This window comes from Fodinicola feengrottensis (assembly GCF_039530045.1).
Taxonomy (GTDB): Bacteria; Actinomycetota; Actinomycetes; order Mycobacteriales; family HKI-0501; genus Fodinicola; species Fodinicola feengrottensis.
This window is the reverse complement of the sequence record NZ_BAAANY010000023.1, coordinates 57,672-113,847: the sequence shown is the minus strand read 5'-3', so window position 1 is coordinate 113,847 and position 56,176 is coordinate 57,672. Positions and strand designations below refer to the sequence as shown.

Here is a 56,176-nt window from a genome sequence, read left to right as displayed (position 1 = left end):
TCGCAACAGCGCGGCGCCAATCGAGCTGTGGAAATCCACCGAGAACCGGTAGTTGTCGAGGCCGGCGAACGGTGCTTGCAGCCAGTGCCGGAGGTAGAACTGGTTCAGTTTGAGGAAACTGATCGCGACGCCGGTCAGCATCGGGACCACGTGCACCAGCAGCTCGAAGACCAGCGCCGGCGCGATCAGCAGGTACGGCAACGCGCGACCGCCCAGCGCGCGGCGGCGCCGCCGGACCCGGGTGGGCCCGGCGGACGCCGCCGGCGGCTCGGTGCCGCGGCGCTCGGCCTCGGTCGAGACGCCGGTGGTCATCAGCTGGTGGCCAGTTTCTGCTGGGCCGAGGTCAGCGCGTTCTTCACATCGGTGTCGGTGAGGACCTTCCCGGTCGCGCTCTGCGCGATCAGCTCCTTCAGCGCGGCGCCGACAGTGGTCTCGAACTGGCTCTCGTTGGTGACCATCGGCATCGGCGCGGAGGTGGTGGACAGCACGTCCACGAAGGTTTTCGTGGTGGCGCCCTGGAAAGCGGCGTCGGACGCGGCCCCCTTGACCACCGGCAGCGAACCGTACGTCTTGTTGAGGCTGATCTGTTCGGTGGTGCTGGTCATGAAGTTGATGAACTTCAGTGCGGCTTCGGTGTTCTTGTCTTTGAAGGCCGCGATGTTGATGCCAGCGACGTGGCTGTTGACTCGCTCTCCACCGGCCGGCAGCGGTGACTCGATGGGCATCGGGGCCACCCCGTAGTCGCTGGTCGGCATGCCGCCCTTCGCGATCGACGCGGTGGTGTTGGTCTGCGCCATGATCATCGAGGCCCGGCCGCCGGTGAAGTCGGCCACCGCGTCCTGGGTGGCGCCGTGCTCCGCGGAGCTCGGAATGGCGATTTTGTCGGCGCCGAGCAGGTCCAGATACTGCTTCACGGCCTTGACGTTCTGCGGGCTCGCGAAGGTGGCCTTACCGGAGTTGTCGAAGTAGTTGCCGCCCTGCTGTTTGCCGAAGATGAAGGCGAAGTGCGCGTTCTCGGTGTAGCTGGCGCCGGCCAGTGAGACGCCGTATTTCTTGGCCGCCGGGTTGGTGAGTTTCTTCGCGTCCGCCACGAAGTCGGTCCAGTTGGTCGGCGGGGCGGTGATGCCGGCCGCGGCGAAGTCCTTCTTGTTATAGAAAAGTCCGTACGACAGGCCGTAAAGCGGCACCGACTCGGGTGTCTTGCCGGGCGCGCCGGTGGAGCTGAGGCTGGTGGCCAGGAACTTGTCCTTGCCGCCAACCTTGCCCAGCGCGGTGTTGTCGAAGTCCACGAAGGCGCCAGTGGCCTGCAGCGAAGCCGACCAGGTGTTGCCGATGTTCGTCACGTCCGGCCCGTCGCCGGAGGTGGTCGCGGTGGTGATCCGGTCCAGCAGGTGATCCCAGGAAATCACCTCCAAGTTGACCTTGATGCCGGTCTGCTTGGTGAAAAGCGCCAGTTGTGGGGTCAGTACGTCCTTGTCGTTCTGCAGGCTGGTGCCCTGGTTGCTGGCCCAGTACGTGATCGTGTTGGCGTCCGATCCACTGCCGGACGAGCAGGCGGACAGGCCTGTCGTCGCCAACAGTGCCACCGACAACATCGCGGTGAGGGTCTTCTTGCGCACGGTCGACTCCTTCGTTGCGGCGCCCGGATCGCCGGGTCGCCGGCAGTGCGGATGGCATCACCGGGGGCGTGTTCGGTTCCGTACGGCGGGCGTACGGCACCGCGGTCAGCCGGCCGATTAACCGGTTCAGCTCGTCGGTCATGTTAGCTGAGTCACGCCGGGAAGTGAACCGGTTTGGACTGCCTTTTTTTAAGGCATAAATGTAGGGAAACGGTCGAGTTTTGTCGGTTTTAGCCCGTTGTTTCGCTACGCTCCGTGCGCGGGATCGGTGCTCGCGCGTACGGTCAGTTGCGGGGTTTCCAGCCAGCGGTCCGCGGCGGACCCGGTTTCGATCCGGGTCAGCAGCAGCTCGGCCGCGAGGCCGGCCTCCGCGGTGATGTCGTGCGTGAAGGCGCTGACCGCGGGGTGCACCAGCTGGCACAGCGGCGAGTCGTCCCAAGCGAGCACCGCGAGTTCCTCGGGCACCCGGACGCCCTCGTTGGTCAGCGTCGACACCGACGCCACCGCCATCACGTCGTTGTCGTAGATGATCGCGGTCGGGCGGCGCTGTCGGGCCAGCAGCTCGCGAGTGGCCCTTACGCCAGCGGTCGCGGTGTAGTCGGTCTCCACCTGTGGCTGCTCGGAGCCGAGAAGTTTCTTCGTGATATCAGCGAAATACCGTTGCCGACGGACGACGTGCTCGAGGCTGTGCGGGCCGGAGATGCGAGCCAGCCGGCGATGTCCGAGATCCACCAGGTGGGTGATCGCCCGGGTCATCGCGTCCTGGTAGTTCGTTCGAGTGCAGGAAATTCCGGCGTACGCGCGTTGGGCCCCGATGATGACCGCGGGCGCGCCGACCTTGCGCAGCCAGCGTGGCCGCGGATCGTCCATCCGCATGTCGAAAAGCAGCATCCCGTCCACCCGCCGGCCGCCCCACCAGCGCCGGTAGAGGTCGAGCTCGCGGGCCGGATCGGACACCACGGTCAGCAGCAACGCCATGCCGCGCTCGGACAGGGTTTTCTCCACGCCGGCGACCATCCGCATGAAATACGGCTCGGTGGCGACCAGTTCCGGATCGCGGACGGCGATCAGACCGACCGCCTCGGCCCGGTCGCTGGACAGCGCACGGGCGGCGCTGCTGGGGACCCAGCCGAGTTCCTCGGCGATCCCGAGGATCCGGGCCCGGGTCTCCACCGAGACGCCGGGCCGGCCGTTCAGGGCGTACGAGACGGCCCCTTTGGAGACGCCGGCCACCCGTGCGATGTCCAGAATGGTGGGCCGCTTCATCGTTCACCGCCTCGGGAGTTTGTCCGCTGGTAACTTAACCGCTTCAGCTCCAGCGCACAATCACCGTCGGGTGCCGCCGCTACTTCACTCCACCAGCGGTCAGGCCAGCCACGATCCGGCGCTGGAAGATCAGCACCATGATCACCAGCGGGATGGTCACGATCACCCCGGCGGCCATCTGGGTTCCGTAGGGCGCGTCGAAGTTCGTGGTGCCGGTGAACAGCGACACGATGACCGGCGCGGTCCGGTAGGTCGGGCTGGTCACCATGCTCAGTGCGATGATGTACTCATTCCAGGACGCGATAAATGCGATGATCGCGGTAGTGAAAACGCCCGGCGCGGCCAACGGCAGGATGACCTTGCGAAATGCCTGGCCGGGGGAGCAGCCGTCGATTTGCGCCGCTTCCTCAAGCTCGTACGGCATCTGCCGGAAGAAGATCGTCAGGTTCCACACCGCCAGTGGTAGCGCGAAGGACATGCTCGGCAGGATCATCGCCTGGTACGAGTTGATCCAGCCAATCGCCGTGAAAAGCCCGAAAAGCGGCACGACGACGGAAATGCCGGGGAACATCGAGGTGGCGATGATGACCGCCAGCGCGACGTTCTTGAACCGGAATTCCAACCGTGCCAGCGCGTACGCGCACAGCGTGCCGACGACCAGCACCAGAATGGTGGTGGTGCCGGCCACGATCAGGCTGTTCAGCAGGGCGCGCCCGAAACCGTTGCGCGGATCGAACGCGGCGCCGTAGTTCTCCACCGAAAACGGTCGGGGGATAGGAAAGTTGTCGAAAAGGTCATTGGTCCGGCGCAGGCTGGAGACGATCATCCAGTAAAACGGCGCGAGGCAATAGATCACGATGATCGCGATGCCGACGTACGGCAGCACACTCGGCCAGCCGCCGGTGCCGGTGGCCTTGCTGCGCCGCCGGCTGGTGGGACGGGCTACCGCGGCGGGTGCGGTGGTGGTCGCCATTATTTCTTCCCCATCCGGTTGCCGATGACATCGGCGCCGAGGACCTTCACGAAAACGAAGGCGGCGACCGCGATGTAGATGAAGAGCATGGTCGATATCGCGCCGGCCGGCCCGAACCGTTGATATCGGACCGCCTCGCTGAAGGCGACGATCGACAGGGTCTGGGTGCTGGTGTTGTCCGGGCCGGTGAGCACATACGGCAGGTCGAAAAGCCGCAGCACGTCCAGCATCCGGAACAGGATGGCGACGATCAACGCCGGGCGTACCAACGGAAGGGTGATCCGTACGAACGTGTTCCAGGCGCCGGATCCGTCCACCTTGGCCGCTTCGTACACCTCGCCCGGAATGATCTGCAGGCCAGCCAGCACCAGAAGTCCGATGAACGGCGCGGTTTTCCAGGTGTCCGCGATCAGCACCGCGAACCAGGCCTGAATGCCTTCGGTGGTCCACAGCACCTTGGTGCCGATGATGTTGTTCGCGACGCCGTCGGCGGCGAAGATCCATTTCCACAGCAGCGCCGAGATCGCGGTCGGAATCGCCCACGGCACCAGGATGGTGGCCCGGATCAGCGCGCGGCCGCGGAATGCCTTGTGCATGATCAAAGCCATCGCGACGCCGATGACGGTCTCGATCGCCACGCCGACGATGGTGAAGGTGGTGGTGTTCGCGAGCGCGGTGAAGAAAGTGTGCCCGGTGTCGCCGGTGAACAGGTCGGTGAAGTTCTTCAGCCCGACGAAAGTGCTGCCCTGGCTGACAAAGCCGGTATTCGGGTCAACGCCGGTGTTTTTGTGGTAAAAGGCCAGCCGGAGAGCGTCCAGCAGCGGGTAGATGATAATCAGCAACAGCACGAGAAAGGTGGGGGACACCAGCAGGGCGGCCAACCGGCCGACGCCCTGCCTACGGTTGCCCCGCCGCGACATAGCCGCGGTGGGCGGTGGTGCGGTGATCGTGCTCATCTTCTTGTCTCTCCCGAGCTCGGGCGTGGACAGCTGGGACGGCTGGTGCGGCCGGGGACACGTGCCGGATACGTGTCCCCGGCCGCCAGAGGCGGGCTACTTCGCGAGCAGTTGGGTGAGTTTTGTCTGTAGTTCAGCCAATGCCTGATCGGAGGTCTTGGCTCCGGTCAGCGCGTCGGTGGCCGCGTTCTGGATCGCCGCCGACACGTCCTGGTACTGCACCGCGGCCGGCCGCTTCTTGGCCTTCAGGATGGACTGCTTCAGCACTGGCAGATACGGGTACTTCGCGACCAGCGCGGGGTCGTCGTACAGCGACGCCCAGGTCGGGGCCTCGGAGGTGGCCTGCAGGTTGTTGTTCTCCTCCGCCTGGCCGGTCAGGAACTTGATGAAGTTCAGCGCGGTGAGCTTGTTCTTGGTGAACTTGCTGATCGCGAGGTCATGCCCGCCGAGAGTGGAGACACCTGGGCCGTTCAGGCCCGGCAGCGGCGCGATCGCGAACTTTCCGTTCACCTTCGAGGAACCGTCGGTGGCACCGAACTTCGCGTACGTGTAGGGCCAGTTCCGCTCGAAAACCAGATTGCCGTCCTGGAACGCGCGACGGGATTCCTCTTCCTTGTACGTCAACGACGCCTTCGGGATGTAGCCGTCTTTGAAGCCGTTCACCAGGAAGTCGACGCCGGCCTTGGCCTGCGGGGTGTTCACGTCCGGCTTACCTTGGTCATTGAGGATGGTGCCGCCGGCGGAGTTGATGGCCTCGGAGAAATTGCAGGTCAGGCCCTCATATTTGGAGAACTGTCCGGTGAAACACCCGATCGAGGGCTGTTTCGCCTGCACTTTCTTGCAGGCCGCGGTCATGTCGGCCCAAGTGGTCGGCGCGTTGGTCACGCCGGCCGCGGTGAGCAGGTCTTTGCGGTAGTAGAGCAAAGCACCGTCGGACGCGCGGGGCACCGCGTAAAGCTTGTTGAAGTACTTGGCGGTTTCCAGCGTGGGAGCCAGATAGGACGAGGTCGGGATCTGCGCCTCGGGCAGCTGCTCGATCCACTGGTTCGCGGCGAATTCGGCGACCCACACCACGTCCACGTCGACCACGCTGAAAGTCGCGGTTTTGGCGGTGAAGTTCTGCACCATCTGCTGGCGCTGGGTGTCCGCGTCCTCCGGCAGCTCGATCAGCGTGACCTTCTGGTCAGGGTGCATTTTGTTCCAGGCGTCGATCTGGTTGTGCCGGTTGCCTGAGGTGTCTTTGCCCTGCACCAGCGTGATCGGCCCGGTCCCGGTCAGCGCGTCGCTGTTCTGGCTCGTACCGCCGCCGCCACCGCCGCAGGCGGAAAGGATGAGAGCCGCCGCGAGTGCCGGTGCTATCAGGGTTGCTGCTTTTGAGATCCCGCGTACTCGACGCATTAGGAAACTCCTTCTGCTGGTTGCTGTTGCAGGCGTGGCCAGCGTCACGAGTGTGGTGCAGGCCACGATGTAGCTCTGGGCATTCAACACCATCGGACTACCCACTGTCGGAGCTTGGTGCCTCGTTATCTGTTCGTTATTGAGCGGTCGGCACTCTATCGCGGAAAACGGCCAGCCCGTGGCACCTGGCAGGAAACTGCTGTGAAAGCCTGGGCCGGTGCCGCGCCACATCTCTTACTGCCACATCCGTTGGTCCGATATGGACGCCTTCGGACATGTCAACAATGCCCGCTATTTGACGTTGTTCGAGGAGGCCAGGACCGAGCTGATCGCCCGCGCACCGGCCGCTGACGGGCTGGGCGGGCTGATGTCCGGCGTGCTGGTCGCCCGGCACGAGATCGACTACCTCCGGCAGATCGACTACGCCACCGAGCCGGTTCGCATCGACGTGTGGGTCGAACAGGTCAGAAATGCGTCTTTCACCGTCGCGTACGAGCTCTATGACCGCGAGGCCGCGGCCGACGGATCGCTGCCGGTGGCCTGCCGGGCCCGCACCCTGCTCGTTCCGTACGACCTGGCGGCGACCCGGATTCGCCGGCTGGTCCCGCGCGAGCAGGAGTGGCTGCGCGGCTGGCTGCCCGACGGAGGCGATGCGTGACAGCGGTGGTGCGGTTCAGCCCGCAGGGTGCGGCCGCGTGCGGTGCCTTTCTGGTACGGGTGCGCCGGCTCGACGACAACGCTCTTCTGCGCGTACGACCGGCGGCTGATCTCGTGGAGTTGTGTTGCCGGCTGCCGGTAGGTGTCCTGGCCGTGCTGTCCGTTCCCGCCGAGTTGGACACCACGACCGGCGACGAGCCGGTGGTGGCCGCGGACGTACTGCTGCGCGCGTTGGCCGCCGACCAGGCTGAGGTGTCGCTGTCGCCGCGCCGGGACGCGGAGTGGGTGGGTGGCCTGCCCAGCGGTGGTTTCGAGCGCCTCGACGCGGTCCCAGCCGAAGTGGTCAGTCGCCTTGCCAGCGCCGGCGCCCGTACGTTCCGGCAGGCCGCGGCGGGCCGGAGCGCGAAAGCCGCCAGCACCCTGACCAACGCCGTCCTCGACCATGTGGCGCTGACCGTGTCCGGTCCTGCCGGTCGACCCACCGTCGAGGTCACCCAGCGCCTCATCCAGGGCCTCGCCGCCACCGGCCTGGTCGGCGAGAGCGCCCCGGACAGCGTCGTGCAGGTCGAGGTCCGCGAGCCGTGGCTGCGGCTGCGCTCCGCGGCCGGAGCTGTCTACCTGCGCCGAGGCGGGGGACTCAACCTGCTGGTCTGAGATCTGTTGGTCCGGCTGGGATGACACGGGGTATTACCTTGGCGTGAATGCGAGTCGATCCATTGGAGGCCCGTCCGGTGACCCTGGGCCGGGTCCGCCAGTCCCTGGACCGCCTCGGCCACGGCGCCCAAGTGGACGGCGCCCGCCGGCTGCTCATTCCCGGCGAGCGGGCCACCCTCTGGTTCACCCTCTCCGGCGGCGGCCCGCTGGACCGCGAACCGGCGATGCTCTCGGCGCACGTGGTGGCCCATTCCCACGTACCGATGTCCTGGGAGGCGCGCGCCCTGACGGCAGCCAACGAATGGAACAACACGCGGCGGTTGTTGCGGTGTTTCGTGGGTGCTCCGTCGGCTGATCTCGCGTTGCCGCTGACGGCTGATATGTACGTGCCGCTGGGACCCGGAGTGCATGACGCGCTGCTCGATGAGCTGATGGAGTCCGTCGCGGTGTCAGCCCAGGCGTGGGTCGACTGGCTCCACGACGACGCCATGCTGATCTGAAGGCCGCAGTACCCGCGGCCTTCAACCCAACCCCGCCCGCGCGACGGCCGGAGGGCCGTCCTTGTTCGTGGCGGTGGGGTGCCCGTTCTTTGGGTGCCCTGGCGACGCGAACCAGATGCGCCGCCGCAGGAACTGCGGCTTTTGACACAGCCACGCCGGCCTTCAACCCAACCCCGCCCGCGCGACGGCCGGAGGCCGTCCTTGTTCGTGGCGGTGGGGTGCCCGTTCTTTGGGTGCCCTGGCGACGCGAACCAGATGCGCCGCCGCAGGAACTGCGGCCATCAACACAGCCAGATGGCGGCGTCTCCGGGGAGCAGGCCGTCGATGAGGGGGACGCTGGTGAGGAGCACTTCGGACGGCAGGCCGGCGGGCAGGCGTACGGGGTTGTTGGTCACGTTCAGGACGCAGGCGAGGCCGCCGGTACGGCGGAAGGCCACACAGCCGGCGGGAGCTGGGACCCATTCCAGGTCGCCGGCCATGCCGGGGTGCTTTCCGCGCAGCTGCACCGCGGTCCGATAGAGGGAGAACATCGACGACGGATCGGTGCGCTGGGTGTCGGCGGCGAGGGGAGCCCAGCCGGCTGGCATCGGGAGCCAGGTGGGGGTGCCGGCGGGGGAGAAGCCGTACGGTGGCTCGCCCGCGGTCCAGGGCAGGGGGATGCGGCAGTTGTCGCGGCCGCGTTCGGTGTGGCTGGAGCGTTCCCAAGTGGGATCGGTGAGGGCCTCGTCCGGGATATCGACGCTTGGCATGCCGAGTTCGTCGCCGTTATAGAGGTAAGCGACGCCGGGCAGGGCGAGTTGCAGCAGGACGGCGGCGCGGGCGCGGCGCTCGCCGACCAGGCCGTCGCCGAACCGGGTCAGGTGCCGGACGATGTCGTGGTTGGACCAGACCCAGCAGGTCGGGGTGCCGGTGCCGGCGACGGTTTCCAGCGACTGCTCGATCGCGTCGGTCAGTTCGTCGGCTCGCCAGCGGGCCTCGGTGAGGCGGAAGTTGAAGGCGAGGTGCAGCTCGTCGGGGCGGACGTACTTGCGAAGCCGATCGTTGTCCCTTACCCACACCTCGCCGACCGTCATCCGGTCTGGGTATTCGTCCACCACGGACCGGATCATCCGGTGAATCTCGTGGACGCCGTCGTTGTCGAACCGTGGATCGTCGTCCGCGCTGTGCAGCAGCGCGACGTTCTCCACTCGCATGTCCGGCAGGCCCGCTGGTTTGGTGAGGCCGTGGGCGACATCGATGCGGAAGCCGTCGACGCCGCGGTCGAGCCAGAATCGGAGCGTACGAGCGAGGTCCGCGCCGACCTCCGGGTTGGCCCAGTTCAGGTCGGGCTGTTCAGGCGCAAAGATGTGTAAATACCACTGGCCGGGCTTGCCGTCGGCCTCGGTGACCCGGGTCCAGGCCGGACCGCCGAAGATGCTCGGCCAGTTGTTCGGCGGCTCGGCGCCGTCCAGGCCATAGCCGTCCATGAAGTGGTAACGGGCTCGCGCGGGGCTGCCCTTCGCGGCGGCTAGCGCCTCCACAAACCAGGGGTGCTGGCTGGAGGTGTGATTGGGTACGACATCGATGGTGACCTTGATGCCGACCTCGTGCGCGGCCGCAAGCAGTCGGTCGAAGGCCGCCAGGTCGCCAAAGAGCGGGTCGACATCGCGCGGATCGGCCACGTCGTACCCGTGGTCGACCATCGGCGACGTGAAGAACGGTGTCAGCCAGAGCGCGTCGACGCCGAGCGCCACCAGGTGGTCCAGCTTGCCGCGAATGCCGTCCAGGTCGCCGACTCCGTCGCCGTTCGCGTCGAAGAAGCTGCGCACATAAACCTGATAGAAGACCGCTTCGCGCCACCAGTCGGACGGCTGACTCGCGTGGTCTGCGCTGATCGGCACAGAGTTGGTAGGCACACAGACTCCTACAGAATCGTTCCAGTTGGGCCTACGGCACATGCTGCCAGAGGAACGCGGCAATTCCTAACCGCTCGTTAACCTCACGGCCTTCTGTGGCCGGGACAATGCCAGCTCACTCGAAGCTGTTGACCATGGAGAACGCGGCGCGCTGCAGGTAGTCCCAGAGGATCGAGTCCAGCTCAGTCGGCAGGCCGAGGCTGTCCACGGCTGTCCGCATCCGGGTCAGCCACGCGTCGCGGGCCGCCGGGTTCACCTTGAAAGGCACGTGCCGCATCCGCAGTCGCGGGTGACCGCGCTGGTCGGAATACGTGGTGGGGCCGCCCCAGTACTGCTCCAGGAACTGCCGAAGCCGTTCGTTCGCCGGGCCGAGGTCCTGCTCCGGGTAGAGCGGGCGCAGCAGCTCGTCCTGCGCGACACCCGCGTAGAAGGCGTCCACCAGTCGTACGAACGTCTCGTGGCCGCCGACGGCGTCGTAGAAAGTCGTCGTCTCGCTCGGGGTTGACTCCACGTCCACCACTCTAAGCGGAGACCTTTCCGACTGGTCCGGTCGCCGGATGCTCCATCGCCTCGTCCTGCAGTTTGACGCTCGGCCAGGCGGACGCGAGCAGCATGATGCCGAGCGCGCCGGCGGCCCCGCAGAGTGCGACGACATGGGGCGGGAGCAGCACGGACGCGAGAGCGCCGGCGATGAGTACGCCGACACCCTGGGAGATCTGCAGCCCGGACTGGGCCACTCCGAAGGCGCGGCCGCGGAACTGTGGGGCGATCGCTCGCACGTAGTTGGCGTTGACGATGGTCATGCACGAGACGCCGAAACCGGACAGCGCGTAGAGCAACGACACGACGGGCAGCGGTGGGTCCAGGGCGATCGGTACCAGGACGCAGCCGGACATGATCGCCATCGGTACGACCAGTTTCGGGCGCAGGGTGGGGCTGGCGAACCGGCCCAGCACGATCGCACCGATCGCCTCGCCGATGGGGATCGACGCGAGCAGGATGCCGATCACCTGCGGACCGCCGCCGTTCAAATGCTTGGCGAACGGCGCCGACAGGCCTTCGGACGCGTACACGCAGCCGCTGGTGATGAAGGCGAGGATCAGATACGGCCGGAGCACCTTGTGGCCGAGGACGAGCCGCATGCCATCGACGGTCTCCTGCAACAGCGAGCGACGCTCCGGGTGCTTGGGGGGCGCGTCGCGGTGCTTGATCCAGAGTCGGATCGCGGCCGCGGACAGCGCGAAGGTGAGGGCGTCGGCGAGCAGTGCGCCTCGCGCGTTCAGCAGCGCGACCAGCACCCCGGCGATCAGGAAGCCGGCGACCTGGGTGGTCTGGCGGAGCACCGACTGCAGCGAGTTGGCCAGCACGAACGCGTCGCCGGGGATGGCGACCGGCATCAGCGCCGAGCGGGCCGCCTCGAACGGCGGAGCGACCAGTGCCGAGGCGAACAGCAGCGCCAGCAGGATCGGTAGCGGGATGCCCGGCCAGGCCAACAGGCCAACGACCCCGGCCCTGATCAGGTCGCAGGCGACCATCGTGCGGCGCCACGGCAACCGGTCGGCGAGTGCGGCCAGGATCGGGCCGCCCACCACCCAGGGCAGGTATCCGATCGCGAAGGTGGCCGCGGCGAGCACCGTGGAGCCGGTGTTGGTGTAGACCAGTACGGTCAGGGCGACAGTCGCCAGCAGGTCGCCGACCAGCGACAACACCTGGGTCCCGAGCAGCACCCGAGCCTCGACCAGCGCGAAGACCTGACGGTACGTCGCTGGGCGCGCGGGGGTAGCAGCCAAGGACACTCACCTCCCCGTTACGACCAGTATTGGCGTCGTAGCCCATAGTGTGCACGATTACGGGTAATAGCGACAGGACCCGTGGTATTCAACATCTTCCGGGCGTTCAGGGTCTATGCAGGGTGGGGTAGAACCACCATTTTCCCATCCGCTATGGGACTCACCGCACAACTCCCATCCAGCCGACGAACCTGTCCATTCTGCCTCTGCCCTGCCACACGTGTGAACGCCGGTGTTGGTTCACCGGCGCCCACACTTTCCGGTTCGGACAACTCTCGAAACCCGTCGTACTCTCCGTCACCTTGTCTTGTCCGCATCGACTCGATGCGCGCGGCGAACCTGGACCCACCGAAGAGTGGGGGTGGTCAGGGAGCGGCGCTGGTGGCGGGCGCGCGGAGGTAGAGCTGGCCGCCCAGTGCGGACGTGATGCTGGCTTCGTCGAGCGCGTCGGACAGTCGGCGGCGCAGTTCCCGGCCAACCCGCCATTGGCTGTCCGTCGTCGTCTTCACCGTCACTCGTACGGTGATCCCGAGGTTGGTCATCTGTTCGATGCCGAGCACCTCCGGTGGATCGAGCAGGTCGGTGGCGAACCGCTCGTCGTCGGCGAGGGTCTGCGCGGCCGTCCGGATCACGCTGCTGGCCTGGTCAAGCTGCGTGCCGTAGGGGAGCGGCACGTCGATGACGACGACCGCCCAGCCCTGGCTGCGGTTGCCGACCCGGATCACCTCGCCGTTTCGGACGTACCAGACGGTTCCGTGCACGTCCCGCAGCTGCGTACACCGAAGGCCCACCGCCTCGACGGTCCCGCTCGCCTCGCCTACGTCGACGGTGTCGCCGACGCCGTACTGGTCCTCCAGGATCATGAAGATCCCGGACAGGAAGTCGCGGACCAACGTCTGCGCGCCGAAGCCGAGCGCGACCCCGGCGATGCCGGCGCTGGCCAGCAGTGGGGCGAGGTTGATGCCGAGCTGGCCGAGGATGGTCAGCACCGCGACCGCACCGATCACGATCGAGGTGACGCTGCGCAGCACCGAGCCGATGGTCTTGGCGCGCTGGTGCCGGCGCTCGGGAACCAGCCCGGCGGCGGCCCGCGCGAGCGGCGCGTGCTCGCTGAGCGGCCGCAGGACGACCGGCAGCTTGCCTTCGGTGGTCGTACGGACAAGCCGCTTGATGAGCCGGTGCGTGACCCAGCGGACAACCACCGCGAGAACGATCACCAGCAGGATCTTCAGCGGGGTCGCGACCAGGTATTCCGAGCCGGCCGACAGCCAGCCGACGCCAGTGGCCTGCCACACGGACTGGCAGACCGAACCCGCGTCGGTGGCGCAGTCCGGTTTGGCCGCGAGGATGCGCAGGAGCGATTCCATCTCTTCCTTGCCGTCGCCGGGTCCCGTGTCAGTCCTTCGTACCCGCCGGTGGGTTCGCCGCGGTGGCCGCCCCAGGCTCGACGTGAGCTACGTCCCGTCCCGCGGCCCGGATCCTGGCACTGAGGGCGCCGTCGAGCGATTTGCGAGGCTTTGTACGATTGTGTACGAGGTGGGTTCTGCCCATGGACGGCCGTCGCGGCATTGGCTTAGATGAAAATGCTGTTTCGTGCTCGCCAGCGGGCCGATCCTGAGCCAGGATGTTGCTACCACCGTCGTTTCGACGAGCCTCGTCGGGCGGCGAGTAACGGACCACCTCGGAGGAGGTGCGCGTGGGCGGATCCGGGTCGGCGTTGGTTCTCAACGCCACGTACGAACCGCTGTGCGTGGTGCCAGCGCGCCGCGCGGTAGTACTGATACTCACGGATAAGGCCGTCTCCGTCGCTGATGGAGACGGCTTTTTGCATTCCGCGACCCGTTCGTTCGCCGCCCCGATGGTGGTCCGGTTGACGAAGTTCGTGAAGGTGCCCTTCCGGGCCACCGTGTCGCTGACCCGAAGAGCCGTCTTCGCCCGCGACGGCGGTCGCTGCGTTTACTGCGGCAAGGCGGCCAGCACCATTGACCACGTCGTTCCGCGCAGCCGCGGCGGTGCGCACACCTGGGAGAACGTGGTGGCCGCCTGCGGCCGGTGCAATCACGTGAAGGCCGACCGGACGCTCGCCGAGCTGGGCTGGCGCCTGCACCGCCGCCCGGCCTCGCCCAGCGGGCCGGTCTGGCGCGTACTGGGCCACCGCACCCCCGACCCGGCCTGGAACGCCTGGCTGGGCCTGCCCGAAGTGGACCTCCCGGCGCCTTTCCCCGACTCGATGACCGCCTAGCCCTGGGGCTCCTATTTGGTGGGTACGAGCGACTGGGTGACTTTGGGTGTTTCTGCGACTTGAGGTCTGCCCAGTCGACGGTGCTGCCTCCGGGGGCGTACGCCGAAGATCCGGCCCTGGTTGAGGGGTGTCTGCTGCGGGGCTCGGTTGTGTCTGCTGCGGAGGCAACGGCCCGGTTGAAAGCGGTGGTGCGCTGGGGAGGTGGGCGCCCTGGTCAGAAGCGGTGTGTGCTGCGGAGGCAACGGCCCGGTTGAAAGCGGTGTGCGCTGGGGAGGTGACGGCCTGGTTAAGGGCGGTGTCTGCTGCGGAGGCAACGGCCCGGTTGAAAGCGGTGGTGCGCTGGGGAGGTGACGGCCCTGGCTAAGGGCGGTGTGTGCTGCGGAGATGAGCGCCCTGGTTAATGGCGTTTTCTGCGAGGGGGCGGCGTCTCGTCTACCAGCCATCAGAAAATCCCGCCCCGCCACCAAAGACCGGTGGCGGGGCGGGATTTTCTGATGGTTACTGCCGATCCGCCCTGTATTTCTGGCGCCTTCGGCGCGGGCGCCGTCGACTACGGCTACGAGAGTCGCTTTCTGGCGCCCACCAAAAACCGGTGGGCCCCAGAAAGCGACGCCCCTGCCGGAGGGGCGACAACATCGGCCTGGCGGCCGATGGCGCCGGACGGGGCTGGGTCCCATCTCGTCACGGTTTTGACCGCATCGCGTCGACGCGGTCGCCGGTCCGAATGGTGATCTCTGGTGGCCCTCGCAGTGGGTATGTCGACGGATCCAGCCGCAACAGACGCGAAAACCAAAGGTCAGGCCAGGACAGCGGACACCGCGGCGGCCGCGTCCAGTGGCGATCCGACGGCCGCATAGCGACCGCCGGACGCCGAGGCAATCGCGCGGCAGGTGGCCTCGCCAGTCTCCTCCTCGCCGGTTGGCGCTTTCAGGCCCAGCACATGGATTCGTACGCCCAGGCCAGCAGCCGAGGCGGCGACCGGCAGCGGGTCGTCACCTTCGGTGCGTACGCCGTCGGTCAGCAGCAGCACGTCCCGGCGAGCCGCGCGGGCCAGCCGGGCCTGGTCGAGGGTGGTCCGCAAGGCCAGCGCGAGATCGGTCGTGCCGCCACCGCGCAGGTCCGCCAGCCGATCCACCAGTTGGGCGACGGTGCCAGCGGCGGCTGGCCCGAGCGGGCGCAGCAGGACCGTACGGGACCAGAAGGCCAGCACCGCGAGTTCGGCGTCCACGATCCGGTGGCAGAGGGCGCCGGCGGTGAGTACGGCGGTCGCGAGGCGCGGTCCGGCCACCGAGCCGGACGAGTCGACGACCAGCAGATACGCCGACTCGCTCCGGCGCCACCCGCGAAAAACCAGGTCATCCAGATGCGGCCGGTGCAGGCCCGTGAGGCGGTTCAGGGTGGCGTCCAGGTCGAGGTCCGCGCCGGCGTACGGGTCGGTGACCAGCGCCAGTGCAGGCCGGCCGAGCCCGCGCTCGGCTTCGGTGCCCCGCGGCCGTACGGCCAGCAGGGTGGCCAGCCGGCGGGCTCGTTCGCGCAGGCCGGCGTCGGCGGCCCGGGTCAGGTCGGCGAGCAGCCCGAGGCCGGCTTCCGGATCGGTGTGGACGAGATCGCTGAGCGCCTGCTCGTCGAGCATGCCGGCCTCGGGGGAGACCGCCGGCAGGTCCGGATGCCGATAGGTCAGTTCGGAGCGCGCACTCGTACGCGACGCCTGGTCGCGCAGCAGCTTCTGGACCTCGCCCGGGTCAGTGACGGCTCGCTTGCCGCCCGACGGAAGCGGCTGCCCGGCGGCCGCGGGGTCGCCGGGCGTCACGCTTTTCCCGACCGGCCGGCCTCCTCCCAGATCTCGGTGACGATGTCCTCGGCCGTACGCCCGCCGCCGTCCGCGATGGTGATCCGTCCGGTCAGCGCGGCCAGCGCCGAGTCCAACGCGGTGTGTTCGCCGGGCGCCGACTCGCTGCGGATCTCGGCCAGCTGCCCGGCCACCAGCACGGTGTCGATCGCGCCGCGGACGGACGCCGGGACGCGGATTTCCGGATGCGTACGTGTCGCCCTGACCGCCCGCACGGCCCGTTTCGCGAGCGCGGAGCGATCGCCGGTCTCCGCGATCACGATCGCGATTTCCGTTAGCTCGTCCTGATAGCCCATCGCGACGCGACACGATCGGTCGTAGAGCGCCGGCGTGATCCGGGTCGTGCCGATGGCGTCGTACGGGTTCATTGCCGCGATCAAACGGAAAGTTGACTCGGCGGGCACCGTACCCACTCGTGGCAAGTGAATTTGTCGCTCGGAAAGCGCGCCCAGCAGCACGTTGAGCGTTTCTTCTGGAATGCGGTTGAGTTCCTCGACATAAAGCAGCGCACCGTCGGTCATCGCACGAAGCAGCGGACCCGGCACGAAGTTGCCGGAATGGTAGTCCTCGCTCAGCACCCGCGACGGGTCGTGATGGCCAGCCAGCCGCGCGGGTGTCAGCTCGGCATTGCCTTCCACCAGCACCAACGGCAGTCCAGCGCCGGCCGCGAGGGCGGTCAGCAGGGTCGTTTTCCCCGTTCCGGGCGGGCCTTCGAGCAGGATGTTGCGACCCGCGCCCAGCGCCGCCGCGACCACTTCGGCCTCGCGACGGCGACCGACAAGGCGGCCACCGGCCGCCGCGACCATCGCGGCGACCGGCAGGCCAGCCCCGTCAGTCGAAGAGAATGACGCCACGGATGTTCTTGCCGTCGTGCATGTCCTTATAGCCCTGCGCGATGTCCTCGAGCCGGTACGTGTTGGTGATCAGCTCGTCCAGCTTCAACTTGCCGGCCTTGTAGAGGGCCAGCATCAGCAGGATGTCCTTCTTCGGGTTGGACGCACCGAAAAGGGCACCTTGCAGGCGTTTCTGGAAAAGCGTCAGCTCGCCCAGCGAGATCGGGATGCCCACCTCGGTGATGTCGCCGAGACCGGTGACCACGCACGTACCGGCCTTGCGGATGGCCGAGAAGGCGCCGGCGATGTGCTCGCCCTTGGTGACGCCCACGGTGACGATCGAGGAGTCGGCGCCCTGGCCGTTGGTCAGCGAGCGGGCGATGTCAGCGCCCTCCTGGATGGTCTCCGCGGTGTGGGTGGCGCCGAGCTCCATCGCCTTCTCCCGCTTGAAGGCGACCGGGTCGACCGCGATGATGTTCGACGCGCCGGCGTGGGCGGCACCCTGGACGGCGTTGATGCCGATGCCGCCGACGCCCATCACGATCACCGTGTCACCGGGGTAGACCTGCGCCGAGTTGACCGCCGAGCCCCAGCCCGTACCGACCCCGCAGCCGGTGAGTACGGCCTTGTCCAGCGGCACGTCGTCGTCGACCTTCACGGCGTTGTCGACCGACACGATGGTGTAGTCCGCGAACGTCCCCAGTCCGCACATCTGGCCCACCGGCTTGCCGTCCATCGAGTTCCGGAAGCTGGTCGGGTCGTCCGGCCGGCCACCGGACAGCAGCCCAGCGCCCAGGTCGCAGAGGTTCTGCATGCCGGACGCGCACCAGCGACAGCGGCCGCAGCTGGGCAGGAACGAGAAGACGATCTTGTCGCCGTCGGCGAAACCGGGCGTGTTCGGGCCGACCCCGGCCACCACGCCGGCGCCCTCGTGGCCGCCGATCATCGGGTAGACACCGGCCGGGATGTCGCCGGTGGCGACGTGGTCGTCGGAGTGGCAGAGGCCCGCCGCGGACATCTTGATGAGCAGTTCGTTCTGTCGAGGCTCCTCCAGCTCAACCTCCCCGACCTCGTACTCGCCGGGAGCTTGCCGGATGAAAGCGGCACGTGTCTTCATCGAACGCCTCCTGCTCACTGGAACTGGGGTCTGATGGCAGGCTAGATCGACCAGCAGGTATGGCGCAGCTCTCAGATGAGATCAGGTGCCTGTCCGTTCGGTCAGGGAACGAAGTGAACTCTGTCTCGGAGTCGGCCCATAGGGGCAACCCCTCCCGGTCGTCGTGCGTCGAACCAGGTAGACGGATGAGACCGCAGGTGGATGCGTCGTACGTCGCAGTCATGACTTGTCGGTCGGGCACTTCGCCGGGGTGCTGGTGGTGGCTACTCTGGTCAGCGGTTGGCATTGGTGCCTTCAAAGAAGGCATCGTTCTCGAGCAAGGAGGCTCATGTCCCAGGCGGCGGGTCACGCACCGGACGTTGTGCTCGACCTGGTCTGTGGTCCGGAAAGCGTGCTGCCGGAGTCCCGGTCGCGGTATCGGCTGATCACCCATCTGGCCACTGGCGGACAGGCCGAGGTCTACCGGGCCGTACGGATGTCCGCGGGCATCGCTTCCAGCCCGGTCACCGTGAAGGTCTTCCGGTCCAGCGAGGGCCGGCCGCTGATCGACCAGCTGCGGTCCTGGGACAAGGGCGACGCGGTGCTGGCGGACCTGAACGTGCGCGGCATCCCGGGCATCTGCCGGCGGATCGAGGGCTTCATGGGCGGCCTGCCGCACGCGCCCGGCACGCTGCCCAGCCGCGGCCTCAACGGCCAGTTGGACGAGGTGCCGTACCAGGTCCTGGACTTCCTGCCGGGCTGGGCGCTGCGGGACATGGCCGGCGGCGCGTACCCGAAGGTCGAGGGTCGCCCGGTGCTGCGCAGCCTCGCCGACGTGCTGCTGGCGCTGCACCACCCGGCGGCTACCGCGAACCCGGTGCTGCACATGGACGTCACCCCGGCGAACGTGGTGATCCTGCCGGACGGCAGCCCGCGACTGATCGACTTCACCGGCGCCCGGTACGACCGGCCGGACTACATCACCTCGGTCGCCTTCACCGCCAAGGCCGGCGGCCCGGAGGCGTTGACCGGCCGGGTCGGTCCGGCGTACGACGTGCACGGCTTTGGCGCGGTGGCGTATTTCCTGGTCACCGGGCAGCTGCCGCGCGAGGTCGCGGAAAGCACGCTGGTCTCCGGGCCGGAGATGCCGCGGGCCCGCTGGTCGATCCTGAAGCCGGTCGCCGAGCTGGACGCGGCGCCGCGGCTGCGGGAGCACCTGCTCGCGCCGCTGATGGACCAGCCCGCCGACCGCCCGCATACGAACGAGCTGCTGGCCTGGGTGGACCGGCTGGCCGAGCTGGCCGCGGCCCACCCGTTGGCCGGCGGCGTCGCGATGTGGAGCGGTGGCCGCCGCTCGGCCCGCGGATCGGCCCGGGTGACCAGCGGCGCCGGTGTTGGTGCCGCCGCGATCGCACCGGTGCCGGCCAGCAACCCGGTGACGCCGTTCGTGGCCGGCGCGGCGACCGTACCGGCCGGTGCGGGTTTCACCAAGGTGCCCACCGCGAAGGCGAGCGCTCACGTCTCTAGCCCACCAGCCGTCGTCGCCGCCGTGCCATCGCAAGGCGGGCCGGGCGGCACCCGCGTGGACCTGGTGGCGCCAGGTGTCCCGCAGGCCCCGGCAGGGCCTCCGGGCGTCCGCGGACCGGCGCGTGGCGCGTCAAAAGTGCCGGCGCCGACTCCGCCGCCACCGGACACCGCGGACCAGCCGGCGATCCAGCGGCCCCCGGAGTCCCGTCGCGCGTACGGGCCGAAACGGGGTCGGTTGCTGTCGATTCTGGGCGCTGTGTTCCTCACCGTGTGCTGCCTGATCTGGGCGGCCTGCGCGGTGTTGAGCAGCCTCTTCGACGGCAAGAGCGTGAACAGCGCGGTGCTCAGCGAACTGCTCGTCGGCGCTGGCCTCGCGCTGGTCGCCGCCCTCGTGCCGTTCTGGCTGTGCCGGCTGATTGGCCGGATGCTGCTGGGCTGGCGGCAGCGCCGCGGTGCGCTGCCGTCGCACCTGATCGCGGCCGGCTTCTCGGTGCTGAGCGGCATCGCCTTCATCTCCGCCACGACCCCGCCGTCGTTGAGCCTGCCGAAGTTTTTCTAGAGCGTCGGCGGCCGGCGTTCTTCTGGGAACGCTGGCGCCGATACGGGACGATCTTGGGAAGGCGAGCCTCGTACGTCACATCGGCCGCATCCTGATCAGGTGGCGCTCACGGGCTTCGGATACGGTGAGTCATACGATTTGTTAGCCAGAAGGACAGGCCTCATGACTCCACTTGAGACCGTCGGGACTTTTGTCGGCATCCCCGCCTCGGTCTTCCTTGTGATCGCGGCGCTGGTGTACGGCACGAGTGCCCGCCGCTCCAAGCGTTACCGGCCCGGCCGGCCGTTCGACTTCGCGCCGGTCTGGTTCCTCGCCGCTGTGCCAGACGCCCCGGCGGCTGCTGGACACGGCCACTCGGCCGGCCAGCTGACCGCCGCTGCGCAGCGCACGGCGTTGCCTGCCGGCAGCGCCACGCCCTCGACCCCGAAGGGCGGCGCAAGTGGCAGCTGGTGACGCGGTGTTGACTGAGGAAGCTGTGGTGCCCAAGGAGGCTGTGGTGCGCGAAGAGGCCCCGGCGGCGCCGGCAAAAGACGGGTACGACGGTTCCGACCCGACTTCGGGGGAGAGCCCTTTCAGCTCCCGGCAGCTGATCCGCATCGACGAGGCGCTGTCCGCCGCCGACCGCGAGTCCGGGCTGGCTTTCAGCGTCTATGTTGGCGATCTCGGTGAGAAGACCCGCGAGCACGCCGAGAAGCTGCACGACAAGCTGCCCGATCCGGACAAGTCCGTGCTGGTGGCGATTTCCCCGGACCAGCGGATGGTGGAGATCGTCACCGGTTCCTCGGTGGTGGACCGGATCCCGGATCGCATCTGCGCGCTGGCCGCGCTGTCGATGACCGCGGCCTTCGCCGGCGGCGACCTCACCGCCGGCATCGTCACTGGCCTGCGGATGCTGGCCGACCACACCAAGGTCTGACCCTCGGCGAACTCGACGTTTTCGTCGCCGACACACCGAAAACGTCACGTTCGCGAAGTAGTGCGTACGAGAAACCGGCGGCCCCCGAAAGTGCGGGCCGCCGGTTTCGCGTCTCAGTCGGACTTGCGGTCGCGCTCGCGGGCGGCGAGGGCGCGGCGAACGCCGTCGCGCTGTTCGGCGAGCAGCCGGCGCAGTGCCGGCGGGTGGTCGGACTGCGCCAGCAACGCGTCCGCGGCGTCCAATGTGGACTGTTCGACCAGCATCCGCGGGAACAGGCCGATCACCATGTTCTGCGCGACCTCGGACGAGCGGCGCTGCCACACGTCCGCGACCGACGCGAAGTAGCGGTCGGCGTACGGGCGGAGCAGCTCCAGCTGGCCGGGGTGCCAGAAGCCGGTGATGGCGGCTTCCATGATCGCGTTCGGCAGGCCGTCCTCGACCACCGCGATGTGCCAGGCCTTCTCCTTGGCCGCCGCGGTGGGAATCGCGGCCCGGGCGGTGGCGGCCTTGCGCTGGCCGGTGGCGGTGGCGTCCCGCGCCAGCTCGGCGGTGATCTCCGGCTCGCCGACAGCGCCGGCCCCGGCCAGGCCCTGCAGCAGATACCAGCGCAGGTCCGGGTCGACCTTCAGGCCCTCGACCGTGACCGTGCCGTCCAGCAGGCCACGTACCTGCGCGACCACCTCCGCACCAGCGGCCCACGCGGTGTCCGCGGCGACCCGTACCCACTGCAGCTGGGCGTCGCTGCCCGGCTCGACCGAGCGGATGGTGGCCAGCGCGGTCTGCGCCAGCGTCTTCCAGCCCTGCTCGCCCCACGCCGGGTCGGTGTACGCGCCGAGCGCCGTACGGATGTTCCGGATGCCGTCCAGGATCAGCGACGACACCGTCTCGGTCGGCATCCCGCCCCACACCATGGTGGCGTAGTCGCGGGCCGGCATCTCGGCGTCCCGGACCATGTCCCACGCGGCCTGCCAGCACAGCGACCTGGCCAGCGGGTCACCGAGCGCGGCGATGTGCTCGACCACGCTGCGAACAGACCGGTCGTCCAGCCGGATCTTGGTGTAGGTGAGGCCGCCATCGTTGACCAGCAACAGATCCGGCTGGCGTTTGCCGACCAGTTGCGGCACCGGCGTGAGTTCGCCGTCGACGTCCAGTTCGACCTGCTCGCGCAGCTCGAAAGTGGTGCCGTCGAAGTCGTACAAACCCAGGGCCAGCCGGTGTGGCCGCAACGTCGGGTGCTCTTTGGGCGCCTCCTGGCGCAGCGACACCGCGCGGTACGAGCCGTCCGGCTCCAGCTCGATCTCCGGCCGGATGATGTTGACCTGGCTGGTCTGCAGCCAGGCGCGCGACCAACTTTCCAGCTCCCGCCCGGAAACCTCGGACAGGACGCCGAGCAGGTCGGCCAGCGTCGCATTCCCGAAGGCGTGCCGCTCGAAGTACGTGCGCATGCCCTGGATGAAGTGTTCGCGGCCGACGTACGCCATCAGCTGGCGCAGAACCGCCGCACCCTTCGCGTACGTGATGCCGTCGAAGTTGACTTCGACGGCCTGTACATCGGGGATGTCGCTGGCGATCGGGTGCGTGGAGGGCAGCTGGTCCTGCCGGTAGCCCCAGGACTTCTCGATGTTCTCAAACGAAGTCCAGGCGACCTCGGCGAACGGCGAGTCGATTTCGGCCTGACACAAGGCGGACGCCAGTTCGGCGAACGACTCGTTCAGCCACAGGTCGTCCCACCAGGTCATGGTGACCAGGTCGCCGAACCACATGTGCGCCATTTCGTGCAACACCGTCGTACAACGCCGCTCGAGGGTGTATTCGACCGGCTTGGACCGGAAGACGTAATCCTCCAGAATGGTCACGCAGCCGGCGTTCTCCATCGCGCCCGCGTTGTATTCCGGGCAGAAGATCTGGTCGTACTTTCCGAACGGGTAACGGAAACCGAACTGCTCGTGATACCAGTCGAAGCCCTTGCGGGTCAGGTCGAACAAGTTGTCCGCGTCCAGGTATTTCACCAGCGACGCGCGGCAGTAGATGCCCAGGTCGATGCCGTCGTGGTGGTCGGTGGCACCGGCGTACGGACCAGCCACGATCGCGGTGATATAGGGCGAGATCCGTTTGGTGGTGCTGAAATGCACGGTCTGGGCGCCGTTCTCGGCCGGCTCGGAACTTTCCGGTGCGGCGTTGGAGAAGACCTTCCAGTGCGCCGGCGCGGTCACGTGGAACGTGAACTCGGCCTTCAGGTCGGGCTGGTCGAAGCAGGTGTAAACGCGCTTCGCGTCCGCGGTCTCGAACTGGCTGTAGAGGTAGACCTCGTCGTCGACCGGGTCCAGGAACCGGTGCAGGCCCTCGCCGGTGTTGGTGTAGAGCCCGTCCGCCTCGACCACCAGCACGTTCTGGGCGGCGAGGCCGGTCAGCGCGATGCCGGTCTGCGGGTCGTACCCGGAGGTGTCGACCGGCTGACCGTTGAGGGTCGCCGAATGGATCCGGTCAGCGATCAGGTCGCAGAAGGTCTCGGCGCCCGGCGTGCTGGCGGTGAACCGTGCTTCGGTGCGGGTGCGGTAAGTCCGCTCCCCGGGCTGGCCGCTGCCGTCGGTCAGATCCAGCCACACCTCGTACGAGTCCACCGCAAGCAGTTCGGCGCGCTCACGGGCCTCGGCGCGGGTGAGGTTGCTTCCTGGCACGGCGTTGCTCTCCTTCAACCTGGGTTTGTTGCTGCTGGGCTACGCAGCGGTCACCGCAATGATGCCAGCCGAACGGGAATATGCCGGTCCAGGGCGGTGCTCATGGTTGAAAACGCATGAGTCCGCGACCGTTCCGGTGGTCGTGGCTGACTGTTTGGCTAGGGGAGGATCCTTCAGTGTCTGCTCAGACCGAAGCGGAAACGGTGACCGCCGAATTCTGGTTTGACCCGCTTTGCCCTTGGGCGTGGATGACTTCGCGCTGGATGTTGGAAGTGGAAAAGGTGCGTCCGGTCAAGACGCGGTTTCACGTGATGAGCCTCTCCGTGCTGAACGAAGGGCGCGATGACCTGCCCGAACAGTACAAAGAAGGGATCGCGAAGGGCTGGGGCCCGGTCCGGGTCGGCATCGCCGTGGAGCAGCGACTCGGCTCCGACGCGTTGCGCTCGTACTACACGGCCATCGGCACCCGTTTCCACCCCGGCGGCCAGAGCGCCTTCAGCGAGGACGCGACCGAGAGCGTCCACGACGTGATCGCCGCCGCCTTGGCCGATGCCGGACTCCCGGCCGATCTGCTCGAGGCGGCTGACAACAAGGACCTCGACGAGGCCGTCCGCAAGTCCCACCACGAAGGCATGGATGCCGTCGGCATGGACGTCGGCACCCCCGTTATCCACGTCCCCGGCCCGGACGGCAGCACGGTCGCCTTCTTCGGCCCCGTCGTCACCCCGGCCCCCAAGGGCGACGCCGCCGCCCGCCTCTGGGATGGCACCCTGCTGGTCGCCAGCACCCCCGGCTTCTACGAAATCAAGCGCACCCGCACGGTCGGCCCGATCTTCGACTAACCCGCCGCCGGCAACCACCCGAGCACCAGTTGTCTGTGACAGGACCGACGCGGCGCAAAACTGTCGTACGTGTGCTGTTTTCTGGCCCCCACCCAGTGACGGGTGGGGGGTGGGTTTGAGGACGCGCGCGCGTGATTTTTTCGTTGAGTGGGTCAAACCTGACGTTCGAGGTCGAAGGTCAAGGTCGAAGGTCAAGGTCGAAGGTCAAGGTCGAAGGTCAAGGTCAAGAGCGGCGGTTGCCTCGGGGGAGGGTGGATCCCGGTTCTTGCGGGTTTTGGTGTGGCGTGGGGCTTGGGTACGGGGTTGCGGTGGTCCGTTCTCCCCGTCGGCGCCCAAGGGCAGCACATTTCCTGGCCCGGCGGCGGAGCTTGGGTGGGTGGTTGCGTTTGGTTCGCCGCCGCCGGGCCAGGAAATGTGCAGGGCTACGCCCGCCGACGGGGAGACCGGACACCTCGCGCTGCTGGTGATCGAGTTGGTTAGTTCTGTGCCCTGTTTTGTCGCGTTTCCCGAGTAGTTTCCCGGGTGTCGCTCGTCGAGTGCGGGACTTTGTGCACCGCTCGACGTCGAGTGCGGGCTTTTGTACCGCACTCGACCCCTCGCCTGTGACAGCTGGGACTGATGGGGTCCCTGTGACTCCTGCGACCCGCTCGTCCCACTCTTTGGGACGATAGTTGTTGATCTTGGTTAGTTGGTCTACTCAAACCGGACATCGGTCTGAAATGTCTGGGTTGGGTAGGCAAACTAACCAAGATCAACAACGGATGTCGCGGAAGGTAGCCGAATCCGGGAAGTGTGGTGGCGCAGAGTAGCGGGGTAGGTGGAGTGCGCCTGGAGGTGAGGGGTGGGGTCGCGTGAGGGTCGGCGAAAGTGGGTGGGGCGCGCGAGGCGTCGATGGAGTGGGGTGAGGGGATGTGCTTTTTCGCGAGTGTGGGCTGCTTGTTCTCCCCGTCGGCGGGCGTAGCCCTGCACATTTCCTGACCCGGCGGCGGCAAACAAAAGCCGGGCACGGCACCCAAGCTCCGCCGCCGGGCCAGGAAATGTGCTGCCCTTGGGCGCCGACGGGGAGAACAAGCAACCCAACCACCCACCTACGCAACGACCAAACCCAAACCAGTTCTTCCTAGAGGCGCCGCCCGCAGGGCAGACCTTGACCCTCGCCCCTAAGGCGCTCGCCTCTGAGCCTCTGAGCCTCTGAGCCTCTGAGGCCCTGAGGCCCTGAGGCCCTGAGCCCCTGAGCCCCTGAGGCCCTGAGGCCCTGAGGCCCTGACTTTCGCCTTTGACCTTGAGGCACCGGCCCTCGCCCAGGAGGTCGTGACTCGCCTGGCTAAAAACCGCTGTGGCCGGCGGACAGAGCGCCGGGCGGGTGGGTAGCCTCGCCGGATGCAGAGCGACAAGGTGGTCACCGCGATTGAGGCGGGCTGGGTCTCCACCGGCGGTACGGGTGCGTCGAACTATGACGAGTTCGCCGCGGACACCGAGATCATCGCGGTCATCGACGCGAATCCGCGGTCGGCGCTGGCGATCGAGATGCCGCACTGTACGCCGGCGGCGGTCAAGGCTGGCCAGGATTTCACCGCGGCGCTGAACGGCGCGGCGGCCACTTTGCGGAAACAGAAACAGGATGGCACGTACGAGCAGGTCGACCAGCTGGTCGCGCCATATCGGATCACCGAGGGCGACCAGGTCACTTATGGACTTTTCGCGGCGGTGGCGACCGACCAGATCTCGACTTCGGCGGACGAGCCGGGCCTGGTCGTACGCAACGAGGACGTGTTCGTGGCCAAGGTGGTCGAGCGGACCGCGCTCACCAAGCGTCTCAAGACGCTGTTGTCGCCGGTTCTCCTGATCCAGACCGCGCACGCGGACGCCCTGAAACAGGCCCTGATCGACGCGATCGCCGGCCCGCCGAAGGTCACGGACACCGACGCGGCCGGTCGTCGGCACGAGGTGTGGGCGCTCGGGCCTGGGGAGGTGGCTGACCGGCTGCTCGCACTGGCTGGCGGCGGCGAGCTGGTGGTGGCGGACGGAAACCACCGCAGCCTGTCGGCGCAGCAGGCCGGCCTCGACCGCTTCCTGGCAGTCATCACCACTTCCGACTCGGTCCGCATCGCGCCGTACGACCGGCTCATCAGGCGCTGGGACGCCGACCTGCCGACGGTGCTCACGAAGCTGACGGAGGCGGGCGCGGGAGTACGGGAGAAGCCAGGTGGTCCGGAGATCCCGGCGACCGGCACAGTGGTGCTCTACGCGGGCGGCAGGACGTACGAGATCGCGTTGCCGGCGCAGCCAGCGGGCGAAGTAGCCCAGAAGGTGGCCCAGAAGGTGGCGCAGCAGCTGGATCACGCGGTGATTGAGCGGGTGCTCTTCGGGCAGGTGTTGGGGATGGCAGCGGACGACAAGCGGATCAGCTATGTCGGCGGGGACTACGGCCCGTCGTGGCTGGCGGCCGAGGTGGACGCCGGCGACGCCGTCGCGGCTGTCCTGGTGGCGCCGGTCTCGGTGGACGACTTCGTGGCGGTCAACCTGTCCCGGGAGAAGATGCCCCGCAAGAGCACGTGGTTCGTCCCGAAAGCGCGCGCTGGGTTGGTGCTGGCGGACGTACGCTGAGCCGCCTCCCGCAGGTGCCGGTTCTCCGGCCGCAGGTGCTCGGGCAGCGGTGAGGGCGCCAGCATCGACAGCGCGATGCCGATCAGCCAGCCGGCCACGATGTCGGTCAGCCAGTGGTAGTTCAGCCCGACCAGCGATCCACCGAACACCACGGCCAGCGAAGCGACCACCAGGAACCGGCGCAGCGGGGTGCTCAGGAAGCTGATCTTGTCGCCCCACAGGCCGAAGATGATCCGCAGCAGCAGGGTCCAGATGATGATCGTGTTCGCGGAGTGGCCCGATGGGTACGAGAGCGCGTTGACGCCGAAGAGGTCCTCGCCGGTGTCCGGGGCAGTGCGCCCGAAAGCGGTCTTCATGACCTCAATGACCACCCAGTTCGCCGCCATCGTGCCGACCACGGTCAGCGCCGGTCGCAGGCTGCGGGCCGCGATGGTGGCGACCGCGAGAACGGCGACGACCAGGCCGACCGCGTAGACGTCCTCGCTGATGAAAGCCAGCGCCACCAGGCCGGTGTGCAGGGACAGTCCGGCGCGGGTGTCGAAGATCTCCGAGACGGTTCCGTCGAAGGTCCGCAGTGACCCCTCGATGAGGATGTCCGCGGTCATGACGACCAGTGCGATGACAGCACCCAGCGCGACGAAGAGGCGCCAATAACGCGCGATGTCCGTCACCCAGCCCGTGCTTTCCCTCGCCATTGAGGGTTCCCCGGCCGCCACGGTGGTCCTCCGCCCCTGTGCTCCGCCCCGTGTGGATCGCCACCACGCATCGATCGCGCCGGTGGACTTTCACCGATCGTCCCGGCTCAGCAGTGCCGCGGGACATCTTGGTCAACGGACAGCGTACCCAATCCGTGCCGGCCTTATTCTGGCCGTCCGGGCAGCGTTGGTGATCTTGACCACGGCTTATCGGTTTCAGGAGCTGTCAGGCGGGGTCCAATGACGGCGTACGACAGCGACGTCACGCTCGGCGGCGGCCACGTCCGCCTCGGTTGGCCGTGAAGCATCCCGAGCCCGCATCGCGATCTGCACCGGCAGCTGGGTGGGGCCGGCACCGACCAGGCCACGCAGGCCACCCATCGCCTCCCGGATCGGTGCCGGGGTGCCGTGCCCGACCGGCCCAGGTGGGCGGGCTCGGCGGACCGGCGGCGGGCGGTTGGCGGTCGGACCGGGAGCCGGCGGCCCGGCCGGCTTGGGATGCGGCTGGGTGGGCACTGGTACGGCCGCGGGCTCGGTCACCGGCTCATCCAGCGCGTCCGCCGTGACGGCCGTGACCGCCGCAACCGTACTGGCCTCACCCGTGCTGGCCTCGGCCGTGCCTGGCTGCGGGTCGTCCACCTGGAGGTCCACAGCGAGGTCGTCCGCCTGGAGGTCCTCCGGCGCGTCACCAGCGGACGCCACTGCCGGGCCACGACCCGGGCGTACCCGCCGGCGCCGCCTGGCCGCATCATGGGAATGCCGTTTCTGCCCCACTGTCACCTCAACCGCTCGCTGGTCCCTGGAGCCAATAGTGCCCGAAGGTCACACGATCCACCGGCTCGCCGCCGAACACCGCCGCCGCTATGGCGGCTCGCCGGTCCAGCTGTCGAGTCCGCAGGGCCGGTTCGCGGCCGGTGCGGCCCGTTGCGATGGCCGGGTGCTGGACCGGACGGAGGCGTACGGCAAGCATCTCTTCCATCGCTACGGCGCCGACTGGATCCACATCCACCTGGGTCTTTACGGGACTTTCGCGCTGACCGAGCTGACCAACGGGGACGGGCCGCCGGAGCCGGTGGGGCAGGTACGCCTGCGGATGGTCGGCGACGGCGCGTATTCCGACCTGCGTGGCCCAGCTGCCTGCACCTTGCTGACCGCCCAGGAGAAAGCCGCGATCACCGACCGGCTCGGGCCCGATCCACTGCGCAGAGACGCCGACCTGTCTCGCGGTTTCCGGAAGCTGGGCCGCAGCCGGGCGCCGATCGCCCAGCTTCTTATGGACCAGAGCGTGCTGGCCGGTGTCGGCAACGTCTACCGCGCCGAGGTGCTCTATCGCGCTGGCATGGACCCGTACCGGCCGGGCCGCGACCTGTCCGAGGACGAGTGGCTGGAGCTATGGACGGACCTGGTCGCCTTGATGAAGGCGGGCGTAAGGACCGGCCGGATCACCACGTTGCGGCCCGAAAACAAGACGCGGATCTCCACTCCGCCGCGGCCCGGCGACGGCCGCTATGTCTACCGCCGTACGGGCGAGCCCTGCCGGGTATGCGGCACGCCCGTACGCACCGCGGAGCTGGCCACCCGCAACCTCTACTGGTGCCCCACCTGCCAACCCGCGGTCTGACAGGGCGTTAGAAGCCGTCGTTGCAGAACGGCGGGCGCGGCTCCAGGAAGGCGATGGCGGCCTCCCGGAGGGCGCCGGCGCGGAGTTCGGTGACCCGGCCGGCGGCCGCCAGGGTCGCCAGCGAGGTCCCGCCCAGATAGGCGGCGCCCAGCTCGGTGACGGACAGGGCCAGGTCCGCGGGCGCCTGCGTACGCTCGCAGGTCGCCGGCTTGCCCGGCTCCGCGCGCAGCCGCCACCGGTCGGCGTTCCAGCCGCACAGGGTGTCCGTCACGTCCAGCACCACGTCGACAGCGGCAGAGTACGTACGGGCGGCCAGCGCTCGATCGACGTCGACCAGCCGGACCCAGATCGAGTCGCTGGTCCGGTCGGCGATCCGCCGGGACTCCACCACCGCGTGCCGGATCGGCAGGTCCAGCGGCGCGTTGTACCACTCGACGCGGCGCAGCAGGTCCAGCGAGGTGATGAACTCCCAGATCGCCAGCTCGGCCGCACCGGACGTGCCGATCAGCTCCTTGACCTGCAGCAACGAGTCAGGGCCTACCTGGGTGTCGCTCTCCTTGACCCGATAGAGCGCGTACGCTTCCGGGCGCCCGTCCACGGAGTAGACAGCGGCGCGTACGGGGGTGAAGCCGTTGCGGTCGTATTCCGGGTCGTGGATCTTGCGCTGCCACCAGGGGTCGGTTCGGTCCAGGAAGCCGGTCCGGGACGGCCGGGCCTGCTCGTACACCGAGACCAGGTCGGGCAGCGCGGCTTTCGGGCTGAGCTGGCGAACCTGGCCACCGGTCGGGCGCAGGTCCGGGCGGATCGGGATGTCCCGCAGCTGCGCCTCGACGAAGCCTCGGCGGATCGCCATGCCGTAGCCAAACCGGCCGTAGATCGCCGTCTCCGATGCCCACAGCGCGGCCACTGGTTCTCCGTCAGCCGCGTTGTGCAGCCCGTGCAGCTGATGCTTCATCATCCGGGTCAGCAGGCCGCGTCGGCGATGCGTCGGTGCGACCCCGACCCAGGTCACCGCGGCCGTCGGGACCACGGCGCCCGGCACCGTCATCCGCCGGGTGTAGATCCCGGCCGTACCAACGATTTCGTCGCCGTCGGCCAACAGCGTGGTGCGTTCCAGGTCCAGCAGTGTGCGTTCTTCTTCGACGTCTTCTTCATGCAAGGCCTCGAAAAACATGCTGTTGATGAACTCAACCGCGGTCCGGAACTCGTCTTCCTGGAACGGCCGCAACACGATGCCGTCGGTCTGCTCAGTGTTCGTCACATCTCGTGTGTAACGGAACCCTCAACTTCTGGCCACTGGATTACACGTCTGACAGCTCGAACCAGACCCGTTTGCCGGTGGAGGTCGGTTGGATGCCCCAGCGGTCGGCCACCGCGGCCACGATGGCGAGGCCGCGGCCGGACAGCGCGTCGGCGGCGACGGCCTGCGCGGTGGGCAAGCCGGACCCGTGGTCGGCGACCTCGACGCGCAGGACGGCGTGGTGGGCTGTCCGGTCGACCGATAGCTGGATGGGGCCGTCGCCATGCACAATGGCGTTTGTGACAAGCTCGCTGACCAGAAGGGCGGCGGCCTCGACTCGGCGATGGTCGTCCCACTCGGACAGCACTTCGGCGACGAACGTACGCGCCGCGCGGGCGCTTTGCGGGGACGCGGCCAAGTCCACTTCCGCTCGGATGCCGCACCTCCTGGCACTTCGTCGTACCCCGTCGCCCTTGACAGCTTTGTGTCGACCCGCCCGGGGCGCTGGTATTCGGACGGACCGTACCGGTATGAGGGACGCTGCACCAGCGCTATCGATTATGGGCGCCGCGTGGCGTTTCGCAGCCGGATGCCGGAAAATCCACAGCCAGATTCCACCACCAAGTCCCGTAACGGCCAAAGACTGTGCACGACGCGCAGCTCAATGCCCGCTTCCTCGTGGTGTTTGAGCAGGTCAGTGACGGGTTCCAGGACGACTGGCCGGATCGTACGAGCGGCCAGCCAATACCAGGTGGGGTTGTCGTGTGGACGAAACGGCGCCGGCTCGAAGCCGTACCGGTAGAGCACACCGTGCCTTACCCGGTCCAACCAGGACCATTCGATCGCGTGTACGCGGGACGAACCGGCCAGTAATGTCTGGCGGCTGGGCTGGGCGCAGCGGACTCGGGCCAGAACAGCATTCGCGGGCACTCGCGAGGGAACCAGAAATCGCACTGATGGGCGGAATCCACTGCCCATACGTACGGCTCAGCGAGGTCGGCCGTTTTCGCCACGTGGGGCCGGAATTCGGGAATATCTGGTTTGTCGGAGAAATGCCAGAGTAGCTGTTGGTCGGAAACCATGCCATTTGTCTATAGCGTCGGGTCGCTGGTGCGCGACAGCGAAAAGACAGGGATCTGACAGTGGGTGGCGATAGGTTCGTGTTTTGGAGGCACTGACCACCGATCTGTCAAATCCCCCTGTCGCAAGGACTTTGCCATGACCATGCCGCTGGAGACCCTGTGGGGCCGGTTGAACGGCGCCGTCGGCGACCTGTCCCGCATCGATCCGCGTCGCTGGCGCGGATTCGCGCACGTGGAGACCGCGTTCTCGCCGCGCGGCCACCTCAGCATCGGGCGCCGTGAGGTGGCCGGCGAAAAGGACATCGTGTTCTACATCGAGCTGCAGCGCGGCCCGCGCGGCTGGAACCTGAGCGCCGACCTCAGCCGCGGCGACGGCCACGTACTAGCCGAAACCGCCTGGCACCTGCCCGGCACCGGATCCGCCGTGATCGACGGCGACGCGCCGGACGCGGAGCCGATGCTGGCACTGTCCACCGGCGGCGGTTTCGGCGCACCCGGCTCGTTCACCTTCGCCGACGAAGACCTCTGACGCGGCCGGACCCGGCCGCTCCAGCCGATAGAGAAGGCTCCTGCCACCAGCAGGAGCCTTCATCGTTTTGTCCGGTTTGGTGGTGGGATGGGTGAGGCCGTTGGGTGGGTCCACTGCGGAGGCGATCGTCGCCCAGGCCACACGCAACTAGTCAGCCACCACACAGGGGGTCCGGGGGCTTGCCCCCGGCGTGGGGGTCTGGGGGCCGTGCCCCCGGGGCGATAACGGAGGATCCTCGCTCGCGTTTTCCGCGAGCAAGGACCACCCAGATCCGGAGTCGGGGTGGCGGGATTTGAACCCACGGCCCCTCGCTCCCAAAGCGAGTGCGCTACCAAACTGCGCCACACCCCGGTCCGCACCAGTCTAGAGGGCGGAGTTCGCTCGTACGCACGGCGGCCGGTGCGGATGCCGGAATGGCCGGCCAGGTACCATCTCAGAGGTGGTTACGCGCGGGCGTAGCTCAATGGTAGAGCCCTAGCCTTCCAAGCTAGCCATGCGGGTTCGATTCCCGTCGCCCGCTCCAGCCGCGGCATGGTGTGAATTCCCTTGCCGTGCCGGTGCTGATCGCCTACACCAGACGGGTGCACCTCATCGACCTTCCTGACCTGGAGCGCGCGGAGTTGAGCCCCGCTGCCACGTCCGACACCGCCGAGATCCTGGTCCTGCAGCGCTGCTGCTGGATGCAAGAGGCTCTGCTCAACGACACCTTGGACATTCCGGCGTTGCACGAGACGCTCGAAGACGTACGTGACTGGGTGCGCACCTGGTCGGTGTGGACGGTGCGGCTGGAAAGTCGGCTGATCGCCGCGGTCCGGGCACGTACGGTCGGTGACACCTGGGAGATCGGGCGCCTGATGGTCGCTCCGGATCTGGCCGGCCGGGGGCTCGGCCGCTGGCTGCTGACCTACGCGGAGGAGCAGGCACCGGTCTGGGCGACGACTTTCGAGTTGTTCACCGGAAAACGCAGCACCCGCAACATCACCATGTACGAACGCGCCGGCTACCGGATCACCGAAGACGCCGCCGTACCGGCCGGCCACATCCAGGTCGCGGTGCAACTTGTCAAAACGCGCAGGTCCTAGTGTCCTGCGCCCGAGGGACGGCGGTTCCGGCGCCAACTAACGGTCCCTCCGCAGTCTTCGGACCGTTACATGTCCAGCGAACAGGGCGAATGCCACTACCAGCGGGGTGGTCGCGGGCAGCGCCGCGGCGAGGACGACGGCGATGCCGACCACCGCGCTCAGAGCGGCCGTGGCGGCGGCTGAGCCGCGCTGCGGGCGTACGGACGCGCGCAACGCGGCCCACCAGCCCCGGGCCTGCGTACGGCCCACTTGGACGACCGTGAGCGCCGCGACTCCGATCGCGTAGGTGGCGACGAGCACCGTGATGAGGACCAGCGCGGTGCCGCCGGGAACGTGGCCGGCCAGCAGGGCGCGTACGTCCGCGACCAGGATCGCGGTGACGACGGCTGCCCAGGTCTGGGCGCCCAGGCCTGGCAGCAGGGCGCCGACGAACCAGCGGCCGGCCAGCCGAGCCGGTGGCAGGTCGCCGTGCTCGCACCAGTGATGCACCGCCGCCGAGCCGGCCGCGAGGGCCGCCCCGGCGGTCAGCACCGGCAGCGAGAGCGCCAGCACCGCGAAGCCGATGATCGCGAGGTCGGTGCCGGCGCGTACGACCTCCTTCCAGCCGGTCATCCGGTCAACCCGCTCGTATTGATTCCTTCGACCAGGAATCGTTGGAAGGCAAGGAAAAACAGGAAGACCGGCAGCAGTGACAGGGCGGCCATCGCGAACATCGGGCCGATCTGGTTCTGCCCGGATGAGTCCAGAAAGGTCCGCAGCGCCACCGGGATCGTGTAGGTCGTGGGGTCGTTCAGATACACCAGTTGGGTGAAGAAATCGTTCCAGGTCCAGATAAAGGAAAAGATCGCCGTGGTCACCAGTGCCGGCCGGCTGAGCGGCAGGATGACGTGCCGGAAGACGCCGTACGGGCCGCAGCCGTCGATTTTCGCCGCGTCGTCCAGCTCGGCCGGGATGCCACGGATGAACTGCACCATCAGGAAGACGAAAAACGCCTCGGTGGCCAGCAGTTTCGGGATGATCAAAGGCAACGGTGTGTTAATCCAGCCGAAGTTCCGGAACAGCACGTATTGCGGCACGATCAGCACGTGCTGTGGCAGCAGCAGAGTGCCGATCATCACCGCGAACCACACCTTGCGCAGCGGGAACCGCAGCCGGCCCAGTGCGTACGCGGTCACCAGGCAGGAGACCATGTTCGCGACCACCACGGCGGCCGCGATCAGCGTACTGTTCACGAAAAACCGGCCGAAGGTGATGCCGGGCAGGGCGTTCCAGCCGTCGGCGAAGTTCGCCCACGTGAGGTGTTGTGGCCACAGAGAAAGGTTGCTGACCACCTCCTGTGGGGATTTCAGCGCGGTGCCGAGCATCCACAGCAGGGGATAGAGCACCACCGCGAGCAATACCAGCAATGCCAGCAAACCGGCCCACCGCCGGGCGCCGGCCATCAGCGCTCACCGGCGTCGCTGTAGTGCACCCACATCCGGCCGGTGCCGAACAGGACCGCGGTGAGCAGCCCGACGGCGAGTACGAAGACCCAGGCCATCGCCGCCGCGTAGCCCATCTTGAAGTCGCCGAATCCGCGCAGGTAAAGGTAAAGGGTGTAGAGCATGGTGGAGTCGGTCGGGCCGCCGGTGCCGTTGCTGATCACGAAGGCGGCGGTGAAGCCCTGGAAGCCGTGGATGGTTTCCAGGACGAGGTTGAAGAAGATCACCGGGGACAGGATCGGCAGCGTGATGCTGAGCAGCTGGCGGAACCGGCCGGCGCCATCCACCCGCGCCGCCTCGTAAAGCTCGGCCGGGATTTGTTTGAGCCCGGCGAGGAATATCACCATCGGCGCGCCGAACTGCCAGACCGCGAGCAGCACCAGGGTGCCCAGCGCGGTGTTCGGGTCGTTCACCCACGGCTCGCCGGGAATGCCGAAAATCCGCAGCAGGCCGTTGAAAGCACCGTTCCCGCCGAACATCGCCTGCCAGACGATCGCCAGCGCCACGCTGCCGCCCAGCAGTGACGGAAGGTAGAACAGTGCTCTGAACAGCCCAGTGCCGCGGCGTTTTCGGTTCAACAGCAACGCCACCGCGAGAGCGGCGGCCAGTTTCAGCGGCACCGACGTGACCGCGAAGACGATCGTCACCCGGACGGCATGCCAGAACTGTGGGTCGCTGGTGAACATTCGCTGGTAGTTGGCCAGGCCTATCCATTGCGGGCTGCTCAGCAGGTCGAAGTCGGTGAAGCTCAGATAAAGCGAGTAGAGCATCGGAATGGCCGTTATGCCGAGCAAACCCAGCAGCCATGGGGACAGGAAGACATATCCAGCCACGGTTTCCCGGCCGGTTGGTTTCCGGCGAATCGCGGGCCGGCCCGACCCTGATCGGGCTGCCGGGGTGGCGACCGTCATGGTCAGCCGCCGCTCAGTGCGGCCGAGGCCTGCGCGATGAACTGATTCGCCGCCTGGGCCGGGGTCGCCTTGCCGAACTGGACGTTTTCCGCTTCCTGCAACAGGACTTTGCGCACTTGTACGTGTCCTTTGGGCGGCGTTGGCGGAGTCGCGCCGAAGGTGGCGGACAGCTCGGTCTCGTACGTCACCGACGCCTTCATCGCCGGTGTCAGCAGCGGGGTCACCACCTGCCGTACGGTCAGATTGGGCGCCAGCCCGCGCTCGGCGCCGAGGATCTTGCCGGCGTCGGTGTCGTTGACCAGAAAGTTGAGTACGTCCAGGGCCTGCGGCTGGAATTTCGATCCAGTGTAGACCGACCAGTACATCGAGGAGCGCGCCCAAGCGGCGTTCGGCGGGCCGGGATACGGCACCAGGGCGAGGTCGTGGTCGGTGGACTTGCTGGCTTCTTCCAGTTGGTTGGAATACTGGAACGAGGTCGCGCCCTGTTTGGTGGCCAGCAGGGACTTGCTGAGGTCGCCGGCGTTCGCGACGTGCGTGAGGTCGGCCGGCGGAGTGGCGTTTTTCTTCCGTGCAGTGGCCCAGAACTGAAACCATTCGGTGAGATCGGCGGCAGTGTAGCCGACCTTGGCACCGTCGTACGCCTGCTGGCCGCGCTGTCGCAGCCACACCTGCAGGGCCTGGAAAACCGCGCTCGGGTCCTGTGTCCCGAAGATTTTCCCACCGCTCTTGGCGGTCAGCTCGGCACCCCAGGTGACCAGGTCATTCCAGCTGATGCCCGCTTTCAGGTCAGGCATACCGAACTGGTGCGCGATCGTCCGATCCCAGGCCAGCGCCGGGGTGTTTTCCGCGGCCGGCAACGCTGGCAGTTTTCCGTCCACCCGGCCGGCTTGACGCAGGCCGGGGGAGAACTTGTCCATCTTGATCCGGCTGCCGACAAAGGAATCCAGCGCCAGCGTGACGTGCCGGCTGGCGTACTGGGCCAGCCCGTCCTCGTCGATCTGGAAGATGTCCGGCGCGGTGTTTCCGGCCGCCATGGTGGAAAGTTTGTCGTAATAGCCGCTGTACGCCTGCCACTGTCGTTTGAAGGTGACCTTGGGGTTTTCTTCGTGTAGAGATCCAGCACTTTGTTGGTGAGGGTGGCCCGGGCCGCGCCGCCCCACCAGGAGAAGGTCAGGGTGGCGGTCCCGTCACCGGCGCCAGCGTCACAGCCGGCGAGCGCAGCAGGCAACAAGAGGCCGCCGCCGATGGTGGTGGCACCGGCGAGCAGGGATCGGCGGGACAGGCCGGGTTGGTGGGGCGTGGACATGAGCACACTCCTTCGGCTGGCCGGCGCTGTCAACCGGTGTCACGGTCCGGCGGCACTGCCCGGCGCCGGCGTACGGCTGAACCGGATGGGGAGCGGATTTCCTCCGCGATGCGGCAAATCTTCGTCGACGGTGGCTGGCGTCACTTTTGCTTTCATTAGTGCAAGGGATCGCGGGTATGTCAACGTTGGCACCGGTCTCGGCCCAATCCGGCCACCTGTGCGTATGGCTTTGTTCGGGGTGCCGAACAAGGCCGGACTTTAAGACAGTATTGACGCAAGTACGCCAGAACTACGTCAGTAATCCCGGCATTAAGGTGACGCCCCCTGCCTCTTAGGACACTTCGCCGGCGGCCCGGTTGAAGTGATCAAGCGGAGCCGGGATTCTTCAGCGGTCCGTACCGGGGCGGACCGCGGAAATCACACCCGGATTCCATTTCCACGCACTGGGGAGGCGTGAAGTGTCAAGATTCTTCACTGGAAAATTAGGCTTGCGAGCGGTGGTCGCAACGCTCGCGGCCACCGCACTGATCGGCGCGCTGGGCATTCAGTCCGCGGCCGCGGCCGGCGGGGTGGATCCGGCGAACGTCGATCTCACCCTCGGCCCGGGTCAGAGCGCGGTCGTCAACAAAACCGTCCACACCGCACCCGTACCACCAAAGCCCGACATCGTTTTCCTGGCCGACACCACCGGAAGTATGGGCCCAGCGATCGCGAACGTACGGAGCAACGCGACCATGGTCATGCAGACCGTGGCCGGTCAGTCCAATCTGGACGCCGAGTTCGGGGCCGCTCAGTACCAGGATTTCGACAGTGATCCCAGCGATGTTCCGTTCCAGGTGGACCAGGACATCACCAGCGATCAGACCGCGGTGCAGACCGGTATCGGCCACTGGAATGTCGGCGACGGGGTGGACACCCCTGAGGCGTGGGTGAATGCCCTTTACCAGCTGGCGACCGGCGCTGTGCACTACCGGGACGGTGGCACCCGGATCATCGCACTGTTCGGTGATTCGTCGTCGCATGATCCCAGCGGTGGACACACCTTGGACGAAGCGATCGCCGTGCTCAAAGCGAATCCGGGGATCCGGGTGGTGCTGGTCGGCGTCCACACCGACAGCGGTGATGGGCTCGACTCCGCCGGGCAGGCGAGCCGGGTGGCCAACGAGACCGGTGGCGTTTTCCTGGACAACGTGGGATCCGACCAGGTGGCCCAAAAGATTCTCGAGGGCATCCAGAAGATCAAGGTGACGGTGGCGCCGAAGGTCGCGCCCTGCGATGCGAACCTGGCGTTGTCGTTCGACCATCCCAACCAGGTGGTGGAAAGCGGCGGTGACGCCACTTTCGCGGAAACCGTGAAGGTGGCCGCGAACGCACCGGCCGGCACGTACCACTGCACGGTGGACTGGCAGGTCAACGGGATGTCCCAGGGATTCCTGGAACAGATCACCGTGCACGTGCCGGGGCTTTCGATTAACGACGTGACGGTCACGGAGGGGAATTCCGGTACGACACCGGCGAACTTCACTGTTTCGCTGGCGCCAGCCAGTGACAAACCGGTCACGGTGCATTACGCCACCTCGGATGGAACGGCGACGGCCGGCAGCGACTACCAGGCGACCAACGGTGACCTGACTTTCACGCCAGGACAGACAACCAAGACGGTCACCGTCCCGGTGATCGGCGATCTGGTCGACGAACCGAACGAGACCTTCAACGTGGACCTGTCCGCGGCCAGCGGATCGGCCATTGTGGACGGTCACGGTGTCGGGACCATCATCGACGATGACCGCAACGGTACGTTCTCCTGCCGGAGCAGTGTGATACGGATCGCCAGCACGGAGCCGGTGGTGGCGAACGGTCCGGACGCGCCGTGCCGGGACGACCACCAGACGGTGGCTCGGGTGAATGTGTCGGCCGGCTTGATTTCGGTGCAGGCAAACGGGTTGGACGCGCTGACCGACCAGCAGCCGAACGACCTGACGGGGGCCGGCCCGGCCGCTGGCGACAACGGCTCGGCGAAGGCGACGCTCGCCTCGGTGACCATTGTCGCGGCCGCGCAGACCGTGAAGCTCACCGTCGTCCAGTCCCAGGCCCAGGTCGAATGTGTGGCCGGACCTTCTGGGTTGGCGCCAAAACTGACCAGCTCGTCCAAGGTCACCGGAGTGTCGATCGACGGCGTACCGGTGACTGTCGGTTCCGGTCCGGTGGATATTCCGCTGGTGATCGGTACGTTGCACATCAACAACACCGTGACGACCGGTACGTCGGTCACCCAGCGGGCCGTCTACCTGCACACGTTGCTCACCGACGTGGTGGTGGCCGAGTCGAAGGCGGACTTCCACGGCACGTCGGCGCATCCCGCCGGCAACCCGTGCCAGTCGTAGGTTGATCGGTCGCGGCACCTTCCCAGCCAGCCGGGAAGGTGCCGCGATTGTCTACGCCAGGCCGAAAACGACGTCGACGGTGACCGAGAGCCTGGTGGTGCCGGGGCTGATCGGGACCGGGCTGGGGGCGGAGTCTTTCGAGCCTGCAGCGCTCGGTGTGACGGTGGGCGGCTCGATGGTCTCGCCGATGCGTACGACCGGGCCGAGCGACCGGCCGGCGGCGCTCGCGTACTGCTGGGCTTTGGCCTTGGCGTTGGCGAAAGCAGCGGCCCGGGCGGTGGACAGCAGCGCGGAGTCGTTCTGTACGTCGAAAGAAACGCCGTCGATGGTCATCGCGTTGCCGCCGCTTTTGGAAGCCGCCGAAATGGCCGCGCCGGCATTCTTGAGATCGTGCAAGGTGGCGGCCACCGACTCGGTGGCGTTATAGCCGTCGATCTGCTGGTTTGAGCCGTTGTACTGGTAGTTCGGGTTGAGTGAGACTCCCGACGTTTTGATGTTGTCGCTGGAAACGCCGTTGTTGCCGAGCGCGCCACGGACCCGGTTCATCGCATTGTTCGCCTGCGAAAGAGCGGTCGAGACGTCAGCACCCGTCGTGCGTACGCTCAGATTCACCACCAAGGTGTCGGGCGCGCCGCTGGCCTGTCCCAACCCGGTGACGGTGATGCCGGGAAAAGCCGATTGCGCGGGCGCCGGAGTGTCCGCCAGCGCCGGTTCGGAGCGGCCGCTGATCAGCAGGCCCAGCACGAAAGCGAGCACGACCGCGACGACGAAAGCGAGGACCACGGCGACGGTGCGCCGGTGAAAGGTGATGGTGAGCGGCATGACGATTTCTCCTGTACGCCGGAACGGTTGCCGCTTCGACGCGGAAGCCGGTGCTTCGGTTCCAGCTATAACGTGCTTGCTCGAAAGGCTCGTCTCAGGCAGATTGTCGGCATGATGATCAGGGAGGCCACCGCCAACGACTGGCCAGCCATTTGGCCGTTTATGCGGGATATCGCGGCCGCCGGGCTGACCTTCTCGTGGGATCGCGACATCACCGAGGAAGCCGCCCGGCACCGCTGGTTCCCGGCGCCACCGGGTCGTACGATCGTGGCCGTCGACGACGCCGGGACAGTGATCGGGACCGCGGTTTCCGGGCCCAACAAGGAAGGTCCGGCCGCCCATATCGCGACCGCGAGCTTCATGGTCGATCCGCGCCGGTTCGGCCACGGCGCCGGACGTGCGCTCGGCCAGCGGGTGGTGGAGCAGGCCAGGGCCGACGGATTCCGCGGTATGCAGTTCAATGCCGTGGTGGAAGCCAACACCCGGGCGGTGGAACTCTGGCACTCACTGGGATTTCAGACGCTGACCGTGGTGCCGGGCGCTTTCCACCACCCCACCGAAGGCTATGTCGGCCTGCACATCATGTTCCAGGCCTTCAGCCCTGCAGCGGTTGAAGGTGGGTGACGAAGTCCTCGACGAAGGATTCAAAGGTCAAGCCGGCGTCCACCGGGCGTACGACGAATTTCGTCAGCCCTGCGTCGACATAGCGTGAGATCAGCGTTCGCATCTGTGACCAGCCGCGCGGGATCAGGTCGGCCGGGTCAACTTCGGGGCGACGTCCACGTGACAGCGCTATCAGTTCCGCCGGGATGTCGTCAGTGGCGAGCGCGATCGAGATGCCGTAATGGTCTTCCTCGATTTCCCGGCCGGCCTCGGCGGCGGCCGTCTCAATCGCCAACCGGCCGTGCAGCGCCTCCTGCGGCGTGATGAAACTGGCGAGCCATCCGTCCGCGTACCGGCCGGCCCGACGCAGCCCCGCCGGCGCGAAGCCGCCCAGCCAGATGTCCAGCGGCTTGGCCGGCTTCGGGCCGATCGTGAGGGTTTCCACGGTGAAGAATTCGCCTTCGAAGCTCACGTTGTCGGCCCGCAACAGTAGTCGCAGCAACTGAAGTGCCTCGTCGAAGACGGCCGCCCGGCGCCCGCGCGGGACCGGAAACAGGTCGCGTTCGTACGGTCGGGCCGCCTGCAGTCCAAATGCTGGGAGCACCCGGCGCGGCGCGAGGCCAGCCAGCGACACGAGTTGCTTGGCGACCAGCGCTGGATGTCGGCCGGGCAGCACCACAACGCCGGTGCCGACCTTCAGATGTTCGGTGCGGGAAAGGGCATGCGCCATCCCCACGAAGGGATCGACCTGCGCCGAGGTCACCACCTCGGACAACCACACCGAGTCGATGCCTGCCTTCTCCAGCAAGTCGATCGCGCCGCCGAACTCAGCCGGGCCGATCGCCGCGCCGAGGCCCACACCGATGCGTACCTTCATGTTCAGAGCCAACACCAGCCCCGGCAACGCTATGCCCGGACCGCTGAGTGGAATGCGGTACGGCGGCGTTTTGTCCGGTTCCCTGGAAGCCGCCGGGGAACCTGGTTTTTCGCCGCGAAAAGTGCATTGGCGCGGATAAGATCGGGGCATGACGGCGGCCGAGACGGTGAGGGTGGTATTCGTCGACGCCGACGACGGCCAGGAGATCGCCCGCAGTGAGCTGTCGGTGGCTCAGTTGCCGGCCAGTTTCGAGGCGGACACGACAGTTCAGCTGGGGGAGTCCACCTGGCTGGTGCGTCAGGCCGAGCCGCCGACCGCGGCGCAGGCCACCACCGCTGGTGAGCTCGTGCTGACCTTGCGGCGCATCGAAATGGTGCCGGCACGAGACGTCCTTTACTCCCGGCCGACGATTTGCGATCCGCTGCCGACCGTGGGCGAAAACGCCACCGGTCCCGGCCGGTTGGAGATTCACGAGGACGACTGGCGCCAGGTCGAGATGGTCCACAAGGGACTCATGGACGTGGTTGAGGCCGAACTAAGCGAAATTCGGCAGGTCTACCTGCAACATGCGCATCGGGACCAAGACGGCCATGCGTACGGCTTCGAAACAATCTACGTGCGGACCCAGCCACTTATTCCTCTCCCGCATAAAGTGCCGTATCAATGGTTGGCCTCTCGTTTCCCGCCGGCGGATCAGGTGGTCGCTTTGCGCGGCGGCAGTGCGGATGTGGCGGATTCTTTCGCGATAGCCGGCGGATCGCTCACTCTTTACGGCACGGTCAGCGACGAGCTGATTACCGCGCTCTGTGTGGAAAGGCGCTCGGTGGCGCATCCCGGCGAGGATGTTCTGCGATGCCTGCGGGAGTTCATGGATCTGGCCGAGGTCGTGCTGGTCGACTGGTGTTCCTGCCAGACCTACACCGCGACCACTGTTGGCGACTATCTCACCTGGTAGGAGAAAGCCCGAGCCGGGTTGTCCCGAAAGATGGCCGCCGCCGGCTCGGTGCCGAGTTCGGATTCCAGCTGGGGGCGGATCCGACGCAGCAAATAGGGCATTCCCGGGCCGCCGCCAGTCGCTGAGCGGGCCGCCGCGGTGGTGGTGTCGCCGCCGAGCAGCAGTTGGCTGGCGTGGCCGGTGGCGGCGAGCCCGACGAGCGAGTCCAGCAGCCGCCAGTCGGTGGCGTGGTTCGCCCGCGACGGGCCGTCGAAGGCCAGGAAGGCACCGGACGCGGCTGCCTCGGACTGCAGCCGCAGGTCCGCCGACCGGTTCAGGTGGCCGAGGATGACCGATTTCGTCGGTACGCCAAGGCCGCCGCACAGCAGGTCGAGCACGTCCAACACGGCGGTGCCCAGCTCGTGGTGAATGCCGATCGGCGCACCGGTGGCGTGGTGCGCCTCCGCCGCCGCGGCCATCACGTAGCGGGCATGCGGGTCGAGCCCGTGAAAACCGCCGGCGACCTTGATCATCCCCGCCTTGATCGGCAACGTCTCGCCGTCCGGGTCGTCGTTCGCGCGTACGCCCACGGTCAGCTCGTCGACGAACAGTTCGGCCAGCCTGTCCCGCACCCGCTCGACCAGCGCCGGGTCGGTGTGTGCGAGCTGGTGCAGGCCGGTGGCGGCGACGATGTGGACGCCGGTCCGCCGCGAGACCTCGGCCAGCGCGTCCACTCGCCGGCCGGTGCCCAACGGCGACCACTGCACCACCGCCTGGCCGCCCAGCTGCGCAAACGCGGTGGTCTCCGCGATCGCGGCCGGCAGGTCGTCCAACTCCTGGCCGGGGAACAGCGGGCTCCGGAAGAACAGGTGGTCGTGCGCGTCGCAGACCCCCAGGTCCGCTGGGTCGATGTCGCCAAGGACGGTGCGTACCTGTGCGCTTGCCACTTGAGTTCCTCTCCTTCGTAACGCCTCTGCCGTTACGTTAGCAGGTGTAACGGGTGAAGCGTTACGCTTGGCTTATGGACTTCCGGCTCGACTCTGGCGCGACCTGGCTGAACCTGCTGGCGACCAGCGGGCGGACCTTCGGCGAGCACCCGCAGGAGCGGATCGCCACTCCCGCACGGCTGGCCGAGTGGTTCTCGTTGAGCGAGCTGGCGCCCGTACGAGCCGTCGACGAGGCCGATGTCCAGCAGGCCCAGTGGCTGCGGGAGCGGCTGCGTCCGCTGGCGATGGCGACGGTAGCCGGATCCGCGCCGCCTGTCGGGGCCGTCGCGGAGCTGGCGGATTTTCTGGACGGCGTGGACGATCCCGTCCGGCTGGAGGCGGCGGAGCGGCTCGTACGCGCGCAGCCCGCTACCGCGGCGGTCGCGCTGGCCCGGATCGCCCGACAGGCGGTCGACCACCTCACCGGACCGGCCCGGCACGACCTAGCGATCTGCCCGGAACACGACTGCCGGGGCGTTTTCGCCAACCCCGGCGGCCGGCGCCGGTGGTGCCCGGCGCCGGCCTGCGCGAGCCGCGGCCGGGTCCGGGCGATGCGCGCCCGCCGGAAGTCCTGATCACATCGGCTGGGGAGTGTTCGCGCTGAGCGACAATCCTGCGGACGGCTGGTTTATCGCTACATCGGGCACTCCGCTGACCTGCGGTTCCGTGGGTGCGTGCGAAAATACGGTCCAATGATTCTTCCCGAGGTGGTCTGATGAGCAATTTGCGAGACATGCTGTCGTCGTATGTCAGCGACGGATCGGTGCCGGGCGCGGTCGCGCTGGTGGCACGCGGCGATGACATCGAGGTGGCGGCGGTCGGCTCGATCGACGTGCAAGGCAGCGTGCCGATGGCTCGGGACACCATTTTCCGGTCCGCGTCGATCAGCAAACCGATCACCGCGGCGGCGACGATGATGCTCGTCGACGACGGCCGGATCGCACTGGACGACCCGGTGTCGAAGTGGCTGCCGGAACTCCAGTCGCCGGTGGTGGTGCGTACGCCCGATGGCCCGGTCGAGGACGTGGTGCCGGCCGCTCGACCGATCACCGTGTTCGATCTGCTGACTTTCCGTGCCGGCTATGGCTTTCCGGCGGACTTCTCGCTGTCGGTGGTCGCCCTGTTGGCCAGCGACGTGCAAGCGGACGGCCGGGAACCGCAGCGGCGCCGCGCGCCGGGCGAGTGGATGGCGAGCCTCGCCCGCATTCCGCTCGTCTACCAGCCCGGACAAGCGTGGCTTTACAACACCGGCTCGGATCTGCAGGGCGTCCTCATCGCCCGGGCCTCCGGTCGTACGCTGCCGGACTTCCTGGCCGAGCGGATCTTCGAGCCACTGGGCATGGCGGACAGCGGTTTCGTGGTCCCGGCTGAGAAAACAGATCGCTTCCTGCCGTTCTACCGGATCGAGTCGGACGGCGGTCTTGGTGTCGCGGACCCGATGGTGGGCGGCCAATGGAGCGAGCTGCCGGCGTTCGCGTCCGGCGCCGGCGGGATGGTCGGGACGATCGACGACTGGTTCGCCTTCGCCCAGCTGCTGCTCGCCGAGGGCGAGTTCGACGGCCGGCGCCTGTTGTCGGCGGAGTCCGTACGCAAGATGACCACGAACTACCTGACCGCGCCTCAACGCGCCGCCGCCACCCTGTTCCTGGAAGGTCAAGGATGGGGTTTCGGTGGCTCGGTGGACGTGGACGTCCTCGATCCGTGGAACGTCCCCGGCCGATACGGCTGGGTCGGTGGCACCGGTACGGCCGCGTACCTGACACCGGCCACCGGCGCGGTCAACATCCTGCTCACCCAGGTCGCCATGCCCGGTCCAACCCCGACACCGATCATGCGCGACTTCTGGCGTTACGCGGCCACCGCCTGAGCCGCCGCGAGCCGCCGCGAAACTGTCGCCCTGGCACTGGATCCTCGAGTTCGGGGGCGCCTCAATCTGGTACGCAAGTGACTCCTGTGACATTTCGTTGCGTGCTGCCCCCGAATCGAGGGTCCTCGTCACCCCCGACAAAGCCGCGCCGCTGTCACCTTTCCCCAGGCACCTAATGCGTCGGCTGCCTCTCGCCTCTGCCCGAAAGTGCGCGCTTGTCGACTGGGTGGGAGTCGGTGCAGCAGGGCAGCATGGGGAACATGGTGGAAAGACGACGGGTTGGTGTGGTGCTCACCTCGGTCTCGCTGGGGCTCTATGTGGTCGGCGGGATCTGCGTGTTGGCGCTCTGGTTCTTCGTGTCGATCTTCGCGAGCGACAGTTGCGGCACCGGCGGCGCCGCGGACAGTCGGCCGTACTGTCAGGGCGGCGCGGCTCAGTCGTACGTGCTCTTCGGCCCGGCGATGGTCTGGATCATCGGCATCGTGCTCGGGGTTGCCGCGATCATCTGGCAGTGGCGGCGCGGCGGCCTCGGCTGGATCGGCGCGGTGGCCGCCTGGGTGCTGTTCGGAATTTCCCTGGCGATCGCGTTCCAGTACGCCCTCTGACGCGGCCGCCGTGCGAAGGTGATGGGCATGGAGACAGAACGGTTCGAGGTCCGGCGGCAGATCGCGGCGTCGCCGGCGAAGGTGTTCGCACTGCTGTGCGATCCGCGCGGGCACGTGGCGATCGACAGTTCCGGAATGTTGCAGTCCGCGGACGGCGATCCGGTCCAGAAGGTGGGCGACGAGTTCGTCGTCCACATGGATCGGGAGGCGCTCAACGACTATCCGCTCGGGAAGTACGACGTGACGGTGATTATCACTCGCTTCGAGCAGGACACCGCGATCGAGTGGACGATTTCCGGCGCTATTCAGCCGCCGATCAAGCATTTGTACGGTTATCAGCTGTCGCCGAGCGAAGGCGGATCCCTGGTGACGTCCTATTACGACTGGAGTCAGATCGAGGAGCGGTATCGGGAGGCGGGCATTTTCCCGGTCATTCCGGAGACCGCGCTGCGGGCGACTTTGGGAATCCTCGCAAGGAATGTCGAGTAGCCAGCCTCCGCGAACGTAACGAAACGGATGAGTCACGACGCTTCGGGAGGCGGGAGCTGCCAGGTCGTCAATGAAGGCCGGATACTCAGGTTAGGAGCCGACGTTGGCGAAGAATCGCTCAATTCGCGGTTCCGCGCCGCCGGAGAAGATGTCCTCCGGTAAACCCTGTCGGAGGACTTTGCCGGCGTCCATGAAAACCACCCAGTCGGCGACTTCGCGTACGAAACGCATTTCGTGCGTCACCACCACCATGGTCATTCCGCCGGCGGCGAGGTTTTTGATGACGGCCAACACCTCGCCGACCAACTCAGGGTCCAGAGCCGACGTGGGTTCGTCGAAAAGCATCACGCTGGGCCGCAAAGCCAGCGCGCGGGCGATCGCGACCCGCTGTTGCTGGCCGCCGGAAAGCTGGTGTGGATAGCGGTCGGCGTAGGGGCCAAGGCCGACCTGGGTCAACAGCTCACGGGCCTGTGTTTGCGCCGTGGCGCGGTCGGTGAGGCGCAGGTACGTGGGGGCCAGCGTCACGTTCTGCAGGGCTGTCTTGTGCGGGAAGAGGTTGAAGCGCTGGAAAACCATCCCGATGTGTCGGCGCTGGCGGGCGATGTCCCGGTCACCGGCGAAGCCGCCGTCGGCGCGCAGTCCCACCCGCTCGCCATCCACCGAGACTGTGCCGCGGTCGGGTTTTTCCAGCCAGTTAAGCGTACGGGCGAGGGTTGTCTTGCCGGAGCCGGACGGGCCGATGATCGCGACCACCTCGCCGCGATGCACTTGGAGGTCGACGCCGTCAAGGACGGTCACCGGCCCGTACGACTTGTGGATGCCCTCAGCCGAAACGACCACCTCGCCGGAATGCGGGGTACGAGTTTTGTTGACGTCCCAACCTGGAACGGCCGCCGCGTCGGCGCTCGCCGGAGCGGACACCTGGGAGCCGCGCCGGCGTACGTCCAAACCGTTCTCCAGCAGGGCGCGGATCCGGTCGAAAATCGTGACGAGTACGACGTAATAGATCGCTACGCCGAGCAGGGTTTCCAGCACCTTGAAGTTTTCGGTGTAGAGGCGTTGCCCGACCAGCAGGATCTCGGCCAGCGAGATCGCGCTGACCAACGAGGTGAGTTTCAGGATGGTGATGAATTCGTTGCCCAGCGCCGGAAGTGCCACCCGGAAGGCCTGCGGGATGACCACATGTCGTTGGACGCCGGCGTACGGGATGCCGAGCGCCTGCGCCGCCTCACCTTGCCCGGCCTCGACGGATTTCAGCCCGCCGCGGTGGATCTCGGACATGTACGCGGTCTCACTCAGCACCAGCGCGACCACGCCGACGGTGAATGGGCTGCCCAGTAGTGGTTGGAGTGCGGGCACGACTTGTGGCGCGTTGTAGACGAAAATCAGCAGAACCAGCAGCGGAAGGCTGCGGAAGAACCAGACGTACGCGCCGGCGATCCACCGCAGCGGCGGGATCGACGAGCGCTGCATCAGGGCGACGGCCATGCCCAGCGCGGTCGCGAGCACCCAGGACACCACCGCGAGGACCACCACCAGCAGGGCCGCGCGCCACAGGTCGTGGTTGCCGAACAACCCGATCGTGTATTTCCAGTCGAAACCAGTGTCGGCCGCGGTTGTCTTGCCGGTGCCCAGAACTTGCTGGACAAGCTTCTCGTCGACCGGCTGCAGGTTGTATTGCGCCAGCAGTTTTCCGTACGCTCCGGACGATTTCAGTTCGTCGAGCGCTTTCGTCAGAGCCTGCAGCAGAGGCGTGTTTCCTTTGGCGACCGCGATCCCGACCACCGCCGGCGAGATCAACGTGGAGCTGGTGATCATCAACCGGCCGCTGGAGTGGTCGACGGCGTCTTTGGCCACCGCCGCGTCGGTGATCTGCGCGTCCAGCTGGCCGGCGACCAACGCCTGGCTGCCTTCCGGGTCGGAGGTGAACTCCCGTACGTCGATGGGCTGTTTTCCGGCCGTACGACAGGCCGCGCTGGCTGTTCCGCGCAGGTCCTGGACGACCTTGCCGCCCTTGATCGCGGCCACTCGCCGGCCGCACAGCTGGTCGACAGTGGCTGGCCGAAAACTGCTGCTGGCAAGGGAAACCAGCGAGTTTCCGGTGGTGAAGTACGGCAGGTAGTCGACTTGTTGGGCGCGGGCGGCGGTGATGTAGAGCGCGGACATAATGACGTCGAACTTGCGCGCTTTGACGCTGGCGATCAGCTGTTCGAAGCGAGTGTCGGTGATGTCCGGGCGCAGGTTCATCCGGGCGGCCAGGGCACGGCCAAGTTGGGGATCGAATCCAGTGGGCGTGGAGCCGGCCAGATACCCGTACGGTGGGTAGGTCAGGTCGTCGCCGATCGTGAGCACGCCGGGCTTGATCGTGGTGAGCCGCGTCGGCGCGCCGCTGGAGCCGCCCGCTGTGCACGCGGCCAGCGTGGCGAGCAGAATAAGCAGAAGTACGGCCGGGGCGCGCCGATGGTGGCGGGTTCCGGGCATGATTGCTCCTTGGTCAAGGTCGGGCGCAGGACACTAGGGCAACCTAGGATTGTGGAACAATCTGCGTCAAGGGTTTGATCGAAAAATGTATCTTTCCAGGTCGATGATCATCAGAGTCGATTGAATTGTGCAACAAAGCTCGCTAACCTGAGTGGGTGGGGATGAACGACCAAGTGCCAGTGGGCGAACGGGTGGCCGAGACGCTGCGCCGGCGGATCACCGAGGGCCATCTGGCCCCCGGGACCCAGCTGCGCGATGTGGCGTTGGCGGCCGAGCTTGGCGTCGCCCGGCATACCCTGCGCAGCGCGCTTCGGTTGCTCGAATACGAAGGCCTCCTGACATACCAGATGCACAAGGGTGTCATCGTCAAGACACTGTCCACATTGGACGTGCGGGAGATTTATCGGGTCCGCCGTACGCTGGAACTCAGTGCCATCGAACACAGCGCGCTGGTCACCGAGGCCGACCTGTCCCGGTTGGACGCCACCGTACGGGCCGCCGAGCTGGCCCTGGCCGGCCAGGAGTGGAACCGGGTGGGCACCGCCAGCCTGCGTTTTCACCAGGCCTTGGTGGCATTGCTCGGCAGCAGCACCTTCGACCAGCTGTTCCGCGGGGTGCTGGCCCAGCTGCGGCTGGCTTTCGCGCTCATGCCTGACGAACAGACCTGGCAGTCCCCGTGGATCTCGCGAGACCGGGAGATCTGCGACCTGGTCTGCGGCGGCGGCCGGGACAGCGCGAAGGCGTTGTTGTGGCAATACCTTGACGATTCCGAGCGCGGGGTGCTGGATGTGGTACGCCGCAACGGAACCGAAGTGCCAAAATCCAACCAGCCGAACTCGGTTCGGCAGGTGCCGACCGGGGTCCGACAGGAGGTATGAATGGTTTCTCCCGCCGCCGCTTATCAGGCGTCCGAGGGAGGTGCGCTCGACGTCGACCGCGATTTCTATCGGCGGCTCGCGGACGGCAAACGCGAGATGGTGGACAGCTTCCAGATCCCGATCCGGTCCGGCCGGGCCTGGACTGTCCCGCGCGGGCACCTGTGCCGGCTGGTCACCGTTGAGGGTCCGCAGGTCGGCGACCTGAATGTCTGGAATGCCAACGATCCGCGCGAGCGGCTCTGGGCGTCCCGAACCCGGCAGCTGCAGCGCGCGCACGTCAGCACGTACGACCGGCTGTGGTCCACGTTGCCGTTTTTGCGGCCACTGGTCACGGTCACCGCGGACACTCTGGCCGACTATGGCGTGGACGGCCAGGGTGGACGGGTGCATGACCTGCTCGGCACCCGCTGCGACCCGTACGTGAACAGGATGCTGACCGGCGAGGACTTCGACTTTCACTGTCATTCCAACCTGGTCCGGGCGGTGCTGCCGTACGGGCTGACCGAGTTCGACGTGCACGACGTGCTGAATGTGTTCCAGTGCACCGGTCTTAACGACGAGGACCGCTACTTTATGAAGGCCTGCCCGGCACAACCGGGCGACTACTTCGAGTTTTTCGCCGAGCTCGACCTTCTGTGCGCGCTGTCGACGTGCCCGGGAGGCGATTTGTCGGTCCCGCTGTGGGGACCGGACGCCGGCGATCCGCTGGAGGTGTGCCATCCGATCGGAGTGGAGGTCTACCGCCCGGATCCGGAGCTGGTGGCCAGCTGGGCGCCGCCGCAACGGGCCAAATACCAGCACCAACACGGCCTGGTCGCGCCACGCTGGGGTGACTGAGTGATCGACCTGAACAGCGATTTGGGCGAGGGCTTCGGAATCTGGCCGATGGGCGACGACGATGCGCTGCTGGACGTGGTGTCCAGCGCGAACGTCGCGTGCGGTTTCCACGCCGGCGACCCGTCGGTGCTGCGCAGGGTGACCGAGCGGGCCGCCGAGCGGGGCGTGGTGATCGGAGCCCAGGTCGGCTATCGCGACCTGCCCGGTTTCGGCCGCCGGTTCATCGACGTCGACCCGGCGGAGTTGGTGAACGACGTCATTTACCAGATTGCCGCACTGGACGGTTTTGCCAGGATCGCCGGGACAAAAGTGCGCTATGTGAAACCGCATGGCGCGCTTTACAACGCCATTGTGACGCATGCTGAGCAGGCCGCGGCTGTCGTTGACGCGGTCCTGCGCTACGACCCGGAGCTGCCGGTGCTGGGTCTGCCCGGCTCCCAATGGCTGCGCCAGGCGGCGGCCGCCGGGCTGACCGCGGTCGCCGAAGCCTTCGCGGATCGCGCGTACACACCGGAAGGGACGCTGGTGTCTCGCCGGCTCCCCGGCGCGGTGGTGCACGATCTCGACACCGTCGTCGAGCGGACCGTACGAATGGCTGTCGAAGGGACGGTGGTCGCCGTCGACGGCAGCGTCGTGGCGGTCCGGCCGCGGTCATTGTGCGTGCACGGCGACACGCCTGGCGCGGTGGAAATCGCCCGCCGGGTGAAGGCTGGCCTGGTTGACGCGGGCGTCGAGTTGCGGCCGTTCGGGTAAAACGATGTGGATCCGGCCGGCCGGTGAGCGCGCCATCCTGGTCGAGGTCGACGACCTCGACCAGGTCGCCGGGCTGCGCGCTGGCCTGGTGGCCGACCTACCGGCCGGAGCCGTCGAGGTGGTCCCGGCGGCGCGTACGGTCCTGGTCACTTTTGACCCGGACGTCACGACTTTCGACCGGCTCAGCGCAGCCGTACGAGACGTGCCGCTGCGTATGACTGACGCGATCGCTGGCGCGTTGGTGGAAATCCCGGTTCGCTATGACGGGGAGGATCTCGACGACGTGGCGAAAGCCACCGGGCTCAGCCGGGCCGAGGTGATCGCTCGGCATCAGGGCCCGGAGTACCAGGTCGCCTTCTGTGGCTTCGCGCCAGGTTTTGGCTATCTGACGGGCATTGACCCGGCGCTGCGGCTGCCTCGCCGGTCGACTCCGCGGACCCGCGTACCGGCCGGATCGGTGGCGATCGCCGGCGAGTTCACCGGCGTCTACCCGACCGTGTCGCCGGGCGGCTGGCATCTGCTCGGACACAGCGAGCTCGCGATGTGGGACCTGGACCGGGATCCGCCGGCCGCGCTCGCACCCGGCGACCGGGTACGGTTCGTGTCGTCGTGATCGAAGTCGTACGAGCTGGGCCGCTGGCCACCGTGCAGGACCTGGGACGCCCTGGCTATCTCGCGCTCGGCGTCGGGCCCTCCGGGGCCGCCGACGTACGCAGCCTCTCCCTCGCGAACCGGTTGGTCGGCAACGCCGAGTCGGCCGCCGCGGTGGAGGCGACTTTTGGTGGCCTACGGCTGGTTTTCGCCGCGCCGGCCACGATCGCACTGACCGGGGCCGCGGCTCCGGCGACCGTGGATGGCCGGCAGGTTTCGGTGAACAGTCCCGTGTCGGTGCCCGCCGGCGGGCTGCTGGAACTCGGTTCGCCGGCTACCGGCATGCGGACGTACGTCGCCGTACGCGGCGGCATCGATGTGCCGCCCGTCCTTGGATCGCGGTCGACGGACGTGCTGTCCGGCCTCGGCCCGGCGCCGCTTGCCGCCGGGGACCGGCTCCCGGTGGGCTCCGCGATCACCGGGCCGCCGCATGTGGACCTCGCCCCGGTCGCGGCTTTTCCCGCCGAGCCCGTGCTTGCCGTGATGCCTGGGCCACGGGACGACTGGTTTTCCGCGCTGAAACCGCTCTTCAGCGGCGCGTACGAGGTCACCCCGGACAGCAATCGGGTAGGGATACGTCTGCGGGGACCGAAACTCGACCGTGCGCGGGTCGGCGAGCTGCCGTCCGAAGGCATGGTCACCGGTTCGCTGCAGGTGCCGCCGGCCGGCCAGCCGGTGCTTTTCCTGGCCGACCATCCGGTCACCGGCGGCTACCCGGTCGTCGCCGTCGTCGTGGCGGCCGACCTGCCGATGGCGGCCCAGCTCCGACCGGGCCAGCTGCTCCGATTCCGGCCGAAGGTCAGTCGGCGTTTGTGAGGCTGGCCAGCAAAGACAGCGGGAGCGGGCCGCCGGACAGCACGGTTTCGTGGAAATCGCGGGGATCCCGGGTGCCGCGCAGGTCGGCCAGGAAACGGTGACCGAGGTGATAGGCGACCGCCTGACCGGGATCGTCGACGGCATAGCGGACAAGCTCGGTGCGGATCTCGGTGGCGGACAGAAATCCGTTCGTACGAAGGAAGTCACCGGCTCGCGCCAGGGTCCAGCCGCGGACCGCGAGGCCGGTGTCCACGACCATCCGGGCGGCGTGGAACCGTTCGGAGCAGAGCCGGCCATAGAGATCGAAGGGGTCCTCGTACAAACCCATTTCCACCCCGAGTCCGGCCGCGTATTCCGCCCAGCCCTCGAAATATCCGCTCAACGCGAAGGTGCGCAGCTCGCTGGCCTCCCGCCGGATCGGGTGCAGCGCGGTGCTCTCCAGTTGCCGGCCGATCTGTAAATGGTGGCCGGGCATGCCCTCGTGGTAAATCATGCTGGCGGACTGCAGCAGCGGCCGGTGCGCCAGATCTGAGCCGTTGTAGTGGTAATAGCCACATTCGTCGACGCCTGGCGGCTCGTAATAGCCGAAGGTCGAGCCGGCCTCCAGTGCGACATCGAGCCGGCGGAGCCGAAAGGGCGCAGCCGGGATCTCCCTGAACCAGCCGGACAAGCGATCGCCGAGCCGGTCGATGTGCGCCTGAAAACGCCTCTCCAGATCCGCCGGATCCGTTGCGTAGAGCCGCGGATCGCTCTGGAGCCGCTGCCTGTACGCCACTTCGTCAGTGATTCCCAGCGCGGAATGGATCCGGTCGGTCAGTCTGTCCACTTCGGACAGTCCGAGCTCGTGCACGTGGTCCGGGGTGACAGCCAGGCCAGTGTGCCCGTACAAAAGGTCGGCGTAACACTCCGCGCCACCCGGAAACTGGCCAATGCCGACACCTTCGGAACCGGTTTCGGCCGCCAGATAGGCCAGCAATCGCTCGTACGCACCGGAAATCGGTCCTTCGATGAGTTGGCGGACCCTATCGGTGAGCCGGCCGGCTGGGCCGTACGCGAGCCTCCCGAGTCGTTCCTGTCCCGGGGCAAGATCACCGGATGCGTCCGCGTGAGCGCGGATAGTGTTGGTGACGGCATCAATCGACCACGCAGGCAAGGCGATGCCCCGGTGGCTCTGGCCCTGGAGGGTGACCAGCAATTGGTCGACGACGGCCGCATAATCGTCAAGCAGGCTCAGATAACGATCGGCGTCGCTGGCGGTGTCCAGCGCGGCAGTGCCGAAAATGTCCGACCGGTAGGTGCTCAGCATGCTCGCGTTGTAGGGCGTGACGGGGAAACGGAACCAGAACCTGCTGGCCTCGGCCACCTCCTGACGAAAATGGTCGGCCAGGAAACCGGCGGTGAGCTGGTCGTCTGCTGACAGGTCCGCGGTGTCGAGGGTGCCAAGTTTTTCCAGCGCCCATTGGGCGTCCCCTACGTCCGCCTCCAGTTGGCCGGCGCCACCGCGAGGCAGCGTCTCGACCTGCTGGCCGGTGCGTGCGGCGGTGGCCGGGTCGCGCTCCAGCACCCGGGCCCAAGCCCAGTCCGCCAGCTCCCGTACGACCCGGTTCGTCTCCATCGCCGCAGTCTATTTGTTCGGTGGAGACCGAAACATCGCCGCCCTAAGGTCGATCCGAAGATCATCGAGAGAGGAAAACGACCATGGTGGCCCTTTCGGCAACCTGTGCGGACGTACATCTGCGGATAGACCCGTCGATCCTTTATTTCGGCACGCCGGTGGTACTGGTGACGACCCGCAATCGCGATGGCAGCACCAATATCGGGCCGATGTCGTCCGCGTGGGCGCTCGGCGACACGGTGGTGCTCGGCTGGTCGACGGACTCACAGACCGCGGTGAACCTGGAGCGCGAGCGGGAATGCGTGGTCAACTTGCCGTCCGCGGACCTGCACCAGGCCGTCGAAGCGCTCGCGCCGCTGACCGGCCGCGACCCGGTGCCGGCCGACAAAACGGCGAAGTTCCGCTACGAGCCGGACAAATTCGCCGCCGCCGGGTTCACCTCGCAACCGTCCGACAGGGTCGCGGTGCCGCGGATCGCGCAATGCCAGCTGCAGCTGGAGGCGAAGGTGAGCGCGATCCACGTACCGGTTGACCCGGAGGGCGGCTTCTGGATCGTGGAAACGCATGTCGAGCGGGTGCACGCGCACCCGGACATCGTCAAAGCGGGCACCGACCACATCGACCCGGCCCGGTGGAACCCGCTGTTGTACGTCTTCCGCCACTATTTCGGGACTGGTGACGAGTTGGGACGCAGCTTCCGGGCCGAGGACTGACCCAGTGTCCTGCGCCGGAGAAAGCAACGAACCTCAGACGCAGGACCCTAGGTCCCTATCGGTGGCTCTCGATCGGAGAGGAAACTGCGATCCGCGCGGCCGAAGACGGCCAGTTATGGAGGGGGAAATGGTGCAAAAGACATCCTATGACCCGGGAACGCCCTCGTGGGTGGACCTCGGCAGTCCGGACCCGGACGCGGCCGCCGACTTCTACTCCGACCTGTTCGGGTGGGAGATCGGCGAGGCTGGGCCACCGGAGTCCGGCGGCTACCGACTGTGCATGCTGCGGGGGATACCGGTGGCCGGGCTTGGCATCCAGGAACAGCCGGACATCGCGCCGTACTGGACCACCTATGTCTCGGTCGCGGACGTGGACTCCACTGTCAAGGAGGTCCGCGGTGCCGGCGGGCAGGTCATGGTGGAGGTCATGGACGTGATGGACGCCGGCCGGATGGCTGTCCTCGCCGACCCGTCCGGCGCGGTTTTCTGTGCGTGGCAGCCGCTGACGCACATTGGCGCCGGGTTGGTGGACGAGCCTGGCACGCTGTCCTGGAACGAGCTGCTAACCCGTGACCTGGACGGCTCGAAAGCCTTCTACGGCACGATTTTCGGGTGGACCGCGAACACCATGCAGTTGGGTGAGATGGCCTACACCGAGTGGAAGCTCGGCGGGGCGAGCATGGGCGGCATGATGGAGATGGACGCGACCTTCCCGGCCGAGGTGCCGCCGCATTGGATGGTCTACTTCGCGGTCGCCGACACCGACGCCACGGTCGAGAAAGTCGTCGCTCTCGGTGGGCACGTGCACCAGCCGCCGATGGATATCCCGCAGGGCCGCTTCGCGCTTGTCGCGGATCCGCAAGGAGCTTTGTTCAGTGTTATTGCTTTAGCGCACGCGGCCGGCTAGGTTTCTCCCAGCCGCAGGTTTTCCTCCGCTGTCGGCCCCCCGTCAGATCCTGGAACTCGGGGGAGTTCAGGTCGTCAATGATCAAGGGCTTTTGGGGTCTTTCAATGATGCAGGACACCCAAAAGCCCTTGATCTGTCTCGTATGTTGGGACAA

Annotated in this window: 53 protein-coding genes, 2 tRNA genes and 2 pseudogenes (2 of these 57 only partly in view); 28 read left to right on the top strand and 29 right to left on the bottom strand. The window is 67.3% G+C overall.

Features of this window, described 5'->3' with window-relative positions; translation table 11 throughout:
* The 6 genes from ABD301_RS28665 to ABD301_RS28640 all read right to left on the bottom strand — a co-directional run.
* On the bottom strand, positions 1 to 312 hold the start of the coding sequence (locus ABD301_RS28665; RefSeq protein ID WP_344313463.1) for a carbohydrate ABC transporter permease. 681 nt of this gene lie to the left of the window's left edge; the window shows 312 of its 993 coding nt (coding positions 1-312); the start codon lies at positions 310 to 312; its stop codon lies off the left edge, out of view.
* Complete coding sequence (locus ABD301_RS28660; protein ID WP_344313462.1) at positions 312 to 1,619, bottom strand: ABC transporter substrate-binding protein; 1,308 nt, start codon at positions 1,617 to 1,619, stop codon at positions 312 to 314. Before ABD301_RS28660 ends, ABD301_RS28665 begins: the two co-directional genes overlap by 1 nt.
* A 246-nt stretch (positions 1,620 to 1,865) precedes the next feature.
* Complete coding sequence (locus ABD301_RS28655) at positions 1,866 to 2,885, bottom strand: LacI family DNA-binding transcriptional regulator (RefSeq protein WP_344313461.1); 1,020 nt, start codon at positions 2,883 to 2,885, stop codon at positions 1,866 to 1,868.
* Positions 2,886 to 2,964: 79 nt separating this feature from the next.
* Positions 2,965 to 3,858, bottom strand: a complete 894-nt coding sequence (locus tag ABD301_RS28650) for a carbohydrate ABC transporter permease (RefSeq protein ID WP_163573681.1) — start codon at positions 3,856 to 3,858, stop codon at positions 2,965 to 2,967.
* On the bottom strand, positions 3,858 to 4,814 hold the full coding sequence (locus tag ABD301_RS28645) for a carbohydrate ABC transporter permease (protein ID WP_344313460.1): 957 nt from the start codon (positions 4,812 to 4,814) through the stop codon (positions 3,858 to 3,860). The genes ABD301_RS28650 and ABD301_RS28645 overlap by 1 nt, the downstream gene beginning before the upstream one ends.
* Before the next feature lie 96 nt (positions 4,815 to 4,910).
* The gene (locus ABD301_RS28640; RefSeq protein WP_163573682.1) at positions 4,911 to 6,212 is read right to left on the bottom strand and encodes an ABC transporter substrate-binding protein; all 1,302 of its coding nucleotides are present in this window, start codon (positions 6,210 to 6,212) and stop codon (positions 4,911 to 4,913) included.
* A gap of 217 nt (positions 6,213 to 6,429) precedes the next feature.
* Here ABD301_RS28640 and ABD301_RS28635 point away from each other — a divergent pair, with 217 nt between their 5' ends.
* From ABD301_RS28635 to ABD301_RS28625, 3 genes are read left to right on the top strand one after another with little or no spacing between them, the layout of a single operon-like run.
* Complete coding sequence (locus ABD301_RS28635) at positions 6,430 to 6,870, top strand: acyl-CoA thioesterase (protein WP_279583292.1); 441 nt, start codon at positions 6,430 to 6,432, stop codon at positions 6,868 to 6,870.
* On the top strand, positions 6,867 to 7,523 hold the full coding sequence (locus ABD301_RS28630) for a DUF8185 domain-containing protein (RefSeq protein WP_344313459.1): 657 nt from the start codon (positions 6,867 to 6,869) through the stop codon (positions 7,521 to 7,523). Before ABD301_RS28635 ends, ABD301_RS28630 begins: the two co-directional genes overlap by 4 nt.
* A gap of 47 nt (positions 7,524 to 7,570) precedes the next feature.
* On the top strand, positions 7,571 to 8,023 hold the full coding sequence (locus ABD301_RS28625) for a YbjN domain-containing protein (RefSeq protein ID WP_344313457.1): 453 nt from the start codon (positions 7,571 to 7,573) through the stop codon (positions 8,021 to 8,023).
* Between the two features lie 281 nt (positions 8,024 to 8,304).
* Here ABD301_RS28625 and ABD301_RS28620 read toward each other — a convergent pair whose 3' ends face one another.
* The 4 genes from ABD301_RS28620 to ABD301_RS28605 all read right to left on the bottom strand — a co-directional run bounded on the left by ABD301_RS28620 (position 8,305) and on the right by ABD301_RS28605 (position 13,075).
* Complete coding sequence (locus ABD301_RS28620) at positions 8,305 to 9,918, bottom strand: glycoside hydrolase family 13 protein (RefSeq protein ID WP_344313455.1); 1,614 nt, start codon at positions 9,916 to 9,918, stop codon at positions 8,305 to 8,307.
* A 115-nt stretch (positions 9,919 to 10,033) separates the two neighbouring features.
* Positions 10,034 to 10,429, bottom strand: coding sequence for a globin (locus ABD301_RS28615; protein WP_390624338.1), 396 nt, complete (start codon positions 10,427 to 10,429; stop codon positions 10,034 to 10,036).
* Between the two features lie 10 nt (positions 10,430 to 10,439).
* The gene (locus ABD301_RS28610; protein ID WP_344313454.1) at positions 10,440 to 11,708 is read right to left on the bottom strand and encodes an MFS transporter; all 1,269 of its coding nucleotides are present in this window, start codon (positions 11,706 to 11,708) and stop codon (positions 10,440 to 10,442) included.
* A 365-nt stretch (positions 11,709 to 12,073) separates the two neighbouring features.
* Positions 12,074 to 13,075, bottom strand: a complete 1,002-nt coding sequence (locus ABD301_RS28605; protein WP_163573688.1) for a mechanosensitive ion channel family protein — start codon at positions 13,073 to 13,075, stop codon at positions 12,074 to 12,076.
* Between the two features lie 329 nt (positions 13,076 to 13,404).
* Between ABD301_RS28605 and ABD301_RS28600 the strand changes: the two genes are divergently transcribed.
* Positions 13,405 to 13,950, top strand: coding sequence for an HNH endonuclease (locus ABD301_RS28600; protein ID WP_344313453.1), 546 nt, complete (start codon positions 13,405 to 13,407; stop codon positions 13,948 to 13,950).
* A 796-nt stretch (positions 13,951 to 14,746) separates the two neighbouring features.
* On the opposite strand, the gene ABD301_RS28595 is transcribed toward ABD301_RS28600, so the two are convergent.
* From ABD301_RS28595 to ABD301_RS28585, 3 genes are read right to left on the bottom strand one after another with little or no spacing between them, the layout of a single operon-like run.
* Positions 14,747 to 15,760: a vWA domain-containing protein gene (locus ABD301_RS28595; RefSeq protein ID WP_344313452.1), complete on the bottom strand. Its 1,014-nt coding sequence runs from the start codon at positions 15,758 to 15,760 to the stop codon at positions 14,747 to 14,749.
* Positions 15,757 to 16,605 carry an AAA family ATPase gene (locus tag ABD301_RS28590; RefSeq protein WP_425551995.1) on the bottom strand — a complete coding sequence of 283 codons (849 nt, stop codon included), beginning with the start codon at positions 16,603 to 16,605 and terminating at the stop codon, positions 15,757 to 15,759. Before ABD301_RS28590 ends, ABD301_RS28595 begins: the two co-directional genes overlap by 4 nt.
* 25 nt (positions 16,606 to 16,630) lie before the next feature.
* Positions 16,631 to 17,749, bottom strand: coding sequence for an NDMA-dependent alcohol dehydrogenase (locus ABD301_RS28585; RefSeq protein WP_344313449.1), 1,119 nt, complete (start codon positions 17,747 to 17,749; stop codon positions 16,631 to 16,633).
* Between the two features lie 328 nt (positions 17,750 to 18,077).
* Between ABD301_RS28585 and ABD301_RS28580 the strand changes: the two genes are divergently transcribed.
* The 3 genes from ABD301_RS28580 to ABD301_RS28570 all read left to right on the top strand — a co-directional run bounded on the left by ABD301_RS28580 (position 18,078) and on the right by ABD301_RS28570 (position 20,730).
* Positions 18,078 to 19,814, top strand: a complete 1,737-nt coding sequence (locus tag ABD301_RS28580) for a serine/threonine protein kinase (RefSeq protein WP_344313448.1) — start codon at positions 18,078 to 18,080, stop codon at positions 19,812 to 19,814.
* 162 nt (positions 19,815 to 19,976) lie between these two features.
* Entirely contained in the window at positions 19,977 to 20,267 is a 291-nt protein-coding gene (gene ctaJ, locus ABD301_RS28575; RefSeq protein WP_163573690.1) for an aa3-type cytochrome oxidase subunit CtaJ, read from the top strand.
* A gap of 43 nt (positions 20,268 to 20,310) precedes the next feature.
* Entirely contained in the window at positions 20,311 to 20,730 is a 420-nt protein-coding gene (locus ABD301_RS28570) for a DUF5130 family protein (RefSeq protein ID WP_163573693.1), read from the top strand.
* Between the two features lie 113 nt (positions 20,731 to 20,843).
* On the opposite strand, the gene pepN is transcribed toward ABD301_RS28570, so the two are convergent.
* A complete protein-coding gene (gene pepN, locus ABD301_RS28565) occupies positions 20,844 to 23,408 on the bottom strand; it encodes an aminopeptidase N (protein ID WP_344313447.1) in 2,565 nt (854 codons plus the stop codon).
* Between the two features lie 176 nt (positions 23,409 to 23,584).
* On the opposite strand from pepN, the gene ABD301_RS28560 reads away from it, so the two are divergent.
* Together ABD301_RS28560 and ABD301_RS28555 are read left to right on the top strand one after the other, a co-directional pair.
* Positions 23,585 to 24,250 carry a mycothiol-dependent nitroreductase Rv2466c family protein gene (locus tag ABD301_RS28560; RefSeq protein ID WP_425551992.1) on the top strand — a complete coding sequence of 222 codons (666 nt, stop codon included), beginning with the start codon at positions 23,585 to 23,587 and terminating at the stop codon, positions 24,248 to 24,250.
* 1,380 nt (positions 24,251 to 25,630) lie between these two features.
* Positions 25,631 to 26,581 (top strand): annotated as a pseudogene (locus ABD301_RS28555) (DUF1015 family protein); the annotation flags it as partial.
* Positions 26,582 to 26,673: 92 nt separating this feature from the next.
* Here the strand turns inward: ABD301_RS28555 and ABD301_RS28550 are convergent.
* Together ABD301_RS28550 and ABD301_RS28545 are read right to left on the bottom strand one after the other, a co-directional pair.
* Positions 26,674 to 27,552 (bottom strand): phosphatase PAP2 family protein, encoded by an 879-nt coding sequence (locus ABD301_RS28550; RefSeq protein WP_344313446.1) that lies wholly within the window; start codon positions 27,550 to 27,552, stop codon positions 26,674 to 26,676.
* Positions 27,553 to 27,768: 216 nt separating this feature from the next.
* On the bottom strand, positions 27,769 to 28,332 hold the full coding sequence (locus tag ABD301_RS28545) for a hypothetical protein (protein WP_344313444.1): 564 nt from the start codon (positions 28,330 to 28,332) through the stop codon (positions 27,769 to 27,771).
* Between the two features lie 31 nt (positions 28,333 to 28,363).
* Between ABD301_RS28545 and ABD301_RS28540 the strand changes: the two genes are divergently transcribed.
* Entirely contained in the window at positions 28,364 to 29,173 is an 810-nt protein-coding gene (locus tag ABD301_RS28540; RefSeq protein ID WP_163571667.1) for an Fpg/Nei family DNA glycosylase, read from the top strand.
* 7 nt (positions 29,174 to 29,180) lie between these two features.
* Here ABD301_RS28540 and ABD301_RS28535 read toward each other — a convergent pair whose 3' ends face one another.
* The 3 genes and pseudogenes from ABD301_RS28535 to ABD301_RS28525 all read right to left on the bottom strand — a co-directional run bounded on the left by ABD301_RS28535 (position 29,181) and on the right by ABD301_RS28525 (position 31,495).
* On the bottom strand, positions 29,181 to 30,434 hold the full coding sequence (locus tag ABD301_RS28535; RefSeq protein ID WP_163571615.1) for a GNAT family N-acetyltransferase: 1,254 nt from the start codon (positions 30,432 to 30,434) through the stop codon (positions 29,181 to 29,183).
* Between the two features lie 40 nt (positions 30,435 to 30,474).
* Complete coding sequence (locus tag ABD301_RS28530) at positions 30,475 to 30,831, bottom strand: ATP-binding protein (protein ID WP_344313443.1); 357 nt, start codon at positions 30,829 to 30,831, stop codon at positions 30,475 to 30,477.
* Between the two features lie 140 nt (positions 30,832 to 30,971).
* Positions 30,972 to 31,495, bottom strand: a pseudogene (locus ABD301_RS28525) (DUF6886 family protein).
* Positions 31,496 to 31,631: 136 nt separating this feature from the next.
* Here ABD301_RS28525 and ABD301_RS28520 point away from each other — a divergent pair.
* A complete protein-coding gene (locus ABD301_RS28520) occupies positions 31,632 to 32,024 on the top strand; it encodes a hypothetical protein (RefSeq protein ID WP_163571616.1) in 393 nt (130 codons plus the stop codon).
* A gap of 277 nt (positions 32,025 to 32,301) precedes the next feature.
* Here the strand turns inward: ABD301_RS28520 and ABD301_RS28515 are convergent.
* Positions 32,302 to 32,375, bottom strand: a tRNA-Pro gene (locus tag ABD301_RS28515).
* A 98-nt stretch (positions 32,376 to 32,473) separates the two neighbouring features.
* On the opposite strand from ABD301_RS28515, the gene ABD301_RS28510 reads away from it, so the two are divergent.
* Together ABD301_RS28510 and ABD301_RS28505 are read left to right on the top strand one after the other, a co-directional pair.
* A tRNA-Gly gene (locus tag ABD301_RS28510) sits at positions 32,474 to 32,547 on the top strand.
* Positions 32,548 to 32,560: 13 nt separating this feature from the next.
* Positions 32,561 to 33,106, top strand: coding sequence for a GNAT family N-acetyltransferase (locus ABD301_RS28505; RefSeq protein ID WP_344313442.1), 546 nt, complete (start codon positions 32,561 to 32,563; stop codon positions 33,104 to 33,106).
* A 36-nt stretch (positions 33,107 to 33,142) separates the two neighbouring features.
* Here ABD301_RS28505 and ABD301_RS28500 read toward each other — a convergent pair whose 3' ends face one another.
* From ABD301_RS28500 to ABD301_RS28485, 4 genes are read right to left on the bottom strand one after another with little or no spacing between them, the layout of a single operon-like run.
* Positions 33,143 to 33,718, bottom strand: a complete 576-nt coding sequence (locus ABD301_RS28500) for a hypothetical protein (RefSeq protein ID WP_344313441.1) — start codon at positions 33,716 to 33,718, stop codon at positions 33,143 to 33,145.
* Positions 33,715 to 34,548 (bottom strand): carbohydrate ABC transporter permease, encoded by an 834-nt coding sequence (locus ABD301_RS28495; protein WP_163571618.1) that lies wholly within the window; start codon positions 34,546 to 34,548, stop codon positions 33,715 to 33,717. Before ABD301_RS28495 ends, ABD301_RS28500 begins: the two co-directional genes overlap by 4 nt.
* A complete protein-coding gene (locus ABD301_RS28490; protein WP_163571619.1) occupies positions 34,548 to 35,498 on the bottom strand; it encodes a carbohydrate ABC transporter permease in 951 nt (316 codons plus the stop codon). The genes ABD301_RS28495 and ABD301_RS28490 overlap by 1 nt, the downstream gene beginning before the upstream one ends.
* A gap of 2 nt (positions 35,499 to 35,500) precedes the next feature.
* Entirely contained in the window at positions 35,501 to 36,658 is a 1,158-nt protein-coding gene (locus ABD301_RS28485; RefSeq protein ID WP_344313440.1) for an ABC transporter substrate-binding protein, read from the bottom strand.
* 643 nt (positions 36,659 to 37,301) lie between these two features.
* Here ABD301_RS28485 and ABD301_RS28480 point away from each other — a divergent pair.
* A complete protein-coding gene (locus ABD301_RS28480; protein ID WP_344313439.1) occupies positions 37,302 to 39,188 on the top strand; it encodes a Calx-beta domain-containing protein in 1,887 nt (628 codons plus the stop codon).
* A gap of 51 nt (positions 39,189 to 39,239) precedes the next feature.
* Here the strand turns inward: ABD301_RS28480 and ABD301_RS28475 are convergent, their stop codons facing one another.
* Complete coding sequence (locus ABD301_RS28475; protein ID WP_163571621.1) at positions 39,240 to 40,010, bottom strand: SIMPL domain-containing protein; 771 nt, start codon at positions 40,008 to 40,010, stop codon at positions 39,240 to 39,242.
* Between the two features lie 111 nt (positions 40,011 to 40,121).
* Here ABD301_RS28475 and ABD301_RS28470 point away from each other — a divergent pair, with 111 nt between their 5' ends.
* Complete coding sequence (locus tag ABD301_RS28470) at positions 40,122 to 40,634, top strand: GNAT family N-acetyltransferase (RefSeq protein WP_344313437.1); 513 nt, start codon at positions 40,122 to 40,124, stop codon at positions 40,632 to 40,634.
* On the opposite strand, the gene ABD301_RS28465 is transcribed toward ABD301_RS28470, so the two are convergent.
* Positions 40,606 to 41,490: a TIGR03854 family LLM class F420-dependent oxidoreductase gene (locus ABD301_RS28465; RefSeq protein WP_344313436.1), complete on the bottom strand. Its 885-nt coding sequence runs from the start codon at positions 41,488 to 41,490 to the stop codon at positions 40,606 to 40,608. The two genes, ABD301_RS28470 and ABD301_RS28465, sit on opposite strands and share 29 nt — an antisense overlap.
* A 148-nt stretch (positions 41,491 to 41,638) precedes the next feature.
* Between ABD301_RS28465 and ABD301_RS28460 the strand changes: the two genes are divergently transcribed.
* Positions 41,639 to 42,445, top strand: a complete 807-nt coding sequence (locus ABD301_RS28460; protein WP_344313435.1) for a hypothetical protein — start codon at positions 41,639 to 41,641, stop codon at positions 42,443 to 42,445.
* Here the strand turns inward: ABD301_RS28460 and ABD301_RS28455 are convergent.
* Positions 42,430 to 43,371 (bottom strand): phosphotriesterase family protein, encoded by a 942-nt coding sequence (locus ABD301_RS28455; protein ID WP_344313434.1) that lies wholly within the window; start codon positions 43,369 to 43,371, stop codon positions 42,430 to 42,432. The two genes, ABD301_RS28460 and ABD301_RS28455, sit on opposite strands and share 16 nt — an antisense overlap.
* Before the next feature lie 53 nt (positions 43,372 to 43,424).
* Here ABD301_RS28455 and ABD301_RS28450 point away from each other — a divergent pair, with 53 nt between their 5' ends.
* The 4 genes from ABD301_RS28450 (at position 43,425) to ABD301_RS28435 (ending at position 46,371) form a co-directional block, all read left to right on the top strand.
* Positions 43,425 to 43,985 (top strand): CGNR zinc finger domain-containing protein, encoded by a 561-nt coding sequence (locus ABD301_RS28450; protein WP_279582006.1) that lies wholly within the window; start codon positions 43,425 to 43,427, stop codon positions 43,983 to 43,985.
* 140 nt (positions 43,986 to 44,125) lie between these two features.
* The gene (locus ABD301_RS28445) at positions 44,126 to 45,277 is read left to right on the top strand and encodes a serine hydrolase domain-containing protein (protein WP_344313433.1); all 1,152 of its coding nucleotides are present in this window, start codon (positions 44,126 to 44,128) and stop codon (positions 45,275 to 45,277) included.
* 260 nt (positions 45,278 to 45,537) lie between these two features.
* Positions 45,538 to 45,882, top strand: coding sequence for a hypothetical protein (locus tag ABD301_RS28440; protein ID WP_344313432.1), 345 nt, complete (start codon positions 45,538 to 45,540; stop codon positions 45,880 to 45,882).
* 27 nt (positions 45,883 to 45,909) lie between these two features.
* A complete protein-coding gene (locus ABD301_RS28435; RefSeq protein ID WP_163571626.1) occupies positions 45,910 to 46,371 on the top strand; it encodes an SRPBCC family protein in 462 nt (153 codons plus the stop codon).
* A 90-nt stretch (positions 46,372 to 46,461) separates the two neighbouring features.
* On the opposite strand, the gene ABD301_RS28430 is transcribed toward ABD301_RS28435, so the two are convergent.
* Positions 46,462 to 48,852, bottom strand: coding sequence for an ABC transporter permease subunit (locus ABD301_RS28430; RefSeq protein WP_344313431.1), 2,391 nt, complete (start codon positions 48,850 to 48,852; stop codon positions 46,462 to 46,464).
* A gap of 161 nt (positions 48,853 to 49,013) precedes the next feature.
* Between ABD301_RS28430 and ABD301_RS28425 the strand changes: the two genes are divergently transcribed.
* From ABD301_RS28425 to ABD301_RS28405, 5 genes are read left to right on the top strand one after another with little or no spacing between them, the layout of a single operon-like run.
* A complete protein-coding gene (locus ABD301_RS28425; protein WP_163571628.1) occupies positions 49,014 to 49,730 on the top strand; it encodes a GntR family transcriptional regulator in 717 nt (238 codons plus the stop codon).
* Positions 49,731 to 50,567, top strand: coding sequence for an urea carboxylase-associated family protein (locus tag ABD301_RS28420; protein ID WP_344313430.1), 837 nt, complete (start codon positions 49,731 to 49,733; stop codon positions 50,565 to 50,567). It begins immediately after the preceding gene.
* A complete protein-coding gene (locus ABD301_RS28415; RefSeq protein WP_425551991.1) occupies positions 50,568 to 51,320 on the top strand; it encodes a LamB/YcsF family protein in 753 nt (250 codons plus the stop codon).
* Positions 51,321 to 51,324: 4 nt separating this feature from the next.
* Positions 51,325 to 51,933: a 5-oxoprolinase subunit PxpB gene (gene pxpB / locus ABD301_RS28410; protein WP_163571629.1), complete on the top strand. Its 609-nt coding sequence runs from the start codon at positions 51,325 to 51,327 to the stop codon at positions 51,931 to 51,933.
* On the top strand, positions 51,930 to 52,787 hold the full coding sequence (locus ABD301_RS28405; protein ID WP_344313429.1) for a 5-oxoprolinase subunit C family protein: 858 nt from the start codon (positions 51,930 to 51,932) through the stop codon (positions 52,785 to 52,787). Before pxpB ends, ABD301_RS28405 begins: the two co-directional genes overlap by 4 nt.
* Here the strand turns inward: ABD301_RS28405 and ABD301_RS28400 are convergent.
* Positions 52,771 to 54,402 (bottom strand): DUF885 domain-containing protein, encoded by a 1,632-nt coding sequence (locus tag ABD301_RS28400; protein ID WP_344313428.1) that lies wholly within the window; start codon positions 54,400 to 54,402, stop codon positions 52,771 to 52,773. The genes ABD301_RS28405 and ABD301_RS28400 overlap by 17 nt on opposite strands.
* A gap of 83 nt (positions 54,403 to 54,485) precedes the next feature.
* On the opposite strand from ABD301_RS28400, the gene ABD301_RS28395 reads away from it, so the two are divergent.
* The 3 genes from ABD301_RS28395 to ABD301_RS28385 form a co-directional block, all read left to right on the top strand.
* Positions 54,486 to 55,115: a flavin reductase family protein gene (locus tag ABD301_RS28395; RefSeq protein WP_163571630.1), complete on the top strand. Its 630-nt coding sequence runs from the start codon at positions 54,486 to 54,488 to the stop codon at positions 55,113 to 55,115.
* A gap of 127 nt (positions 55,116 to 55,242) precedes the next feature.
* On the top strand, positions 55,243 to 56,022 hold the full coding sequence (locus ABD301_RS28390; protein ID WP_344313427.1) for a VOC family protein: 780 nt from the start codon (positions 55,243 to 55,245) through the stop codon (positions 56,020 to 56,022).
* A gap of 153 nt (positions 56,023 to 56,175) precedes the next feature.
* Position 56,176: a 1-nt sliver of a hypothetical protein gene (locus tag ABD301_RS28385; protein WP_163571632.1), read on the top strand. 305 nt of this gene lie beyond the right edge of the window; a 1-nt sliver of its 306-nt coding sequence is all that appears in the window; the start codon is cut by the window's right edge — 1 of its three bases falls inside, at position 56,176; the stop codon falls past the right edge of the window.

Coding starts and splice junctions, on each gene's coding strand:
- ABD301_RS28425 (WP_163571628.1), top strand. CDS start 49,014: ATGAACGACCAAGTGCCAGTGGGCGAACGGGTGGCCGAGACGCTGCGC.
- ABD301_RS28420 (WP_344313430.1), top strand. CDS start 49,731: ATGGTTTCTCCCGCCGCCGCTTATCAGGCGTCCGAGGGAGGTGCGCTC.
- ABD301_RS28430 (WP_344313431.1), bottom strand. CDS start 48,852: ATGCCCGGAACCCGCCACCATCGGCGCGCCCCGGCCGTACTTCTGCTT.
- ABD301_RS28465 (WP_344313436.1), bottom strand. CDS start 41,490: ATGAAGGTACGCATCGGTGTGGGCCTCGGCGCGGCGATCGGCCCGGCT.
- ABD301_RS28520 (WP_163571616.1), top strand. CDS start 31,632: ATGACCATGCCGCTGGAGACCCTGTGGGGCCGGTTGAACGGCGCCGTC.
- ABD301_RS28395 (WP_163571630.1), top strand. CDS start 54,486: ATGGTGGCCCTTTCGGCAACCTGTGCGGACGTACATCTGCGGATAGAC.
- ABD301_RS28500 (WP_344313441.1), bottom strand. CDS start 33,718: ATGACCGGCTGGAAGGAGGTCGTACGCGCCGGCACCGACCTCGCGATC.
- ABD301_RS28435 (WP_163571626.1), top strand. CDS start 45,910: ATGGAGACAGAACGGTTCGAGGTCCGGCGGCAGATCGCGGCGTCGCCG.
- ABD301_RS28650 (WP_163573681.1), bottom strand. CDS start 3,858: ATGGCGACCACCACCGCACCCGCCGCGGTAGCCCGTCCCACCAGCCGG.
- ABD301_RS28400 (WP_344313428.1), bottom strand. CDS start 54,402: ATGGAGACGAACCGGGTCGTACGGGAGCTGGCGGACTGGGCTTGGGCC.
- ABD301_RS28495 (WP_163571618.1), bottom strand. CDS start 34,548: ATGGCCGGCGCCCGGCGGTGGGCCGGTTTGCTGGCATTGCTGGTATTG.
- ABD301_RS28655 (WP_344313461.1), bottom strand. CDS start 2,885: ATGAAGCGGCCCACCATTCTGGACATCGCACGGGTGGCCGGCGTCTCC.
- ABD301_RS28470 (WP_344313437.1), top strand. CDS start 40,122: ATGATGATCAGGGAGGCCACCGCCAACGACTGGCCAGCCATTTGGCCG.
- ABD301_RS28640 (WP_163573682.1), bottom strand. CDS start 6,212: ATGCGTCGAGTACGCGGGATCTCAAAAGCAGCAACCCTGATAGCACCG.
- ABD301_RS28625 (WP_344313457.1), top strand. CDS start 7,571: ATGCGAGTCGATCCATTGGAGGCCCGTCCGGTGACCCTGGGCCGGGTC.
- ctaJ (WP_163573690.1), top strand. CDS start 19,977: ATGACTCCACTTGAGACCGTCGGGACTTTTGTCGGCATCCCCGCCTCG.
- ABD301_RS28550 (WP_344313446.1), bottom strand. CDS start 27,552: ATGGCGAGGGAAAGCACGGGCTGGGTGACGGACATCGCGCGTTATTGG.
- ABD301_RS28440 (WP_344313432.1), top strand. CDS start 45,538: ATGGTGGAAAGACGACGGGTTGGTGTGGTGCTCACCTCGGTCTCGCTG.
- ABD301_RS28580 (WP_344313448.1), top strand. CDS start 18,078: ATGTCCCAGGCGGCGGGTCACGCACCGGACGTTGTGCTCGACCTGGTC.
- ABD301_RS28445 (WP_344313433.1), top strand. CDS start 44,126: ATGAGCAATTTGCGAGACATGCTGTCGTCGTATGTCAGCGACGGATCG.
- ABD301_RS28585 (WP_344313449.1), bottom strand. CDS start 17,749: ATGAAGACACGTGCCGCTTTCATCCGGCAAGCTCCCGGCGAGTACGAG.
- ABD301_RS28460 (WP_344313435.1), top strand. CDS start 41,639: ATGACGGCGGCCGAGACGGTGAGGGTGGTATTCGTCGACGCCGACGAC.
- ABD301_RS28645 (WP_344313460.1), bottom strand. CDS start 4,814: ATGAGCACGATCACCGCACCACCGCCCACCGCGGCTATGTCGCGGCGG.
- ABD301_RS28490 (WP_163571619.1), bottom strand. CDS start 35,498: ATGACGGTCGCCACCCCGGCAGCCCGATCAGGGTCGGGCCGGCCCGCG.
- ABD301_RS28390 (WP_344313427.1), top strand. CDS start 55,243: ATGGTGCAAAAGACATCCTATGACCCGGGAACGCCCTCGTGGGTGGAC.
- ABD301_RS28590 (WP_425551995.1), bottom strand. CDS start 16,605: ATGGTCGCGGCGGCCGGTGGCCGCCTTGTCGGTCGCCGTCGCGAGGCC.
- ABD301_RS28605 (WP_163573688.1), bottom strand. CDS start 13,075: ATGGAATCGCTCCTGCGCATCCTCGCGGCCAAACCGGACTGCGCCACC.
- pxpB (WP_163571629.1), top strand. CDS start 51,325: ATGTGGATCCGGCCGGCCGGTGAGCGCGCCATCCTGGTCGAGGTCGAC.
- ABD301_RS28475 (WP_163571621.1), bottom strand. CDS start 40,010: ATGCCGCTCACCATCACCTTTCACCGGCGCACCGTCGCCGTGGTCCTC.